At 28.2% G+C, this 57,671-nt stretch carries 54 protein-coding genes, 2 rRNA genes and 1 riboswitch (1 of these 57 running past the window's edge); of the genes, 53 read left to right on the forward strand and 3 right to left on the reverse strand.

Going from position 1 to position 57,671, the window contains the following annotated elements; all coding sequences use genetic code 11:
- From BLP75_RS16300 to BLP75_RS16345, 10 genes are all read left to right on the forward strand, one after another.
- Window positions 1–141, forward strand: a 23S ribosomal RNA gene (locus BLP75_RS16300); the annotation flags it as partial.
- A gap of 63 nt (window positions 142–204) precedes the next feature.
- Window positions 205–321, forward strand: a 5S ribosomal RNA gene (rrf, locus tag BLP75_RS16305).
- 421 nt (window positions 322–742) lie between these two features.
- Window positions 743–940, forward strand: coding sequence for a DUF378 domain-containing protein (locus tag BLP75_RS16310; protein WP_170139040.1), 198 nt, complete (start codon window positions 743–745; stop codon window positions 938–940).
- Window positions 941–1,070: 130 nt separating this feature from the next.
- Entirely contained in the window at window positions 1,071–2,483 is a 1,413-nt protein-coding gene (locus tag BLP75_RS16315) for an aminotransferase class I/II-fold pyridoxal phosphate-dependent enzyme (RefSeq protein WP_092727609.1), read from the forward strand.
- Window positions 2,484–2,556: 73 nt separating this feature from the next.
- Window positions 2,557–3,246 carry a dTMP kinase gene (locus tag BLP75_RS16320; RefSeq protein WP_092727610.1) on the forward strand — a complete coding sequence of 230 codons (690 nt, stop codon included), beginning with the start codon at window positions 2,557–2,559 and terminating at the stop codon, window positions 3,244–3,246.
- A gap of 2 nt (window positions 3,247–3,248) precedes the next feature.
- Window positions 3,249–4,184, forward strand: a complete 936-nt coding sequence (locus BLP75_RS16325) for a DNA polymerase III subunit (RefSeq protein WP_092727611.1) — start codon at window positions 3,249–3,251, stop codon at window positions 4,182–4,184.
- On the forward strand, window positions 4,181–5,068 hold the full coding sequence (locus BLP75_RS16330) for a PSP1 domain-containing protein (RefSeq protein ID WP_092727612.1): 888 nt from the start codon (window positions 4,181–4,183) through the stop codon (window positions 5,066–5,068). The genes BLP75_RS16325 and BLP75_RS16330 overlap by 4 nt, the downstream gene beginning before the upstream one ends.
- A 222-nt stretch (window positions 5,069–5,290) precedes the next feature.
- Window positions 5,291–6,040 carry a tRNA1(Val) (adenine(37)-N6)-methyltransferase gene (locus tag BLP75_RS16335; RefSeq protein WP_170139041.1) on the forward strand — a complete coding sequence of 250 codons (750 nt, stop codon included), beginning with the start codon at window positions 5,291–5,293 and terminating at the stop codon, window positions 6,038–6,040.
- Window positions 6,041–6,042: 2 nt separating this feature from the next.
- The gene (gene rsmI / locus BLP75_RS16340) at window positions 6,043–6,876 is read left to right on the forward strand and encodes a 16S rRNA (cytidine(1402)-2'-O)-methyltransferase (protein WP_092727613.1); all 834 of its coding nucleotides are present in this window, start codon (window positions 6,043–6,045) and stop codon (window positions 6,874–6,876) included.
- A gap of 28 nt (window positions 6,877–6,904) precedes the next feature.
- Window positions 6,905–7,603: an HD domain-containing protein gene (locus tag BLP75_RS16345; protein WP_092727614.1), complete on the forward strand. Its 699-nt coding sequence runs from the start codon at window positions 6,905–6,907 to the stop codon at window positions 7,601–7,603.
- 104 nt (window positions 7,604–7,707) lie between these two features.
- Here the strand turns inward: BLP75_RS16345 and BLP75_RS16350 are convergent, their stop codons facing one another.
- Both BLP75_RS16350 and BLP75_RS16355 read right to left on the reverse strand, forming a co-directional pair.
- Window positions 7,708–8,136 carry an Lrp/AsnC family transcriptional regulator gene (locus BLP75_RS16350; protein ID WP_092727615.1) on the reverse strand — a complete coding sequence of 143 codons (429 nt, stop codon included), beginning with the start codon at window positions 8,134–8,136 and terminating at the stop codon, window positions 7,708–7,710.
- Between the two features lie 29 nt (window positions 8,137–8,165).
- The gene (locus BLP75_RS16355; protein WP_092727616.1) at window positions 8,166–9,599 is read right to left on the reverse strand and encodes a nicotinate phosphoribosyltransferase; all 1,434 of its coding nucleotides are present in this window, start codon (window positions 9,597–9,599) and stop codon (window positions 8,166–8,168) included.
- A gap of 169 nt (window positions 9,600–9,768) precedes the next feature.
- Here BLP75_RS16355 and BLP75_RS16360 point away from each other — a divergent pair, with 169 nt between their 5' ends.
- The 11 genes from BLP75_RS16360 (at window position 9,769) to BLP75_RS16410 (ending at window position 21,105) form a co-directional block, all read left to right on the forward strand.
- Window positions 9,769–10,350 carry a nucleoside recognition domain-containing protein gene (locus BLP75_RS16360; protein WP_092727617.1) on the forward strand — a complete coding sequence of 194 codons (582 nt, stop codon included), beginning with the start codon at window positions 9,769–9,771 and terminating at the stop codon, window positions 10,348–10,350.
- Window positions 10,350–10,871: a spore maturation protein gene (locus BLP75_RS16365; protein WP_092727618.1), complete on the forward strand. Its 522-nt coding sequence runs from the start codon at window positions 10,350–10,352 to the stop codon at window positions 10,869–10,871. Before BLP75_RS16360 ends, BLP75_RS16365 begins: the two co-directional genes overlap by 1 nt.
- Window positions 10,872–11,350: 479 nt before the next feature.
- Window positions 11,351–13,288: a methionine--tRNA ligase gene (gene metG / locus BLP75_RS16370; RefSeq protein WP_092727619.1), complete on the forward strand. Its 1,938-nt coding sequence runs from the start codon at window positions 11,351–11,353 to the stop codon at window positions 13,286–13,288.
- A gap of 19 nt (window positions 13,289–13,307) precedes the next feature.
- The gene (locus BLP75_RS16375) at window positions 13,308–14,078 is read left to right on the forward strand and encodes a TatD family hydrolase (RefSeq protein WP_092727620.1); all 771 of its coding nucleotides are present in this window, start codon (window positions 13,308–13,310) and stop codon (window positions 14,076–14,078) included.
- A gap of 189 nt (window positions 14,079–14,267) precedes the next feature.
- Window positions 14,268–14,942 carry a G5 domain-containing protein gene (locus BLP75_RS16380; RefSeq protein WP_092727621.1) on the forward strand — a complete coding sequence of 225 codons (675 nt, stop codon included), beginning with the start codon at window positions 14,268–14,270 and terminating at the stop codon, window positions 14,940–14,942.
- Window positions 14,943–15,099: 157 nt separating this feature from the next.
- Window positions 15,100–15,630, forward strand: a complete 531-nt coding sequence (gene rnmV, locus BLP75_RS16385) for a ribonuclease M5 (RefSeq protein WP_092727622.1) — start codon at window positions 15,100–15,102, stop codon at window positions 15,628–15,630.
- 77 nt (window positions 15,631–15,707) lie between these two features.
- On the forward strand, window positions 15,708–16,577 hold the full coding sequence (gene rsmA / locus BLP75_RS16390; RefSeq protein ID WP_092727623.1) for a 16S rRNA (adenine(1518)-N(6)/adenine(1519)-N(6))-dimethyltransferase RsmA: 870 nt from the start codon (window positions 15,708–15,710) through the stop codon (window positions 16,575–16,577).
- Window positions 16,578–16,644: 67 nt separating this feature from the next.
- Window positions 16,645–17,880, forward strand: coding sequence for a hypothetical protein (locus tag BLP75_RS16395; RefSeq protein WP_092727624.1), 1,236 nt, complete (start codon window positions 16,645–16,647; stop codon window positions 17,878–17,880).
- Window positions 17,881–17,976: 96 nt separating this feature from the next.
- Window positions 17,977–19,092, forward strand: coding sequence for a M20/M25/M40 family metallo-hydrolase (locus tag BLP75_RS16400; protein ID WP_092727625.1), 1,116 nt, complete (start codon window positions 17,977–17,979; stop codon window positions 19,090–19,092).
- 235 nt (window positions 19,093–19,327) lie between these two features.
- Window positions 19,328–20,224, forward strand: coding sequence for a cation diffusion facilitator family transporter (locus BLP75_RS16405; protein ID WP_092727626.1), 897 nt, complete (start codon window positions 19,328–19,330; stop codon window positions 20,222–20,224).
- A 71-nt stretch (window positions 20,225–20,295) separates the two neighbouring features.
- Window positions 20,296–21,105 carry a hypothetical protein gene (locus BLP75_RS16410; protein ID WP_092727627.1) on the forward strand — a complete coding sequence of 270 codons (810 nt, stop codon included), beginning with the start codon at window positions 20,296–20,298 and terminating at the stop codon, window positions 21,103–21,105.
- A 59-nt stretch (window positions 21,106–21,164) separates the two neighbouring features.
- Here the strand turns inward: BLP75_RS16410 and murC are convergent, their stop codons facing one another.
- A complete protein-coding gene (gene murC / locus BLP75_RS16415; RefSeq protein ID WP_092727628.1) occupies window positions 21,165–22,520 on the reverse strand; it encodes a UDP-N-acetylmuramate--L-alanine ligase in 1,356 nt (451 codons plus the stop codon).
- Window positions 22,521–22,742: 222 nt separating this feature from the next.
- Here murC and purR point away from each other — a divergent pair, with 222 nt between their 5' ends.
- From purR to glpX, 32 genes are all read left to right on the forward strand, one after another.
- Window positions 22,743–23,621, forward strand: a complete 879-nt coding sequence (gene purR / locus BLP75_RS16420) for a pur operon repressor (protein ID WP_092727629.1) — start codon at window positions 22,743–22,745, stop codon at window positions 23,619–23,621.
- A gap of 128 nt (window positions 23,622–23,749) precedes the next feature.
- The gene (gene spoVG, locus BLP75_RS16425; protein WP_092727630.1) at window positions 23,750–24,028 is read left to right on the forward strand and encodes a septation regulator SpoVG; all 279 of its coding nucleotides are present in this window, start codon (window positions 23,750–23,752) and stop codon (window positions 24,026–24,028) included.
- Between the two features lie 221 nt (window positions 24,029–24,249).
- Entirely contained in the window at window positions 24,250–25,623 is a 1,374-nt protein-coding gene (glmU, locus tag BLP75_RS16430; RefSeq protein WP_092727631.1) for a bifunctional UDP-N-acetylglucosamine diphosphorylase/glucosamine-1-phosphate N-acetyltransferase GlmU, read from the forward strand.
- Window positions 25,624–25,710: 87 nt separating this feature from the next.
- Complete coding sequence (locus tag BLP75_RS16435) at window positions 25,711–26,661, forward strand: ribose-phosphate diphosphokinase (protein WP_092727632.1); 951 nt, start codon at window positions 25,711–25,713, stop codon at window positions 26,659–26,661.
- Between the two features lie 336 nt (window positions 26,662–26,997).
- Complete coding sequence (locus tag BLP75_RS18445) at window positions 26,998–27,594, forward strand: type II secretion system protein (RefSeq protein ID WP_242872452.1); 597 nt, start codon at window positions 26,998–27,000, stop codon at window positions 27,592–27,594.
- 112 nt (window positions 27,595–27,706) lie between these two features.
- Window positions 27,707–27,789: riboswitch (cyclic di-GMP riboswitch) on the forward strand.
- A gap of 90 nt (window positions 27,790–27,879) precedes the next feature.
- Complete coding sequence (locus BLP75_RS16445) at window positions 27,880–28,347, forward strand: type IV pilin protein (protein ID WP_092727633.1); 468 nt, start codon at window positions 27,880–27,882, stop codon at window positions 28,345–28,347.
- Window positions 28,348–28,490: 143 nt separating this feature from the next.
- Entirely contained in the window at window positions 28,491–30,167 is a 1,677-nt protein-coding gene (locus BLP75_RS16450) for a GspE/PulE family protein (protein WP_092727634.1), read from the forward strand.
- A gap of 11 nt (window positions 30,168–30,178) precedes the next feature.
- Complete coding sequence (locus BLP75_RS16455) at window positions 30,179–31,384, forward strand: type II secretion system F family protein (RefSeq protein WP_092727635.1); 1,206 nt, start codon at window positions 30,179–30,181, stop codon at window positions 31,382–31,384.
- 15 nt (window positions 31,385–31,399) lie between these two features.
- On the forward strand, window positions 31,400–32,989 hold the full coding sequence (locus BLP75_RS16460; protein WP_092727636.1) for a PilN domain-containing protein: 1,590 nt from the start codon (window positions 31,400–31,402) through the stop codon (window positions 32,987–32,989).
- The gene (pilO, locus tag BLP75_RS16465) at window positions 32,982–33,863 is read left to right on the forward strand and encodes a type 4a pilus biogenesis protein PilO (RefSeq protein ID WP_092727637.1); all 882 of its coding nucleotides are present in this window, start codon (window positions 32,982–32,984) and stop codon (window positions 33,861–33,863) included. The genes BLP75_RS16460 and pilO overlap by 8 nt, the downstream gene beginning before the upstream one ends.
- A gap of 87 nt (window positions 33,864–33,950) precedes the next feature.
- The gene (locus BLP75_RS16470; RefSeq protein ID WP_092727638.1) at window positions 33,951–34,493 is read left to right on the forward strand and encodes a hypothetical protein; all 543 of its coding nucleotides are present in this window, start codon (window positions 33,951–33,953) and stop codon (window positions 34,491–34,493) included.
- A 16-nt stretch (window positions 34,494–34,509) separates the two neighbouring features.
- Complete coding sequence (locus BLP75_RS16475; RefSeq protein WP_139149859.1) at window positions 34,510–35,796, forward strand: type II secretion system protein; 1,287 nt, start codon at window positions 34,510–34,512, stop codon at window positions 35,794–35,796.
- 22 nt (window positions 35,797–35,818) lie between these two features.
- Window positions 35,819–36,883 carry a type IV pilus twitching motility protein PilT gene (locus BLP75_RS16480; protein ID WP_092727640.1) on the forward strand — a complete coding sequence of 355 codons (1,065 nt, stop codon included), beginning with the start codon at window positions 35,819–35,821 and terminating at the stop codon, window positions 36,881–36,883.
- A gap of 18 nt (window positions 36,884–36,901) precedes the next feature.
- The gene (locus tag BLP75_RS16485) at window positions 36,902–38,002 is read left to right on the forward strand and encodes a PulJ/GspJ family protein (protein ID WP_092727641.1); all 1,101 of its coding nucleotides are present in this window, start codon (window positions 36,902–36,904) and stop codon (window positions 38,000–38,002) included.
- A 37-nt stretch (window positions 38,003–38,039) separates the two neighbouring features.
- On the forward strand, window positions 38,040–38,816 hold the full coding sequence (locus tag BLP75_RS16490; RefSeq protein WP_092727693.1) for a prepilin peptidase: 777 nt from the start codon (window positions 38,040–38,042) through the stop codon (window positions 38,814–38,816).
- A gap of 99 nt (window positions 38,817–38,915) precedes the next feature.
- Window positions 38,916–39,545 carry a prepilin peptidase gene (locus tag BLP75_RS16495; protein WP_092727642.1) on the forward strand — a complete coding sequence of 210 codons (630 nt, stop codon included), beginning with the start codon at window positions 38,916–38,918 and terminating at the stop codon, window positions 39,543–39,545.
- 13 nt (window positions 39,546–39,558) lie between these two features.
- Window positions 39,559–40,119 (forward strand): aminoacyl-tRNA hydrolase, encoded by a 561-nt coding sequence (pth, locus tag BLP75_RS16500; RefSeq protein ID WP_092727643.1) that lies wholly within the window; start codon window positions 39,559–39,561, stop codon window positions 40,117–40,119.
- A gap of 17 nt (window positions 40,120–40,136) precedes the next feature.
- Complete coding sequence (mfd, locus tag BLP75_RS16505) at window positions 40,137–43,523, forward strand: transcription-repair coupling factor (protein ID WP_092727644.1); 3,387 nt, start codon at window positions 40,137–40,139, stop codon at window positions 43,521–43,523.
- Window positions 43,524–43,547: 24 nt separating this feature from the next.
- Entirely contained in the window at window positions 43,548–44,555 is a 1,008-nt protein-coding gene (locus BLP75_RS16510; protein WP_092727645.1) for a peptidylprolyl isomerase, read from the forward strand.
- A 190-nt stretch (window positions 44,556–44,745) separates the two neighbouring features.
- Window positions 44,746–45,285: a stage V sporulation T C-terminal domain-containing protein gene (locus tag BLP75_RS16515; RefSeq protein WP_092727646.1), complete on the forward strand. Its 540-nt coding sequence runs from the start codon at window positions 44,746–44,748 to the stop codon at window positions 45,283–45,285.
- Between the two features lie 122 nt (window positions 45,286–45,407).
- Window positions 45,408–47,018, forward strand: coding sequence for a putative polysaccharide biosynthesis protein (locus BLP75_RS16520; protein ID WP_092727647.1), 1,611 nt, complete (start codon window positions 45,408–45,410; stop codon window positions 47,016–47,018).
- A gap of 116 nt (window positions 47,019–47,134) precedes the next feature.
- A complete protein-coding gene (gene yabN, locus BLP75_RS16525) occupies window positions 47,135–48,592 on the forward strand; it encodes a bifunctional methyltransferase/pyrophosphohydrolase YabN (protein ID WP_092727648.1) in 1,458 nt (485 codons plus the stop codon).
- A 65-nt stretch (window positions 48,593–48,657) separates the two neighbouring features.
- Complete coding sequence (locus BLP75_RS16530; protein WP_092727649.1) at window positions 48,658–48,936, forward strand: HU family DNA-binding protein; 279 nt, start codon at window positions 48,658–48,660, stop codon at window positions 48,934–48,936.
- A 77-nt stretch (window positions 48,937–49,013) separates the two neighbouring features.
- On the forward strand, window positions 49,014–49,256 hold the full coding sequence (locus BLP75_RS16535) for an RNA-binding S4 domain-containing protein (protein ID WP_092727650.1): 243 nt from the start codon (window positions 49,014–49,016) through the stop codon (window positions 49,254–49,256).
- 60 nt (window positions 49,257–49,316) lie between these two features.
- A complete protein-coding gene (locus BLP75_RS16540; protein ID WP_092727651.1) occupies window positions 49,317–49,571 on the forward strand; it encodes a YabP/YqfC family sporulation protein in 255 nt (84 codons plus the stop codon).
- Window positions 49,572–50,066 carry a spore cortex biosynthesis protein YabQ gene (yabQ, locus tag BLP75_RS16545; RefSeq protein ID WP_092727652.1) on the forward strand — a complete coding sequence of 165 codons (495 nt, stop codon included), beginning with the start codon at window positions 49,572–49,574 and terminating at the stop codon, window positions 50,064–50,066.
- Window positions 50,067–50,072: 6 nt separating this feature from the next.
- Window positions 50,073–50,354 (forward strand): FtsB family cell division protein, encoded by a 282-nt coding sequence (locus tag BLP75_RS16550; protein ID WP_092727694.1) that lies wholly within the window; start codon window positions 50,073–50,075, stop codon window positions 50,352–50,354.
- A 78-nt stretch (window positions 50,355–50,432) separates the two neighbouring features.
- Window positions 50,433–51,353 (forward strand): Ppx/GppA phosphatase family protein, encoded by a 921-nt coding sequence (locus tag BLP75_RS16555; protein ID WP_092727653.1) that lies wholly within the window; start codon window positions 50,433–50,435, stop codon window positions 51,351–51,353.
- Between the two features lie 87 nt (window positions 51,354–51,440).
- Window positions 51,441–53,810: a stage II sporulation protein E gene (spoIIE, locus tag BLP75_RS16560; RefSeq protein WP_092727654.1), complete on the forward strand. Its 2,370-nt coding sequence runs from the start codon at window positions 51,441–51,443 to the stop codon at window positions 53,808–53,810.
- Between the two features lie 477 nt (window positions 53,811–54,287).
- The gene (gene pepF, locus BLP75_RS16565; RefSeq protein ID WP_092727655.1) at window positions 54,288–56,198 is read left to right on the forward strand and encodes an oligoendopeptidase F; all 1,911 of its coding nucleotides are present in this window, start codon (window positions 54,288–54,290) and stop codon (window positions 56,196–56,198) included.
- A gap of 113 nt (window positions 56,199–56,311) precedes the next feature.
- Window positions 56,312–57,199 carry a UTP--glucose-1-phosphate uridylyltransferase GalU gene (galU, locus tag BLP75_RS16570; protein WP_092727656.1) on the forward strand — a complete coding sequence of 296 codons (888 nt, stop codon included), beginning with the start codon at window positions 56,312–56,314 and terminating at the stop codon, window positions 57,197–57,199.
- A gap of 409 nt (window positions 57,200–57,608) precedes the next feature.
- Window positions 57,609–57,671, forward strand: the 5' portion of a protein-coding gene (glpX, locus tag BLP75_RS16575; RefSeq protein ID WP_092727657.1) for a class II fructose-bisphosphatase. The gene runs 939 nt beyond the window's last position; only the first 63 of its 1,002 coding nucleotides appear in the window; its start codon is at window positions 57,609–57,611; the stop codon falls past the right edge of the window.

Raw genomic sequence — 57,671 nt, forward strand, 5'->3', positions numbered from 1 at the left:
CTAAGCGCGAAGCCAACTTCAAGATAAGATTTCCCACCGTAAGGGTAAGACCCCAGGAAGACTACCTGGTTGATAGGTCGAAGGTGTAAGTGCAGTAATGTATTTAGCTTATCGATACTAATAGGTCGAGGACTTGACCAAATAAATGATTCATTCTAAATGATATACAGTTTTCAGAGTATTAACTCTAAAAAATAAAGATTATGTGGTTATTATAGCAAAGAGGATACACCTGTTCCCATTCCGAACACAGAAGTTAAGCTCTTTAGCGCTGATGGTACTTGGGGGGCGACCCCCTGGGAGAGTAAGACGTAGCCACGTAATCTTTTTTTATATTTAAAATTGTATTAAAAGTTGCTAAGAAAAATATTCTTGGTGACTTTTTTTATGCTTAAGGATATTAGTATACTTCATTTTCTATGGATAACTTGTGAAAGTAAGTTATATCAATAAATTTGTTTTGAGCATAAAAAACATTTTGAGCAACAGATGAAGTCGTTGGCGACAGGAGTGAAGCGACTTTTTTATTTAAATTAAAAACTAAATAATCAAAATATAATATTTGGAGAAACTAAAAAATAAGGATTTATTATTTAGTCTTATAATGCTAAGTGATTATAGATAATTATTGTTATGATGATAATTTCAACTAAATTATCTTTAAAAATTTAGAATAAGATTTTATTCTAAATATCAGCAAAGTAAATAAACAAAGGAAGCTAATTGCCAAGGAGTGAGGATAGTGAGAAAAATTGCAGTTATTTTAGTCATTATAGGAGCACTTAACTGGGGTGCAATAGGTGTTTTTGGAGTTGATTTACTAGGAAATGTTTTTGGTGGAACTTATGAAGTTTGGAGCCGAATGATATACTTTACAATAGGCATAGCAGGATTATATTTATCTCTTACATTTGGACAATTAATAAATGATAATTCTTGAGAACATCTAAAAACCGTTGATATATATCAACGGTTTTTAACTGCAATATTTAAGCGTAATTTTAATTAAATTGATATAAGTGTAATTAAATGATTAAATATAGATAGTGATAAAAATAAGGAGATAATTAATGAAAACTACAATTATAGATCAATTAAAAGAGATAGTAGATATAGATTTGATATCGTTTCATGTGCCAGGGCATAAATTAGGTAAAGTTTACGAAAATTTAGGATATTCAAATGTAGTAAAAAATATATATAAGATGGATACAACTGAAATATCAGGTACTGATAACCTTCACTCTCCAGAAGGAATAATAAAAGAATCTCAAGATAGAGCATCGAGGGTTTTTAAAAGTGATAGGACTTATTATTTAGTAAATGGAAGTACTTGCGGTATACAAGGAGCTATTATGGGAGTATGCTCGCCTAAAGATAAAATTATAGTTAACAGAGATTGCCACCAATCGGTTATAAATGCATGTATTTTGGGTGATATAGAGCCTGCATACATATTACCTAAAATTAATAAAGAAACAAATATTTTAGAAGGTGTAGATGTTCAAGAAGCTTTAAATACGATTGATGAAAACTCAGATGCTAAAGCAATATTACTTACATATCCAACTTATTATGGAGTTACATATGATTTAGAGCAGGTTTGTAAATATGCTCATGATAAAGGCTTAATAGTTATAGTAGATGAGGCTCATGGATCGCATTTAGGTTTGAGTAGTAAGCTACCAAAAACAGCATTAGAACAAGGTGCAGATATAGTTATACAAAGTACACATAAGACTTTGCCTTCATTTACACAATCATCTATGATTCATATTCAAGGTGACAAAATAGATACTAATAGAATAAGTTCTATATTAAGAATTATAGAGTCTTCAAGCCCATCATATTTACTTATGTCATCATTAGATTTAGCCGTTGATATATATGAGACAAAAGGTAAAGAATTAATGGATGAGCTATTAATGAATATAGAAAGTTTTAAAGATAAAATAAAAGATAATAAATTAATAAATATATATAATGAACATGATAAAACAAAAATATTTATATCGTCTAAGAAGCTAGGTATTACAGGATATGATTTAGATACAATTTTAAGAGATGAACATAATATACAGGTAGAGTTAGCAAATTATTATGGAGTATTATTAATATGTACTATTGGAAATGATAAATCAGACTTTGAGAATATGGTAGATGCATTAAATAATATTAGCGAAAGATATTCTTCAAATAAAATGATAAATCATATAGAATATCCAATGATTATACCGGAAAAAGTATTAAATCCTAGAGAAGCATTTTATAAGGATAAAAAAAATGTTAAAATATATGATAGCATAGGAGAAGTATGTGGTGAGTATATAATTCCGTATCCTCCAGGTATAAGCTTACTTTCTCCAGGAGAAAAAATATCAAAAGAAATAATTGATTATATATTATTATGTAATAAAAAAGGAATGAATATAAGTGGAATAAAAGATTACAACTTAGAATTTATACAGATTGTAAGAGACTAGATGAAATATACGGAGGTGAAAATAATTAAATGGAGGAGTTAAATAAATTATTCCATTTAATTAGAATATAAACATGAACGGAAAGTTAATAATCATAGAAAGTGGATCAGATGCAAGCGGAAAAGCTACTCAAACTAAAAAATTATATGATAGACTTAAAAAAGATGGGTATAATGTAAGAAAAGTAGAATATCCAAACTATAAGTCAGAATCATCTGCTCTAGTAAAAATGTACCTTAATGGTGACTTTGGAAAAAATCCATCAGATGTTGATCCATATGTAGCATCTACGTTTTTTGCGGCAGATAGATATGCATCATTTAAAACGGAATGGGAGGAATTCTACAAGCAAGGTGGAATAATACTTGCTGATAGATATACAACGTCTAATATGGTGCATCAAGCGTCTAAAATGGACAAAGAAGATAGAGACAAGTATTTAGATTGGCTATCTGATTATGAATTTAATATGTATAAGATACCAAAACCAGATTGTGTTGTATTTTTAGATGTACCTATAGAGTTTAGTAAAAAACTTATGGAAAATAGAAAGAACAAAATTACTGGAGATTCAAAAAAAGATATTCATGAAAGTGATATAAAGTATTTAGAAAAATCTTACAATAATTCTTTAGATATTGCAGATAAATATAAATGGAACAAGATACAATGTGTAGAAAAAAATTCGTTAAGAAGTATAGATAGTATACATGAAGACATTTATAAAATAGTTACAGAAAGTATAAAGTCTGTGGAGAGGTAAATATGTATTTTAGAAATATAATAGGGCAAGAATTTGCTAAAAAATATTTAACAAATTCTATAAACAATAATAAGTTAAGTCATGCCTATATGTTTGAAGGTATAGATGGAATAGGGAAAAAGAAATTAGCTGATGAGTTATGTAAAATATTATTAAATAGTGAGAATATAGATAATAGCCCAGATTATATAAATATATATCCTGATGGAAATAGTATAAAAATAGCTCAAATAAGAAAGCTACAAACTGATATAATTATAAAACCACATAAGGATTATAAGTTATATATCTTAAATGATGCAGAAAAGATGACTATAGAAGCTCAAAATGCATTATTAAAAACATTAGAAGAACCACCAGAATATGCAATAATGATCTTAATTACAAGTAATAAAGATGCTTTATTAGATACTATAAAATCTAGATGTGAGATATTAAAATTTTTACCAATATCTTTATTTGATTTGAAGGAATACTTAATAAAAACAGGGGTAGAAGAGCAAAGGGCACAATTATTAGCTACATTTTCAAGAGGCAGTATAAAAAAAGCTTTGGAATTATCCGAATCCGCTGAATTTGCTGTTATGAGGGATGACATACAGTCATACATACAAACTATACTTGATAGGAATATAGTTGAGATACTAGAAATACCTGGTCAAATGGATAAATATAAGTCTGAAATAATAAATATATTAGATATGGTAATAAATTATTTCAGGGATATTATGCTTTTAAAGGAAAAGGTAGATAAAAGTATGATAATAAATTCTGATAAGATAACATTTGTTCAAAATATGGGCAAAAAAATTAGTTATTCTCAAGTATCTAAGATTATTGATATAATAGAAGAAACAAAGAAAAAGATACGAAGCAATTGTAACTTTAATATCAGTATACAAGTGATGGCTTTGAATATATATGAGGTGATTAAATGATAAAGATAGTGGGTGTTAGATTTAAGAGTGCAGGTAAAATATACTATTTTGACCCTGTAAATTTAGAGGTTGAAAAGAATCAAGATGTGGTAGTAGAAACAGCTAGGGGATTAGAGTATGGAACAGTAGTTGTTGGGCCAAAGGAAATAGATGAAAATGAATTAGTGTCACCATTAAAACCAATCATAAGAATAGCAACACCTGAAGATACAAAGACATATCTTGAAAATAAAGAAAAGGCAAAAGAAACATTTGAATTATGCCAAAAGAAAATTAAAGAGCATGATTTAACTATGTTTTTAATAGACTGTGAATATACATTTGATAGAAATAAATTAATATTCTATTTTACAGCGGAAGGTAGAATAGATTTTAGGGAATTAGTAAAAGATTTAGCTGCAATATTTAAAACTAGAATAGAACTAAGACAAATTGGAGTAAGAGATGAAGCTAAGTCAATAGGTGGATTAGGACCATGTGGAAGAAGTTTATGTTGTTCATCTTGGCTAGGAGATTTCCAACCTGTATCAATAAAAATGGCTAAAGATCAAAGTTTATCTCTTAATCCAACTAAAATTTCAGGTATATGTGGAAGATTATTCTGTTGCTTAAAGTATGAGCATGATGTATATGCAGAAGCAATAGATGTAATGCCTGTAGTAGGATCTATCGTAAAAGTTGAAGAAGGAAAAGGAAAAGTAATAGAAATAAATCCATTATTAGAACAAGTTAGAGTTGAATTTAATGATAAAACTATAAAAATATACCACAGGGAAGAGGTAAAAATTTTACATGAACCTAAGAAATGTGGAGGATGTATGAATTTAAGAGCAGAGGGTCTAGATGAAGCTACTCTAAGGGAATTAAAAAAATTAGAAGACTAAAAAGTTTTAAATAAAAAATTAAGGGGGTAGGAATTTTCCTACCTTTTTACGTGTAAATTAGACAAAAGTAAATTATAATAATTATTATTAGTCGTAGATAAAAAATGAACTGTAATAATAAAAAGTATTATATGCAAGACTCAAATTAAATAAAAATTTTAAAAAAGTTACTTAAATAAAAAATACAAAGACAGTAAAAATATATGCGTAAAGGAGATTTAAATGGATATACAATTAAAAGAAACAGAAAGAATAGATGATTTACAGTTAAAAGGATTAAAGCTTATACAAGATACTACTGGATTTTGTTTTGGTATAGATGCTGTACTATTGGCTAATTTTGCTAAGGTGAAAAGAGGTGCTAATGTAGTTGATTTAGGTACTGGAACAGGTATAATACCAATATTAATAGCTGGAAAAAGCGAAGCTAAGAAAATAGTAGGAGTAGAAATACAAGAAGAAGTACATGAAATGGCTACTCGTTCTGTAAAATTAAATAATTTAGAAGATAGAGTTCAAATAATAAATGCAGATATAAAAACCATAGATAAGAAATTAGAAGTTCATGGATATCATGTTGTAACTTCAAATCCTCCATATATGCATGAAGGAGGAATAAAAAATCCTAATGATAAAAAGATGATTTCAAGACATGAAGTTAAATGTACATTAGAAGATGTTATAAGAGCAGCATCAAGGCTTACGATGCCAAAAGGCAAATTTTATATGATACATAGACCTATTAGATTAGTAGATATATCTACATTAGGAAGAAAGTATAATTTAGAACCTAAGCAAATACAATTTGTACATCCAAGATCAGGTAAAGCACCAAACTTAGTTTTAGTTGAATTTGTTAAAGATGGAAGACCAGAATTAAAAATATTAGATCCATTATATGTTTATGGTGAAGATGGAAATTATACAGATGAAATAAAAGAAATATATGCAAATGAAAATATAGGAGAGTAATAATGAGTGGAAAATTATATATATGTCCTACACCTATAGGAAATTTAGAAGATATGACTTATAGAACAGTAAGAATACTAAATGAGGTAGATGTAATTGCAGCAGAGGATACAAGACATAGTATCAAACTTTTGAATCACTTTGAAATTTCAAAACCTCTTACAAGTTATCATGAACATAATAAAGATTCTAAGGGTGGATATTTAATAGATAAATTATTAGATGGTGAAAGTATAGCACTAATAAGTGATGCGGGTATGCCAGGAATATCTGATCCAGGAGAAGATATAATAAGACAAGCTATAGAAAATAATATAGAAATAGAAGTACTACCAGGAGCAACAGCATCTATAACAGCACTAGTTGGATCAGGTATAGAGACAGGTAAATTTGCTTTTGAGGGATTTTTAGATAGAGATAAAAAAGTTAGAAGAAAACAGTTAGAAGAAGTTAAAGAAGAAACAAGAACAATAATATTCTATGAATCGCCACATAGGTTAAAAGAAACATTAAAGGATATGTTAAATATATTAGGAAATAGAAAAATAGCTTTAAATCGAGAACTTACAAAAAAATATCAAGAAATAATAAGAGAAGATATAGAGACGGCTATAAATATATTTAATGAAAAAGAAGTTAAAGGTGAATTTGTATTAATAGTCGAGGGATTTAAAGGTGAAAAAACTATTAAAAATAGTTACGAAGAACTTAATGAACGAGAATATGTAATAGCTTTAATGGAAGAAGGAATGACTAAGAAAGATGCTATAAAAGCAGTGTGTAAAGATAGAAAAATAACAAAAGATATAGTATATAAACAAGTATTAGATTTATAAAATAGAAAATCTGGGGTGACTTATAAATATGAAACTACAAAATATATTAAAAAACAGTTTATGCAGTGAAAGTACCTATGATAAATTAATAGAATTAGATAAAAACTTAATACTAATAGATATTATACCTCAAATTGAAGATATGAAAAAAGTGGGAGAATGTAAATATCATGTAGTTAATGCGTACGAACATTCCTTAAATGCGTTAAAAGAGTTAGAAGAAACTATTAATAAAGATAACTTTTTTTCTAGTCACTTGTCTGAAAAAATCGAATCGTATTTAAATGTAGCATTAGAAGAAGGAATTACAAAATTTCAATTATTAAAATTGGGTGTATTTTTACATGACATAGGTAAGCCTGCAAGCAAAACCGTTGATGATACAGGTAGAGCTCATTTTAGAGGGCATGAAATTGTAGGAGAAGAGATTTCTATTAATTTGGGGGAGTCTTTAGGATTTAACGTTAATACAATTAAATTGCTTGCTAAGTATGTTAGATATCATATGATATTATTAGGACTTTATAAAAAAAATGATCTGAGCAAAGATAATTTATTTGAGATATTTAAAACGCTAGACGATGATATTATTGGAGTATTATTGTTAGGATACTGTGATATAGTATCGACTAGAAAACTTTTAAATCCTAGTGAGGATTCAGGAGTTATAAAATCATATATGGAATATGTATTAACTAATTATTTATATAGATATAAAAGACAATAAATATATAGTTAGTTAAATTCTATATTAAAAAATTCAAATAAATAAAATAGGTGTCTACAATAATATTTATTATTGGTGACACCTATTTTATTTATATTTAAAAATTACAATATAGATTTAGCCTGTATAGGTGTTGATAGTATAACCGAAGTCTTAGTTGAGCCTATTTTTTTAATAGAATCTATAACGTTTTCAAGTTCGTACATATCTTTAACTATAACTTTTAATACGGAACAGTCATCACCAGTTATATGATGGCATTCAACTATTCTAGGATCTCTACGAGCCTCATCTATAAAATCAACATATTTGTTGCTAGGTAAAGAGATATGAATAAATGCTTTTATAACTCTACCTAGGGCATCAGGATTAACTATAGCTTTATAGCCTTCTATGATACCTGACTCCTCTAATCTTTTAACTCTTTCAGAAACAGCAGGAGATGTTAATCCAACTATCTTTCCTAAATCTTTCATAGAAATTCTACCATCAGTTTGAAGTATTTCTATAATTTTGTGATCTGTAATATCCATTTTTAAATCCCCCTTAATTAAGATAATATTTATAAGAATTTTTTAGAATCTATCATTGTAGTTTTCAAACTCCAAAGTTCATGAGATAAGTCTACTTTATAAGTCTGAGGATTTGAAAGCCTTCTATATTCATCCCATAAAGTATCTAATTCATTTTTTACATATTCTCTTATTTGCATAACAGGCTTACTCTTATGTTTACATACACCATTTATAAATAAAGGTTTATGAAGCTCTTTAATTGTATACTTTTCAAATGTTTTAGATTTCCAAGTATATAGCGGATGGAATATTGTTAATGGCTTAGAATCATCAATAGATTCATCGTGTAACATTATTAAATCTGCCTCAGATTTTCCATATTCATTGTATATTCTAACAACTTTTTTATAGCCTGGATTATTTATTTTTTCAGGATCTTCTGATAGTTTTATTTTAGGTTCAATTTCATCATTATCATTAAATGATGCAGCTAATTTATATACACCACCTAAAGATGGTGAATCAGAAGATGTTATAAGTTTTGTTCCAACGCCCCATGAATTTATAGTTGCACCTTCAGCTTTAAGAGCAGTTATGGCATACTCATCAAGGTCGTTTGAAGCTGTTATACTAATATCTGTAAATCCTTCTTTATTTAATTCTTTTGAACATTTCTTAGATAAATATTGTAAATCTCCAGAGTCTAGTCTTATACCCATAGGTTTATGACCTTTTTCTCTAAGATCTTTAAAAACTTTAATAGCATTAGGTAGACCGCTATTTAATACATTGTAAGTATCAACTAGTAGTAAACACTTATCTGGATATATATCAGCATAGGCCTTAAATGCATCTAATTCAGTATCAAATTTTTGTATCCAACTATGAGCTTGCGTACCAACTACAGGTATATCGAATAATTTTCCAGCTAGTACGTTAGCAGTTGCATTACATCCTCCTATCATAGCAGCTCTAGCCCCATAAGTTCCTGCATCAGGACCTTGAGCACGTCTTAATCCAAATTCAAATACTGGATCATCTTGGGCTGCAAAACAAACTCTAGAAGCTTTAGTAGCTATAAGTGATTGGAAATTAACAATCGTAAGTAAAGCGGTTTCAATAAGCTGAGCTTGATATAATGGTGCCTTTACAGTAAGTATAGGTTCATTAGGGAACATGATAGTTCCTTCTTCAACCGCGTATATATCTCCGGTAAACTTAAAATCTTTCAAAAACGTTAAAAAATTATCAGAAAATAAGTTCAAACTTTTAAGATATTTTAAATCTTCCTCTGAAAAATGAATGTTATTTATATATTCAACAAACTGTTCAATTCCACAAACTATAGTGTATCCACTGTTGCATGCATTTTTTCTAAAGAACATATCAAATACAACAACATCTTCATGTATATTTTTTTCGAAATATCCATTTAACATAGTAAGTTGATATAAATCAGTAAGAAGCGTTAAATTTCTCATTATATTTCTCCTTAATATAAAATTATAAAATTTACTTTTACTACATAAGTTTACAATAAATCCATATGTATAAAAAACCCCACATATATACTAAAACATAATATAGTACAACTTTCAAGTATAAAGTATCACAGTATAAGCATAAAATTATTTAGGAGGGGGAGATTGAATGGGAAAAATATGGTTTTATATGCTTGCAATAGGAATATTAGGAAGTATATTTTCTAATAATTTAGGAGAATTAAATAAAGTTATTCTAACAGAAGCATCAAGGGGTGTAGAGTTTGCAATAAGTTTAGCCGGTGTAATGGCACTATGGATGGGGATAATGAATATAGCTAAAGATTCAGGATTGATTGAAAAAATTGGACAAAAACTTAATCCACTAATGAGAAAATTATTTCCATCTATTCCTCCAGGTCACAAGGCAATGTCTTATATGGTTATGAATATAGCTCTAAATATGGTAGGGGCAGGTAATGGGGCTACAGCATTTGGATTAAAAGCGATGGATGAGCTTCAAACATTAAATCATAAAAAAGATACAGCATCAAATGATATGATAATGTTTCTTGTGATAAATATATCATCCATACAATTAATACCATTTACTATGTTAAAAGTAAGAATGGATTTAGGATCACAAAATCCATCAGAAATTATATTAACCACATTATTTGCAACAATAGTATCAACAATAGTCGCTATAATTACATGTAAGATGCTTGAAAGTAGAAGGAGGTATAGATAATGGAATTATTTTCTAATATACTGGTACCTTTAATAATTTTATATATAATAGTTTATGGTAGATATAAAAAAATAGATATATATGATAGTTTTATAAAAGGAGCAATAGATGGATTAAAATCGGCTTGGTCTATAGCACCGTATATAATAGGAATATTTTTAGCTATAGGAATTTTTAAAACAGGAAAAGGAATAGAGATGTTGGAGTTTTTATTCAAACCTATAGCTAATTTAATGAGCATACCAAAGGAGCTTATTGGGTTGATTATAGTCAAGCCTTTATCTGGAAGTGGCGCTCTTGGTATGTATACAGAGTTAGCTCAAAGGGTAGGTGTTGATAGTCTAGTAGAAAAAATGGGTTCTACGATAGTTGGTGCTTCAGAAACAATATTTTATACAATGGCAATATATTATGGAAGTTTAAAAATAAAAAATACACGACATACTTTGCCTTGTGCTATGATTTGCCATATAGCAGGCGTAATAGCATCAGTATTTATATGTTACATAATGTTTGTATAGTAATGAAATAGTAATAAAATAAGATAATCTACACTAATTTATAAATTTTTATATAATTAGTATTAAATAGTAACAAAAAATGAGTTATAATAATATGTATAAAATATATTAATTTAGTAAAATATAGAAACATATAGAAGCGAAGAAGAGAAGAGTAAATAAGGATTTTTTCTACAGAGAGCTAGGGTAGGTGAAAGCTAGTGTAAAATGAATTATTGAAGATGGCCTCGGAGCTTTTTATCCGAATAATAGTATTATTACTATTTTTAAGATAAAACGATTAGACCCGTTATAGTCTACTAAGATATCTAACAAGTATACATTTTAAAATGTTTATTGTAGAACATTTTAAAATTATAATACATATTTGTCCAGATAAATTAGGGTGGTACCGTGATTAATCTCGCCCCTATGCTTTATAGGAGGCGAGTTTTTTAGTTTAAATAAAAATAAATCGAGATATTAGGAGGCAAAATAATATGACAAAGCCAAGTTTTTATGTAACAACACCTATATATTACCCAAGTGGTAATCTTCATATAGGTCATACTTATACAACAGTTGCAGCAGATGCAATAGCAAGATTTAAACGTTTCTGTGGATATGATGTAAAGTTCTTAACAGGAACAGATGAACACGGAGAAAAAATACAAAAAACTGCTAGAGAAAAAGGTATGACAGAGATAGAGTACTTAGATGGAATGATAGCAGATATACAAAAATTATGGAACACTATGGATATATCATATGATGATTTCATAAGAACGACACAAGATAGACATAAGATTATAATACAAAAAATATTTACTAAATTATATGAGCAAGGTGATATATACAAAGGTGCATATGAAGGAAAATACTGTACTCCATGTGAAAGTTTCTGGACAGAATCTCAATTACTAGAAGGAAATAAGTGTCCAGACTGTGGAAGAGAAACCTACGATGCTAAAGAAGAAGCTTATTTCTTTAAGTTATCTAAGTATGAAGATAGATTAAGAGAATTATTTGCAGACCCTAACTTCTGTTTCCCAGTATCTAGAAAAAATGAAATGGTTGCTAACTTCTTAGACAAAGGATTAGAAGATTTATGTGTAACTAGAACTACTTTTGACTGGGGTATAAAAGTTCCATTCGACGAAAAACATGTAATATATGTTTGGGTAGATGCTTTATGTAACTATATAACAGCTCTTGGATACATGAGTGAAAATGATAGCGAGTATAAAAAATTCTGGCCTGCAAATGTTCATATAGTAGGTAAAGAAATAATGAGATTCCATACTATAATATGGCCAGCTATACTTATGGCATTAGGCGAAGAAGTGCCTACACAAGTATACGGACATGGATGGATATTATTCGATAATGATAAGATGAGTAAATCAAAAGGTAATATAGTGTATCCAGAACAAATGATAGAAAGATATGGTGTTGATGCACTTAAGTACTTCTTATTAAGAGAATTTGCATTTGGTCAAGATGGAAACTATACTCATAGAAACTTTGTAACAAGACTTAACTCAGATCTTGCTAATGATTTAGGAAACTTAGTAAGTAGAACGGTAGCAATGGTAGAAAAATATAATGGTGGAATAATACCAATGTCTAAAGCAACTACTGAATTTGATGCAGATTTAAAAGCAGTTGCTAAACTTTCAGTGGAAAACTTTGAAAATGAAATGAATAAACTTCAATTTAATGAAGCATTAGAAAGTGCTTGGAAATTAATAAGAAGAACTAATAAATATATAGATGAAACTATGCCTTGGGCTTTAGCTAAAGATGAATCTCAAAAAGATACTTTAGACACAGTACTATATAACTTATGTGAATCTATAAGAATAGTAGCTACACTTATAAATCCAATAATGAATGCTACTGCTAAGAAGATATATACTCAATTAGGAGTAACAGATGAAAATATGATGACTTGGGAAAGTGTTAAAACATTTGGACTTATAGGTGAGAATACAAAAGTTCATAAAGGAGAAGCTTTATTCCCGAGATTAGATATAGAAAAAGAAGTAGAAGAGCTAAACGAGTTATTCTCAGAAAAGACAGAAGAAGCAAAAGAAGAACCTATAGATCATAAAGAAAATATAACTATAGATGAATTAGATAAAGTAGAGTTAAGAGTTGGTAGAGTTATAAGCTGTGAAAAGCATCCAAAAGCTGACAGATTACTAGTATCTCAAATAAAAATTGGACCAGAAACTAGACAAATAGTATCAGGAATAGCTAAGTGGTACAAGCCAGAAGATATGGTTGGTAAAGATGTTGTAGTAGTATGTAACTTAAAACCAGTTAAATTAAGAGGTGTAGAATCTCAAGGTATGATATTAGCAGCTGGAAATGATGGAGATGACTTAGTTGTTCCAGTAGCAACAGGTGCTAAGGATGGATGCGAAGTTCGTTAATCAGTTAGGAGTGTAAAAAATGTTATTTGACTCACACGCACATTTAAATGATGCAAGATTTGATGAAGATAGAGAAGAATTAATAAATTCTTTAAAAGATAAGCAGGTAGATTTAGTTCTAAATCCAGGTGCAGATATAGAAAGTTCTATAACTAGTGTAGAATTAGCTAATAAATATGACTTTATATATGCAGCAGTTGGAGTACATCCACATGATGTAGGAGAACTAGATGATACGGCTATAGATACTCTAAGAAAGCTTGCTACTGAAAATGAAAAAGTAGTGGCAATAGGTGAAATTGGATTAGATTATTATTATGATAACTCGCCTAGAGAAATTCAAAGAGAATGGTTTAAAAAACAAATAGAATTAGCTAATGAACTAAAATTACCTATAATAATACATGATAGAGATGCACATGGAGATACTTTTGAAATAATAAAAAATACTAAATCTCCTGAAATAGGATGTGTACTTCATTGTTATAGTGGAAATGTAGAACTCGCTAAAGAGTATATAAAAATGGGATGTTACATTTCTATTCCGGGAACAGTTACTTTTAAAAATAATAAAAAAACTAGAGAAGTAGCAAAAGAAATACCTTTAGAATATTTATTAATAGAAACGGATTCTCCATATATGGCACCAGAGCCGCATAGAGGAAAAAGAAATGACCCATCATTAGTTCAGTTTGTAGCGGATAGAATAGCTCAAGAAAAAGGAATTTCTTATGAAAAAATATGTGAAGCTACAAAAGAAAATGCAAAAAAATTATTTAATATAAAATAGTTAATAAAAAGTACTAGTTAAAAGCTAGTACTTTTTTTATGTTTGAAAAATTATGATACTATTTAATTTGAAAAATTATTAAGTCTGGTGACCGATAAATAATGTTGTAATAAATTATTGCCACTATGAATATAGATTATAGAAAAGCTTTTATAGGCTTTTATTTACTAAAGAGAGGGAGAGGTTATTATGGGTGTTAAAAATACATTCAAAGGTCCTATACTACTTATGTTAACAGCGGGTACAATAGTATTAGGAACATACTCTGGAATAAACAAAGAGATATCATTAACTTTAGATGGACAAACTATTAAATATGATACTATTTCAAATACTGTAGAATCATTTTTAGTTAATAAAAAGATAAATGTGCCACAAGGAAGTAGAATAGAGCCTAATTTAAATACAAAACTAACTAATAATATGGATATAGAAATAATAACTAAGTTTTCTGTAAATATAAAAGATGGAAAAAAAGTGTTAGAGCATGAAACTAATAAAAAAACTGTAGCAGAAGTATTAAAAGAATGTAGTATAGAGATTACTGATAAAGATGTATTAAGCAAAGATTTAGATCAGAAAATAAATCCACAAGATACTATAGAAATAACAAGAGTTAGTGAAAGCATAGAAAAAGAAGTTAAAGAAATTCCATTTAAGATAAAAGTAGTAGAGGATAAATCATTATTAGAAGGAAAATCAAAGACTAAAACACATGGAAAAAAAGGAAAGGTAGAAATATCATATAAGATATTATGTAAAAATGGAGAGATAGTATCAAAAACTAAAATAGATGAAAAAATATTAGAAAATCCTCAAAATGAAATAGTTAAGAAGGGGTCATTAAAAACAAGTACTGTTTAAAAATATAAAATAAAAAATAACTATTATTAAAATAAAAGCTATAGTGCATAATTGTACTATAGCTTTTATTTTTCTTGATAAAATTACGTAAAAAACGTAAAATATAAAGATGAAGTTAAGATACGAGATTAATAATATATAAAAAGGTGAAGTAATAATGATAAAAGAAATAATAGTTGTAGAAGGAAAAGATGATGTTACTGCTGTAAAAAGAGCAGTTGATGCAGAACTTATAACTACGGGTGGATTTGGATTTCCAAAAGGTGTTATGGAACGTATAAAATCAGCACAAAAAAGAAAAGGCGTAATAATTTTTACAGACCCTGATTTTGCAGGTGAAAAAATAAGAAAAAAAATAGCCGCAGAAGTGCCAGGATGTAAGCATGCATTTTTACCAAGAGAGGAAGCTAAAAAAGATGGAGATATAGGAATCGAAAATGCTACTCCAAAAAGCATATTAGCTGCTCTTGAAAAAGTAAGAACTGAAAGTACGGATAAAAGAGATGAATTTAAGCAAGTAGACTTAATTAGAAATGGACTTATAGGAAATGAAGATGCATCTATAAGAAGGGATGAATTAGGTAAAATACTTGGGATAGGATATGGAAACGCAAAACAATTTTTAAATAGATTAAATAATTACGGTGTAACTAGAGAAGAATTTGTACAAGCTCTAGATAGAATTTAAATTATTGATTATTTAATTTAGTAACAATTTTAATTTTATTACTTTAATTAATAAAAAATAAGAATAGGAGAAAATACATGGATAGACTTTCATCACATAGAGCAACCAAAGGTGTTGTTGAAAAGCACGGATTTAAATTTTCAAAGTCTTTAGGACAAAACTTTTTAATAGATGATAATGTAATTGATAGAATATTAGATGGCGCAAGACTTTCTGAAGGAGATAAAATAATAGAAGTTGGACCTGGAATTGGTACTTTAACTCGTGAGATGGGTAAAGTGGCTGATAAAGTTGTTGCTATAGAAATAGATAGATCTTTAATACCTATATTAAAAGAAACTTTAGATGAATTTGATAATATAGAAGTAGTAAATAAAGATATATTAAAGGTAGATGTACAAGAGTTAATTAAAGAAAAGTTAAGTGGAGGACCAGTAAAATTAGTAGCAAACCTTCCATACTATATAACAACTCCAATAGTTATGAAATTTTTAGAGGAAGATATACCAGTAACTGATATAGTGGTTATGGTACAAAAAGAAGTAGCAGATAGAATGAATGCTGGACCAGGAACAAAAGACTATGGAGCATTATCAGTAGCTGTTCAATATTATTGTGATACTGAAATAGTGGCAAAAGCTCCAAGACATATGTTTATACCACAGCCAAATGTAGACTCAACAGTTATAGGTCTTCATGTAAGATCTGAAAAAAAATATCCTGTTGATAGTGAAGAAATATTCTTTAAAACAGTTAAAGCGGCATTTGGTCAAAGAAGAAAAACTTTACTTAACGCATTAAGTGGTTTAGGATTTTTAACTAAAGACGAGATAAAAGAAGTATTAGCACAGGCTGATATAGATGAGAAGAGAAGAGGAGAAACTCTTACGATAGAAGAGTTTGCCACTCTATCAAATAAAGTAAATGCAAAGGTACCTTCAAAATAGAAGGTACTTTTTTTATGCATATAAACATATACTATCTAGAGAGATTATGTTAAGGGGGGGAAGAGAGATGGCTTCTAAGAGAAAATTCAAAAGGGATTATATAATCCTTGAAGCTAAAGACACTAATTTTAGATATAAAGAACGCATTTTACCTAAAGCATTTGCCAAGGTAGAAATAAATGATGAAAAGTCAATAGTATCATTATATGTAGAAAATCTTAAATGTGTAAAAGATGGTTATAGAGTTGTTGCCATACAAAGTGACTATGAAACTTTAGACTTAGGTAAAGTTGTCTTAAGTGAACAAGGAAAAGGTGAGTTCGTTTTAAATCTAGACAAAGATGATATAGAAATAAAAGGTATAGCACTGTTATATGAAAAATCTGTTCCACTAATAGGGTTTAAAGGTAGTAAAATAGAGAACTATGAAGAAATACTATTTACGGGTGAAGATGAATATGATGAAGATGAGTATGAAGAGTATGAAGAAATAGAATATATAGAGATAGACGATGAAGATGATATACAAGAGTATGAAGAAATAGAGTATATAGAAATAGATGAAGACGATGAATACGAAGAGATAGACGATGAATATGAAGAGATAGATGATGAATATGAAGAAATAGATGACGAATATGATGATGATGAAGTAGAGTATGAGTATGATGAAGAAGGCGATGAAGAAGAATATGAAGAATATGATAATGTAGAAGAAACTATAGAACGTAATATATCTCAACAAAATCAACATGAAATTCAACAACCAAAATCAAAACAGCAATCTAGAAAAAATACAGCATTAAATAAACAAAAAAAACCTAATTACGAGCCACAAAGTAAATATACAAATGTATCACAAGAAAGTAAATCTAACTCAAAAACAGCTGGAGCATTATTAATGCCAAGGCAAATAAAAAAAGGACTAAAATATTTCAATGAAGTTAAGCCTTTTGTTACAAGAGATATAGATGATACTAGATGGTGGAAGATAGAAATAAGTCCAACTACATTATGCGGATATACAATGCCTTATCTTGGTTATGTTAATTCATTAAATTACACTATGTATAGTGATGCGGTAATGCAATCTTATAAATATAGACATTATTTATTTGGAGTTCAGTATGATGAATATAACAAGAGAAAACACTATATATATGCAGTGCCAGGACATAAAAATGAGCAACCAGACAAAGGTCATACAGGATTTACCACTTATCAACCATGTGATACAAGAAATGATAGTTTAGGATATTGGTTATGCTTTATAGACTCTAGAACTAGAAGAATAACAAAATAACTAGAATAAATTGCCTTTAGTCTTGCTAATATAATGACAATGCTCTAAAATATATAAGTATATAGATATTATTATGTTATTTAGGGAGGCAATGTCATGATAAATAAGCAAAGACTTATAGATGAATTTTTAGAATTAGTACAAATAGATAGTCCATCTTCACATGAGGGGGAAGTAGCAAAGGTTTTAGTTAAAAAGCTTGAGGAAATCGGTTGTGAAGTTGTGATAGATGAAGCTGGCGTAAAAGCTGGTGGAGAAACTGGTAATGTTATAGCAACATTAAAAGGAAACAGAGAAGGTAAAAAATTATTATTTAGCTCACACATGGATACAGTTAGCCCAGGTGTAGGAATAAAACCTATAATAGATGAAGCTAAAGGTATAATAAAGAGTGATGGGACTACAGTATTAGGTTCTGATGATAAAGCTGGTATAGCAGCTATATTAGAAGCATTAAGAAATCTTAAAGAAAATGATATTAAGCATCCTGACATACAAGTTGTATTCTCAATATGGGAAGAAGGCGGTTTATTTGGAGCTAAGTACTTAGATTATTCTAAGCTAAATGCTGAATATGCATTTGTATTAGATAGTGGTGGATCTCCAGGAGAAATAATAATTCAAGCACCTGCTCAAGATGTTATAAATGTTAAAATAACAGGAAAACCAGCTCATGCAGGTCTTGAGCCAGAAAATGGAATAAGTTCAATAATGGTAGCTTCTAGAGCAATAGAAAATATGAAGTTATTAAGAATAGATGAAGAAACTACTGCTAATGTAGGTATAGTTAAAGGTGGAATAGCAACTAATATAGTTATGCCAGAATTAGAAGTAGTAGCAGAAGCAAGAAGTTTAAGCGAAGAAAAATTAGATGCTCAAACTAATCATATGGTAGAAACATTCAAAAAGGCTGCTGAAGAATTTGGAGCTAAAATAGAAATAGAAACTAATAGAGCATATGCACCTTTCACTGTAGAAGAAAATGATGAAATAGTTGCACTTGCTAAAAAAGCTTTCTCTAACATGAAAATAGAAGGACACACAGCTTCTACAGGAGGAGGAAGTGATACAAATATATTAAATAAAAATGGAATCAAAGCAGTTAACTTAGGTATAGGTATGAAAAATGCTCATACATTAGAAGAGTATATAGCTATAGAAGACTTAGTTAATTCTGCAATAATGGTTTCAGAATTAATAAAAGAAGCATAATATTATATAAATATTGTATAATAAAAAATCACCTAGCAGTTGCTAGGTGATTTTTCACGTTTATAAGGATTGATAATCGGTATTAAGAGTAAAATGTATCCATTACCAGATGAAATTAGTTTTTTGGTTAAATTATCAAACAATGGATATAAGTTTAAGAGTGAATAAAATATTAGAAAAATCTAAATCTAATATAAAAATTAAATTTTAATTTGCAATAATGGAGGATATTAAATTGGAGACAAGATATGATGAAGCTAATAAAGTAACAATACAATCAATAATATGGAATATTATTTTAACATTTATTAAGATAGTTGCAGGAGTATTAGGTAAATCTAGTGCGATGATTGCAGATGGATTACATTCTGCATCAGATATAATAAGCTCAGTCGGAGTATTAATAGGAAATTATATATCATCTACACCTCATGATAAAGAGCATAACTATGGACATGAAAAAGCTGAAACTTTGGTATCATTTGTACTATCATTACTACTTATATTTGTATCATTAACAATAGGTTTTGAAGCAGTTAAATCTTTATTTAACCTAGATAAACTTCAAGTTCCTACAGTTTTACCATTGATAGTTTCTGTGATATCTGTATTGATAAAAGAGTATCAGTATAGAATAACAATTAAGGTAGCTAAAAAAATAAATTCACCAGCATTAAAAGCAGATGCATGGCATCATAGATCGGATGCATTATCATCAGTAGCAGCATTTATAGGAATAGGTGGATCTATGTTAGGATTTAAGGCATTAGACCCACTAGCATCTGTGGCAGTAGCATTATTTGTAGCCAAGGTTGGAGCAGATATACTTAAAAGTTCAGTAAATGAACTTATGGATTTATCAGTAGACGATGAACAGACACAACAAATTAAGCAAATAGCGAAAGAAACAAAAGGAGTTTTGAATTTAGGTGATATGAAAACAAGAAAACATGGCGCTATGGCATACGTAGATTTAACTATTTGCGTGGATGGAAACTTAACAGTTAGAGATGGCCATGATATTGCTCATATGTTAGAAAAGCATATAATTAACGATATGGAGTTTGTAAAAGGGATAACTGTGCATGTTGAACCATGTAACAATTGCCTAGGAAATATGTGTATTAAATAATTACATCTTACAAAATCCTTAGAAAAGTAATATAATTATTCTATAATTATATAGCTAAAGGGGGGAATTTAATGGCTAAAAAGAGAAAAATCAAAAAAAGTATGCTGTTTGCAATAGGACTGGTATTATTTTTTATAATATATTTTGTGACATTTAACTTTGCGAGTAAGATGGAAGTTACAAAATCAGATCCAGTTGAATCAGAAAATCAAGAAGAAGATACTAGACCATTAATAAACCAAATAAGTACAAAAGAAAAAATATATCTATCTCACAAAGATAGAGAGAGTGTAAGAGTAGAATCTGAATACTGGGAGAAAGTTAAAGTATTATTTAGTGAGTTTTCTAAAATTAGAAAGCCTGGATCATACGATCCTATATACAGTGGGCATTCTGATGATGGTGTAAGATTTTCTACAGATTTAAATTATTTTAGAGTTTATACAGTTAGTAAAGAAGAGTACTATAAGGTTCCTGTAGAAACTAAAAATGAACTTGAAAAATTATTAGGCGAAAGTATATACTTATCATTTGATTTTGTAAAACAATATAAAAGTTGGAAAACTGTAGAAATAAGCTATAATAATGATGTTAAAAAGGTTCATAAATGGAAATTTGATGATCTTTCTTATAAAATGGGATCTAAAAGAATTGTAGGAAAAGTTCAACCAGAAAAAAGTAAAGAAAGAAGTAAGTATAATTTTAAAATATCTATCCATGGAGAGTATTATGATACTACTATAGAAACTATGGGTAAAGATTATGTGAAAATTACTGCAGGTTCAGGTAAAGAGAAAGCACAAGCTTATTATGAAGTTCACACAGCTTTATATGATTATTTACTAAATGATATTTTTGAGCTTGAATCTACTAAAAAATAAAAAAGAGTATAAGTAGTAATTATTTTAACTACTTATACTCTTTTTATTTATTTTAAAATTTATTTTTTCTCTACTAAATCTTCAGCAACTTTATATATTGGACCAGCACCAGCTGTTATAACTAAATCATTAGGTTTTATGTTGTCACGAAGATAATCTACTATATCTTCAAACTTGCTTATATAACATACATCTACATGATTTTGATATAATTTTTCAACTAAGTCTTTTGAATGGATATCTCCAGGATCATTTTCTCTAGCTGCATATATGTCAGTTATTATAACTTTATCAGCAGAATAGAATGCTTCAGAGAACTCATTTAAAAGAGATTTAGTTCTAGTGTAAGTGTGAGGTTGGAATATACACCATAAATTAGCTTTTTTCATCTTTTTAGCAGCAGACAAAGTAGCCTTTAGTTCAGTTGGATGATGAGCATAATCATCAACAACTAAAGCATCGTTGTAATTTCCTTTTACCTCGAATCTTCTACCAACACCACTATAAGATTTTATATTATCTCTTATAAGTTCTAAGTCAATTGAAGACACATAAGCAGTAAGTATAGCTGCAGTTGCATTATATATATTATGAAGTCCAGGAACTGAAAGTTCAAATGCTCCTAAATTTTCACCTTTAAATTCTAACTCAAATATACCATGGCCATTTTCATTAAAATCTATATTTTTTATTACTGCATCATTATCAGTATTTCTTCCATATTTTACAATACTAGCTTTTACATCATGTAAAATATCAGCAGTATTTTCATCATCGCCATTAATTATAAAATATCCATCCTTTGGAAGTAATTTTCCAAATTTATTGAAAGAAGCTTTTATTTCATCTAGTCCAGAGAAGTAATCTAAATGGTCTTCTTCGATATTTAATACTATAGAAATCTTAGGGTTAAAGTTTAAGAAACTATCAACATACTCACAAGCTTCAGTTATGAAGTGATCAGAGTTACCTATTTTAACATTACCACCTATAGTACTTAAGTTTCCTCCAACTAATATAGTTGGGTCTAAGTCTGCATACTGGAATATAGTAGACAACATAGATGTTGTTGATGTTTTTCCGTGAGTTCCAGATACTGCAATTGAGTTTTTATACTCTCTCATTATTTGGCCTAAGAAAGCCGCTCTATTCATCGTAAGTTTATTTTTTTCTTTAGCAGCAACAAGCTCTTCATTATCATCATGTACAGCTGCAGTATATACAACCATATCTACATTATCAGATATATGCTCTTTTTTATGACCTAAGAATATATTAGCACCTTGAGATCTAAGTTTATCTAGTAAATATGATTCATTCGCATCTGAACCAGATACTTTATAACCTTTATTAAGGCATATTTCAGCTAAAGCACTCATGCTTATACCGCCAATTCCAATGAAATGTATATTCATAATAAAACCACCTTTCTTTTTAATTAAGTCCTACAATATGAACTATGTTTGTGGTATAATAGTATAATGTTCAATATTTTATGGTAAATATACATATACTAAACTATATATATAATATATTAAAAAACTAATTAAAACATAACCAATATTATATCATAATACATATAGTTATGCATCAGTTAGTTTAACGGATAAATACTACACTTGTAGGAGGGAAATTCAATGAAATTCAAAAGAACGGAGAGAATTGGAGCTATAGTAAAAATACTATCTGATAATCCAAATAAAATATTTACACTAAGTTACTTTACAAACCAATTTAATGCAGCAAAATCTACAATAAGTGAAGATTTAATAGTTGTTAAAAACGTTTTCGAAAAATTAGAACTGGGAAAAGTAATAACAATATCGGGAGCTGCAGGTGGAGTTAAATATATACCTAAAACATCTAAGGCAGAAAATGAAGAATTTTTAATGGAATTATGTGAAAAAATTAGTGACAAAACAAGAATTTTATCTGGAGGATTTTTATATCTAATAGATTTAATATATGATCCAAGTATAGCCGCAAAAATAGGTAAAATATTTGCATCAAATATAGATTATGCAGAAGCAGATTATGTAGTTACTATGGAGACTAAAGGAATTCCGATGGCATTAATGACAGCAAAAGCTATGAATTTACCATTAGTTATAATAAGAAAAGACATAAAAGTGTCAGAAGGTCCGACGCTTAGCATGACATATGTGAATGGAAATTCAAAAGTAGAAAGCATGAGTTTACCAAGAAAAGCTTTAAAATCTAATAGTAAAGTTATATTAATAGATGACTTTATGAGAGGTGGAGGAACTATAAAGGGTATGATGGATCTTATGACTGAATTTGGGGCAGAAGTTATAGGAACAGGAGTATTCATATCAACTATGGAGCCAGAAGCAAAGATGGTAAAAGATTACATATCTTTAATTCAGTTAGATGTAAATGGAGATATTATAACAGTTGAACCTAACTTAAAAACATTTAAAGATGAATATAAAAATGAGGATTTAGAAGGGATATCGGAGATTGACAATATATTAGATGAAGATGAAGAAGAATAATCCTACAAAAAATAATAAATTTTTAAAAATAAAAAAGGATATTGAAAACATTCATAGAATTATATAAAAAAACAGTCTAATATTAAATATATTAATTTGTCAAAACTTAAAAGGGGGATATAAAAGGTATGAAGATAACTGACGTAAGAGTAAGAAAGATAACTGATGAAGGAAAGATGAAATGTATAGTTTCATTAACATTCGACAACCTATTTGTTGTACATGATATAAAGGTTATAGAAGGTCACAATGGACTATTCATAGCTATGCCAAGCAGAAAAGTTGGGGAAGGGAATTTCAGAGATATAGCTCATCCGATAAATGCGGAAATGAGACAAGTACTAGAAGATGCAGTTTTAAAAGCATATCATGAAGCAGTAGCTCAATTAGAAGTTGCAGCTGAATAATTATTATATAAATTAAGATGACAAATTGCAAGAGTCGAACTATTCGGCTCTTTTTTGTGCTTAAAATTTTTGTAATAATGTATACTTTTATGTAAAAAAGTGCTATATTAATTAGTGATGACAAAGACATTGTATACAAACAATAAAATTTACATAATATAGATATATAGGAAATAATAACAGAAAAAATAACATAGAAACACGAAGATAGGAGTGGGGACATGAACTTTAAAGCTGTAATCCTTGCTGCAGGCAAGGGAACAAGAATGAAGTCTAAATTTCCAAAAGTAATACATCAAGTATGTGGAAAAGAAATGGTTAACCATGTAATAGACGTATGTAAAAAATCAGGAGTTAATGATATAGTAACTATATTAGGTCATGAAAGTGATGTAGTAAAAGAAAGATTGCCTGAAAATACTATGATAGCAATGCAAACTGAACAATTAGGAACAGGTCATGCTGTTATAATGGCTAAAGAATATATAAATGATGAAGATACAATAGTAGTATTATGCGGAGACACACCTTTAGTTAAAGAAGAAACTTTAAAAAGATTATTTGACTATCACATAAATCATGGATATCATGCAACTGTACTTACAACAGAAGTTGCCAACCCAACAGGATACGGAAGAATAATAAGAGATGAAAATAAAGATTTACTTAAAATAGTAGAACAAAAAGATGCTAATGAAGAAGAAAAGAATGCAAAAGAGATAAACTCAGGAATATATTGTTTTAATGGAAAGAGTTTAAGAGAATCTTTAGATTTATTAGATAACAATAATGCTCAAGGAGAATACTATTTAACAGACACTATAAAAATAATGAGAGATAAAGGTCAAAAAGTAGGAGCTTTCAATGGTTCAACAATAGAAGAACTAATGGGAGTAAATTCAAGAGTAGAACTTTCAAGAGCCGAAGAAATAATGAGAAGAAGAATAAATGAATCTCACATGGTAAATGGAGTTACTATAATAGATGTAAATTCAACATATATAGAAGCTAATGTTGAAATAGGAAATGACACTATAGTATATCCAGGAGCAATGCTAAAAGGAACAACAAAAATAGGATCAAGTTGTACAGTTGGTATGAACTCATGTATAACAAATTCACAAATTGGTGATTATACAGAAGTAATAAACTCAACTATAATAGATAGTAAAGTTGGAGAAAATACAACAGTTGGTCCATATGCATATTTAAGACCAAAGAGTAACATAGGAAACAATGTTAAGATAGGAGACTTCGTAGAAGTTAAAAATGCTACAATAGAAGATAATTCAAAAGCATCACATCTTTCATATATTGGAGATGCTCATGTTGGTAAAAATGTTAACATAGGATGTGGAGTAGTATTTGTAAACTACGATGGAAAAAATAAATTTAAATCTGTAGTTAAGGATGGAGCATTTATAGGCTCAAATTCTAATTTAGTTGCGCCGGTAACAGTAGAAGAAAAAGGATATGTAGCTACAGGTTCAACTATAACAGATGATGTTCCTAAGTCAGCATTAGCAATAGCTAGACAAAGACAGGTCATCAAAGAAGGTTGGGTAGAGAATAAAGATCAAAAAGATAAAAAGTAGCAACTAACAAGCTTATTATTTTCAAGCAAATAGCTTTGAATTTTTAATAAATATAACCAATGTTTTAAAATTTTCGGGAGGATAAAAATGAACACTAGCGGAAGCGAAATCAAAATACTTGCAGGAAATTCATCAAAAGAATTAGCTCAAAAGATAGCTGATCACATAGGAGTACCAGTAGCAGATTGTGAAGTTGGAACTTTTAGTGACGGGGAAATAAGCGTAAACATAACTGAAACAGTAAGAGGTTGTGATGTTTTCGTTGTTCAATCAACTAATAGTCCAGTAAATGATAATTTAATGGAATTATTAATAATGATAGATGCATTAAGAAGAGCATCAGCAGGAAGGGTAACTGCAGTTATTCCTTACTACGGATATGCAAGACAAGATAGAAAAGCTAAGGCAAGAGATCCAATCACAGCAAAATTAGTTGCAAACTTAATTACAGCTGCAGGAGCAGATAGAGTTTTAACAATGGATTTACATGCAGCTCAGATACAAGGATACTTCGATATACCACTAGATCATTTACAAGGTGGAAATATATTAGCAGATTACTTCAACACTAAGAACATAGAAGATTTAGTTGTAGTATCTCCTGATTTAGGAAGTGTTACAAGATCTAGAAAATTTGCTAATGGATTAGACGGAGATGTTCCAATAGCTATAATAGACAAGAGAAGACCTAAGGCTAACGTATGTGAAGTAATGAACATAATAGGTGATGTTAAAGGTAAAAATGTTATATTATTAGACGATATGATAGATACAGCTGGTACTATAGTTAATGCAGCTAATGCACTTAAAGAATTTGGTGCTAAAGATGTATATGCTTGTTGTACTCATGGTGTATTATCAGGTCCTGCTATAGAAAGAATAGAAGGTTCTGCTATAGATGAGTTAATAGTACTTGATACTATACAACTTCCAGAAGAAAAGAAAATAGATAAGATTCAAGTAAAAACAGTTGCTCCTTTATTTGGGGATGCTATAAAGAAAATATTCGCTAATGAATCAGTTAGTAAATTATTCTAATTAAAGTTAAAATGCACATTATTTTATATAATGTGCATTTTTTATGCAATAGAAGAAGTAGTTGGCACATGAGAGATAAAACCTACGTGGTTATCTAAGGTAAGTAAAAATTTTATTTATAAGATTGTTTCATATGTAACATTAATACTGTAATTAGTATAAAGTTTATATAAAGATATGAAAATGTAAAATTTTAATAGATTGATCAAAATACTTAAAGTGCTCATGGCTTATATATAAACTATGAGCCTTTTAATATAATATAAAACTCAAAATAATAAAGTGTGTTATTATTTAAATAAATTAAATATATAGTTAATAGGGGTGGTTGATAAAATGATACATAAGATCAAAAATAAAAAGGGATTTACGCTAGTTGAGTTATTAGTAGTAATAGCAATAATAGGAATATTAGCAGTATTAGCAGTGCCAAGTTTATTTAAATCAATAGGAAAAGCTAAAATTTCTGATGTAGAAGCAGATTATTCTGCAATAAAAAGTGCAGTTTTAGCTGAATATGTAGAAAATGGACAATTACCATATGAAATAGCAAATCAAAGTTTTATAGATAAATACATAGATGGGGGATCTACAAAAACTCCATTAGGAGGATATTATCATATAGTTCCAGATTATACTTACAAATCTGGAGAACAAGACAAGCCATATATAAATTTTGGAGGATGGGAATACGATAAAGAAAGCAAAGAATTTAAATATATAGAACCAGGTGAATTGCAAAATAAATTTAAAGCTATTTTGGCCTTAAGACCATATAAAGCTAATTCAAATGAAATAGAAGAACATTCTAAGCTTACAGAGTCTCAATTCCATCAGTTAGGAAGAGATTTAGGATATCAAAATATATTTTTAAGTAATAAAGACTTTAAAAAATATGGAATGGAAATATATTTAGGGTTAATAGACAAATAGTTAAAATATACACAAAAATAATAAAAGTTTTAAAATTAAATCATTTTAAATGTAATTAAAGTATATTAATTGACAAACCATATTTTGGTACAATATAATTATACTAAAGGATATTACACTAAGGGACTAAGAAACATATACTTAATTTGGGCGCTTTGGATATGTGGAGTTAGTAGCGCAACCGACGACTATATTCATAACTTTGATTATAGTCATTTTTTATTTTAAAATTAAATCATAGAAAATTAACTTAGTATTAAAGTTAAAAATGAGGGGAGTTTTGGAATGTTAAAAAAGAAAAATAACAAAGGATTTACATTAGTTGAGTTATTGGTAGTAATAGCTATAATAGGAATATTAGCAGTAGTTGCAGTGCCAGCATTATTTAAAAATATAGAAAAAGGAAAAGTTTCAGATTTAGAAGCAGATATAAGTGCAATAAGAAGTGCATCATTATCATATTATGCAGATAACTCAACTTATCCAGAGGGTGATATATTTGATAAAGATGGAAATGTTACAAATACTGATATAAAAGATGAGATAGAAGGATTAAGTAATCCATTTAAAGCTACTAATTACACTCTTGAAGAATCTTCTCCAGGAGGAGCATTACAATTAAAAATAACTCAAAAATCAGGTTCTGAAATGAGTGAAAATGCATTATCAAAATTAAAAAAAGATTTAGGTGATATGGTAGTAGGAAAAGACGAAAACTCAACAACAATAACAATAAATTTAATAAATAAATAAAGTATTGAAGCGTTTATAAACTGATGTTTATAAGCGCTTTTTAAATAAATAATACAGGCATTCATTATTTATTACTAAAAAATAGTATGAGCAGTTATTTAAATAAAAATTAATATAATAAAATCTAAAACAGAGGTGAGATAATGGCTCAAAAGGTAAGAATAGGAGATAAATTAGTAGAAAGCGGGTATATAAGCGATGAACAGTTAGAAAGAGCCCTTTCACTGCAACGAGGAACGGGAAAAAGAATAGGAGAAATATTAATAGAACAAGGTCTTATAAGTGCTGAAACATTAACATCAGTGTTAACTGACTTATTAAATATAGAAAATGTGACATTAACACCATCTATAATAGAACCTTCAGCAACAAAATTAATACCTGAAAATATATGTAAAAGATATGCTGTGTTCCCATTTAGGATTGAAAATGATAGATTATCAGTAGCAATGGCGGATCCTCAAGATAGAGTAGCAATGCAAGATATACGACGAATATCAGGTAAAGATATAATTCCATATATAAGTAGTATTGGAGAAATTAATCAATCTATAGATAGTTGTTACTCGAGCGCAGATTTAAATAAAGCCATAAATGAATATGTTCAAACAAAAAAAGAAATAGCAAAAGATGATATATTGCTAGAGGATGATGTAAATGCAGCTCCTATAGTAAGGCTAGTTCATAGTATATTAGAAAGCGCTGTAAGAATAAAGGCAAGTGATATACATATAGAGCAAGAGGGCGATTATATGAGAATTAGATTTAGGGTAGATGGCTTACTTAGAGAACATATGAAGACAAGTTCAAAACCATATCGAGCAGTAGTGAGTCGTATAAAAATTATGGGAGGACTTAATATATCAGAGAAAAGGTTACCTCAAGATGGGAGGATAATTCAAAATATAGATAATAAAACTATCGATTTTAGGGTTTCTACAATGCCAACTATTAGAGACGAAAAAGTAGTTATGAGGGTCTTAGATAAGACAAGCTATCTTGTAGGAAAGCATGCTTTAGGTCTAAATAATGATAATATAAACCTATATGATGAACTTTTATCAAAGCCATATGGATTAATATTAGTTGTAGGTCCGACAGGAAGTGGAAAAACGACTACTTTATACTCGATGTTAAATCAGTTAAATAGTATTGAGAAAAATATATTAACAATAGAAGACCCAATAGAATATGACTTAGAAGGAATTAATCAGTCACAAATAAATGTAAAAGCAGGACTTGATTTTAGTAATGCTCTAAGGGCGTTCATGCGTCAAGATCCCGATATTATAATGGTTGGGGAGATAAGAGATTTAAATACAGCAGAAATAGCAATAAGAGCAGCATTAACAGGACACTTAGTATTAAGTACTTTACATGCAAATACAGCTGTGGGTGCAATTTCAAGATTATTAGATATGAATGTTCCTGGATATTTACTTACATCATCTGTAGTAGGTGTTGTTTCTCAGCGGTTAGTAAGAAGATTATGCCCACACTGTAAAGAAGGTAAAAAAGCTGAAATAGGTGAAAAACAAGCATTAGGAATTTCTGTAGAACAAGAGGTGACAGTATACAAATCAGTAGGGTGCAATAGATGCGGAAATCAAGGTTATAAGGGAAGAGTAGGGGTATACGAAATCCTTATGTTAGATAGAGAGATAAGAAATTTAATTAACAGTGGTGCTAAAGAAGATGAAATACTAGAAATGTCTAAAAATAATGGAATGAAAGTATTAAAAGATGATGCAGTTTTTAAAGTTATAAATGGCGATACTTCTATAGAAGAAATGCTAAAAGTAACATTTACAGCTCAGTAAGAGGTGATTAAATGAAAAATTATAAGTATATAGCTATAATGGTTAATGGTAAAAAAACAAAAGGAGTTATTACTGCAAATGATTTTAATGATGCAAGACGCAAATTAAGAGAAAAGAAATTAAGAGTATTAGATATAAAAGAGCATACTGATGGAAATTTATTTAGTAATAAATTTTCTAAGAATAGGCTTAAATCGGATACAATAAGCCATTTTTGTAGACAGTATGGAATTATACTAGCTTCAGGTATAAATAGTATAACTGGTCTTGAAAGTTTAGCGAAAAGATCGGGAAACAAATTATTATCAGAAGAAATAATAAGAATTGTGAATGATTTAAAATCAGGATCTACTTTAGCTGATTCTATGTTAAATGAGAAGTCTAAATTTCCTAAACTTTTGGGTGCAATGGTTGCAACAGGGGAAGCAACAGGTACATTGGAAGAAGTATTTAAAAGTATGGGGACTTTTTATGAAAGAGAACACAGAATAAATCAAAAGATGAAAAATGCATCTATGTACCCTCTTATTATAGGAACAACTAGTTTCATAATGTTATTTATATTTAGTAGTTTTGTAATGCCAAAAATGATGGAATCTATTATACAAGTTGGAGCAACAATGCCTCCAATAAGTAAAGCTATAATGGTAGTTGGACATTTTATGAAAAACTATTGGTATTTAGTCTTATTATTTATAGTTGGGAGTATATTATTTATAAAAAAATATGTCAAAACACCTATAGGAAGACATAATAAAGACGTATTAATAAATAAAACTCCATTATTAGGAAAAGGTATAAAAGCTGTAGTTTCTATGAGATTTTCTAAAGCATTGTATTTATTTGTTTCTACGGGTTTTCCGCTATTGCAAGGACTTGATTATATAAAAGAAAGCCTAAACAATTCAATAGCAGAGAAATCTATTCAAGATGCGAAGGATGGCATAATAAGAGGGGAAAATCTTGCTGATAACCTTGAAAAAGGGGGATATTTTGATCCTGTTTTAGTACAGATGCTTTCTATTGGAGAGCAGACAGGTCAGTTAGAAAATATAAGTAATCAAATGTCGGAGTTTTATGAGCATGAGGCAGAAATTTACTTAAACAGAATGGTATCAATGATAGAACCTATAATGATAATAATAGTTGGTATTATAGCTGCATTTTTAGTTATAGGAGTATTTTTACCGATGTTGAGTATTTATGATGCCATTTAAAGGAGAGAATAGCGAATGACGAAACTATATATATCTTACTATGGAGATTATATTTCTATAGTAGAGGGGGCATACAAAAAAAATAAGTTTAATATAAAAGATATTTTGTTTATGTCATCAGATGAAATAGATAAAAATTATAATGATAAATATGACCTATTAAAATATGCATTAAAATCAAGTAATTATAAATCTAAAAAAGCGATTTTATGCTTAAATACTATTGATGTAATTGTTAAATCTAATAAAATTCCTAAAATAAATCCTAAAGATTTAGATGGAATTATGTCTATGGAAATAGATGAAATGATATCTCTTGAACGTGATGAATATATTTTTTCTTATGAAGTGATGAAAGAAATAGAAGATCAGGGTGAAGAGCAACTAGATTTGATTTTAGCAGGGGTAGAGAAAAATGAAGTTAAAAATATTTTAAGTATATTTGATGAACATAATATAAATTTAGAATGCATTGATATATTGCCAGCAGCATACTCAAGATTATTAAAAGAAATTGAATATACTGATATGATGATAGTTAATACAGGAGGATATAGTACTTCTATTGATATATACAAGGAAGACTCTTTGTATATTCACGATAACGTTCCAGTAAGGTTAACTGAAGATGCTCAAATATATGATTATATGAGGTTAGTAGATGAAGCTAATGGACTAATGAACTATTATTCATCTAGGAACTTTGGGAAAATAGTGGATAACATAGTAGTTGTAGGTACGCATGCCCACAATAAAGAAGTTCAAGAAAGTTTTAAGAAGATGTTTGCTAGCGAAGTTATATCAGGAATAGAGAATTTATACGATATAGATGAAGAGATAAAAGGAAACATTTTGGAAGCTGATTTAAATATAATTGTAGATAATATAGGATGTATGATTAGAGATAAATATAAATCACCATATTTAAAAATGAATTTACTTCCAAATGAAATAAGAAGGAAACAAGAACGAAGAAAAAGAGTTATAAGATCGTTAGAAATAGCACCTCTAATATTAATAATTTTATATATTCCTATAATGGCATTTAATTTAATTAGTGGTTTAAAACAAAATCAGTTAAATGATATAACAAGACAAATAGATCAATTAAAAATAGATTATAGTCAAATTAGTGATATAGAAGAAAAAATAAATAAAAAAGAAGAAGAAATAAAAATTTATGATATGCTCATTAAAAAAGAACCAAAATGGGAAGCGATACTTAATTCTATAGATGAAAATATACCTTATAAAGTTCAATTAGATACATTAGGTATAAGTTATGTGTCAGATAAAGAAAAAAGAGACAATCAAAGTTTAGAAGATATTAAACTAAATGAAAAAGAAGAAAATGAAAAAAGTGATAAAGAAAAAGAGCAACCTTTATATGAAAAAGTACCTAACTTTATAACAATGGTAGGAAAAGCAGATACACCATCTCATGTAGGTCAATTTGTATATAAACTTAAAGAACTGCCTTACTTTGAAAATGTAAAATTATCAGGAGTATCAGAACAAAAAGTGGAAGGACAAAATGGTCATAGGACTTCTTATAATTTTAGCATTACTGCAGATGTAAAGGATGGTGTAATTACAAATGAATAAAAGTAAAAAAGAAAAACAAAGTATATTATATATGGACATTAAGGATATTTTTGATTCTAATTTTTTAAATAAAGAGCTAAATCCAAAGGGGATCGCAGTTATTATAATTAGTATAGTTTTAGTTTGTTTTTATGGATATTTTATAGTATATCCTAAGTTTTCAGAGTATAAAACAATTAAGTCAAATCTAAATGAGGCAAAGCTTGAACTATCAACATATCAAGAAAAACTAGAAAAAATACCTAGTTTAAATGATAAATTAAATTCTTTAAATAGAGAAGCAAATGTAAAAAGTCAAAGATTAAGTCACGATATGGAAGATGGATTGTTTCTTATAGGTTTAGATAAATTTATGAAAAATTTAGGGATTAATTTAGTTAGCTATACGATAGAAGATAGCGTGAATTATGATACATTTTATGCAATACCGATGAATCTAAATATAGAGGGAAATTATCGCAGTGTTAAGGAGTTAATTTATTACTTAGAGCAACAAAAAAATATAACTCAAGTTATGGATTATAATATTACAACAAAGCCCACTGAAATAAAAAAAGAAATTCAAAAGAAAGTATACTGGACTAAAGAAGACAAATTATATCATTTAAATAAGGAATGTGAAAAAATGTTACAAGGTGAAGTTCTTTGGGGAAATTCAGATCAAAGTGGTTCAAGACAACCAGATTTAAATTGTGTGGGAGATATGTCTAATACAGTAGATGTCCAAGTATTTACTAAAGCTACTGGTGATGTATCAGCTAATATAAAATTTATAGTTTATAGTTCAGAAAAAGATATTATAAAATTGGAAACAGACAAACCATCTCAATGGAAACCTGGAAAAAATAATCCATTTGAAGATACCTTAAGTTAATATAGTTTCATAAGAAACGTTTATAAATTGCATCTTACGGTTTAATCTTGTAAGATGCAATTTATTTGTAGAGAGGTTGGTGGAATATTGAAAAAATTAAAAGATAATAGTGGTTCTACAATGGTGTTAGCTATATTTATTATGGCTATAGTTACTATAATAACTATTTCATTTTTGATTCAGTCAGGAAATCAAGTGAAATCTACTTTAAAACTTGAAGAAAGCTTAAAAAAGAAGTATCAAGTAGAAGGCCAAATAGAAGAAGAACTAGCAAAATTTTTATCTAATATAAAAATAAATACTATAAAATACGATATTAATAAAACTGAAAAAATAGGATATAAAATTGAATATAACAAAGATAGTTTGACATATATAAATCCAGTAGTTAAAGAAAGTGACAAAATAGATAAAGGAGATAATTATATAAGTGTAAAAGAAAATTCTAATTTAGATTTTGAATTAACTATAGTTAAGGCAAATGAGAATATAGATAGCAATGGAAAAGAGTTTAAGTATGATGATAGTTATAAAATAAAATCAGAAATTATAGTAAAAATAAGAGGTTTAAATCAATTTAAAAACTATAATATTACATACGACATAAATAGCTGGAATAAATTTAATTAGTATTGAAGGTGGTCAATTGGTTAAAAAAGATAATAGAGGGGTTACATTACTGGAACTATTAGTGTCTTTGGCTATTATAGGCTTTTTAGTTTTTGTATTTTTTAGAGTTATAAATAGTACAAAGAGGATAGATATAAAAAATGATAGAGATATCAAAGCCCTTAATATAGCACAAAGCCAGATAGAAGATTTACGTAGCCAGATAAAGTCATTAGGAGATAAAGATAAGTTAACGTTACATGATAAAGACATTGATATAAAAGATATTGGTAAAATAGATTTTAAGATAGTTAATTATGAAAAAAATATTGAAAATCAGATTTATAAAGTTGAGGTAAAGTTAAAAAAAAACGATGTAGGCAAAGAATTATATTTATTTGAAATCGAAGTAGGAGTAAGCCTTAAAGATAATTATTTTAGTAAACGAAATACATTTATTAAAACCAAGATATTGAGCAATAAAGGCTCTGTTTCTGAAGACGAAGGTGATAATAATTTACAAGGAGAAAATTACTTAAATTATTGTTTAAGTAAAGCATTGAATGTATTTTCTCAATTATCTGATAAGACATTAGCTAATTTAATATCAATTGATAAAGTTATAGAAAACAAAACACTTATAGATATGTCTAAACAAGATAAAATAGATATACTTAACATGATGCCACAAGTTGAAAAAATAATAAAAGAAACTGAAAAAAACATAGCTCAAACAAATGAAAATAGAGACTTAGATTTACTATATGAAGGAAAATATTATATTAAAGCTAGTAAATATACATTAGAAAAATTAAATAAAAAAATGGATGAAGATTTAAATGAATCTCATAGATTAAATTGGTTGAATACTCATAATATGTTCATACAGAGTTATACCCTAAATATGCAAAAACTTTATAATGATTTGTGGATATATGGATTAGCTAATGAATATAACTACTACATTAAATTATTTGATGCAAATAAAGCTTTGTTTAACAAAATATCTAGTGAAATAAATGGAGAGATTCTAATTTTACAAGGCCAACATGATAGCATTGAAAAAAGAAAGTACATAAATAATATAATAAATGCTTATATAGATAAAATAATAAATCATCAGGTATATGACATAGAAAAGCATATAAGAGAAGAAGTAAACCCTAAAATATTAAATACAGATTATAAAAAAAATATAAGTGAAGATAAAAAACATATTTTAGATGACTTAGAAGATCTAACATTAAACTTGTTAGAACTAAAAGCATCTATATATAATTCCAATTATTATGATAAAAATAGTAATTTGAATTTTATTAAATAGTATTATAAAAAAGGAGTAAAAAATGAATATATTTAATTTATTAGAAATAGCAGTAGAATTAGGCGCATCTGATTTACACATAACAGTTGATAGTCCACCGATAGCAAGGATAAAAGGAAGTTTTGTAAAGCTAATAGAAACTAACCTTACAGAACAAGATACAGAAATTATGGCCAGGGAAATAACTGATCAAAAAAAAATTAAAACTTTAGAAAATCAAGGGGAAGTAGATTTATCAGTATCATTGCCAAGTGGAGATAGATTTAGAGTAAATGCATATAAGCAAAGAGGCAAATACGCTATTGCAATAAGAACAATAACATCACAAATTCCTTCATTTAAAGTATTAGGGTTACCTGATGTTATAGCTACATTTGCAGAAAAGCACAAGGGATTAATATTAGTAACAGGACCAACTGGTAGTGGTAAGAGTACTACTTTAGCTAGTTTAATAGATATAATAAATTCAACACAAGAAAGACATATAATAACATTAGAAGATCCTATAGAATACGTACATCATCATAAAAAGGGTATTGTAAATCAAAGAGAAGTAGGTAGCGATACAGAAAGTTTCCATGCAGCATTAAGAGCAGCACTTAGACAAGATCCAGATGTTATCTTAGTTGGAGAAATGCGTGATCCAGAAACTGTGTCAATAGCACTTACAGCAGCAGAAACAGGTCATCTGGTATTTTCAACATTACATACTGTAGGCTCAGCAAAGACAATAGATAGGATTGTTGATATGTTTCCAGCAGAACAGCAACAACAAATTAGGACTCAGCTGTCTACTGTTTGTGAAGGTGTAATTTCTCAACAGTTAATACAAACCATAGATGGAAGAAATAGAGTAGCAGCGTTAGAAGTTATGATAGCAACACCAGCTATAAGAAACTTAATAAGAGAGAATAAAACCTATCAAATACAAAATATAATTCAAACTAGTTCTAAGTTAGGGATGCAATCTATGGATCAAGAGCTTGTTAATTTATATAGACAAGGAAGAATTTCTAGGGAAAGTGTTTTAAGTAGATGCTCTGATTATGAATATACATCTAGACTAGTTGGGGGAATAAATTACTAAGTTTATGGAGGAGTATAGGTGAATATAAGAAAGAATAATGGTTTTACACTACTAGAACTTTTAGTTTCACTATCAATATTAACAATAGTGATTTTTGTAGGCTATAAAATAATAGATAAATCTATTATATCTACAAAAAATCAAGGAAACATAAATAAAGGTCAATTAACGATGAATGATATAAATAATTATTTAAATAGAGACATTGAACAATCAACATCTATTGAATTGGATTTAACAACCGTTAAAGAAGACAGTAGTAAATTGAATTTAGGTAGATTAGATGATGAATATATTCGATTTATAAATAGTACTCAATCAAATAAATCAATGATATATACATATACAATAGTGTCTGATAATAAGGAAAATAAAGTAATAGCTAAATATATTACTAACATAGAGTTTAAAGATAATAAATACAAATATAGCGTAAGTAGACATGATTCAAAAGATGTAAAAATTAATTTTACAAGTAATAGTATATTAAAAAGTACTAATTTACCACCGTTTATAATAAAGGGAAAAAATCCTTATGAAGTTAGCATACAATACAATGGTAGATATGATAAAAATGTGAATCATGTATTTAATGTAACTTCTAGATATATTAAATCTGAAGATATAAGTATACCTCCTAAAGATCCTGAGGATCTACCATTAAAAGGAGATTTGATTTTTAAATATACTAAGACGAATGAAACTCAAAACTCAGGAGAGTATGAATGGTCCAAGGAAATAGAATGCAACATATTAGATGAAAAGGTCGAATCAAAATCTATTAAGAGAAATCATGGAGACTACAAAGAAAATTTTAATATATTTATAAATACTGACAGTGGATATATGAGTTCGCATACGGGTGGAGATTTAGTTATGCCAATTAATAATGAAATTATTAAATATATAACAGGAATAAAAATTTCATTAAGTGAAGGTTTAGAAGTACAAAATTTTTCAATTCCAAACTATTCAAGTCAAAAATTAAGTAGTGGTAAAGTATATGAATTTAGAGATATTTATAAAAATCAATATAATATAAGTGGGAATGTACATATAAGTAAATTATCTAATAGTAATAAGAAGAATACCATAATAGTTGATTTTATATATAAATAAAGATTTAGATAATATAAGTGAAAGTGGAGAAATTAAAATGGAAATATATTTTATGATAGTATCTTTTATTATGGGAGTTGTTTTCGGTAGTTTTTATAATGTATGCATATTTAGAATACCAGAAAAATTATCAATAATAAACCCTCCATCACACTGCTACAACTGCAATTCAAGGCTAAAACCTTTGGATTTAGTTCCAATACTTAGCTGGATTATGCTTAAAGGAAGATGTAGATATTGTGGTGAAAAAATTTCATATAGATATGTATTAATAGAATTTTTAACAGGAATATTATTTTTATTAGTTTTTAATAAATATGGATATAATATTCAAACTATATATTATTTAATATTTATATCAATGTTAATTATAATAACATTTATAGATATAGATCATTATATAATTCCAGACTGTTTAATTATATTTGGAAGTATAGTAGCTATTTTAGCTAATATTTTAGGACAAGGAATAGGAATAAAAAATAGTTTATCAGGAGCATTAATCTGCGGTGGTAGTATGCTAATTTTAACAAGTCTAATTGAATTTATAGTAAAAAAAGAAGTCATGGGTGGAGGAGATATAAAACTTTTTGCTATGACAGGTTTATTTTTAGGCATTAGAGGTGGACTATTAACTATGCTACTTAGTATATATGTAGGAGCATTTTATGGAATTATTGTCATAGTTAACAGCAGATTAAAAAAACAAGAGTACAATTCGATGATACCATATGGACCTTTTATTTCTATTGGAGCTTTAATGGTTGTTCTATGTGGAACTAATATAATAAGTTGGTATACAGGGCTGTTTTAAACAGCCTTTTAATATTACAAAATTTGGAATTTAATAGAGTATTAAATATATTTATAAGTTAATAATTAATAATAGCCTTGCTACTACTATTGATTAACTATGATTTATATATTACTTATTTCGATAATAGCATCATATATTTCCAATAATCAAATTTATTCAATATGTGATGAAATAAAAAAGAGCAAAACAAACACTGTAATAATCTATACAGTAATTATATTAACAATGATTTCAATCTATCTTAAATATGGATTCACTATAGAATCTATAAAATATCTAACATTAATACCATTTATAGTAATAATTTCAATAATAGACTATCATACAACAGATATATATGATATAACAATACTTAGTGGTATAATAATTCAAGGTATAATTTTTATCTCAACATCAAATAAAGATTTAAATTCAGCAAGCCATATATCTGCAATGATAATAGGGCTTGTTTTAGCATATATAATATCAAAAATAACTAAGGGACTAGGTCAAGGAGATATAGGTTTATATAGCCTATGTTCTTTTACATTAGGACATGATTATGCTATATATTTAGTATCTCTATCATATATTTTAGCTTGTATATATTGTATATATATACTTTTTATGAAAAGTGATAAAATAAGAAAAATACCATTTGCACCATTTATATCATTATCAACAATAATTATAATGATGACCAATAATGATATATTAAAAATATATTTTGATATAATAGGCAATTAAAGGAGGACGGAAAATGTACGTAGTAGTAGGGTTAGGTAATCCAGGTAAACAATATGATAAAACTAGACATAATGTAGGTTTTGATGTAATAGATATTCTTGCAAAGGAATATGGTATATCAGTGACGAAGATAAAACATAAGGCCTTAATAGGTGAAGGAAGAATAGGGTCAGAAAAAGTTTTACTAGTTAAACCACAAACATATATGAATTTAAGTGGAGAAACTTTAATAGATATATATAAATACTATAAAGTTGATTTGAGCAATATAATAGTAATATACGACGATATTGACTTAGATGTTGGAAAAATCAGAATAAGAAAAAAAGGCAGTGGTGGAACTCATAATGGAATGAGATCTATAGTTAAGTGTTTAGGGTCGACAGAATTTCCAAGAGTAAGAGTAGGTGTATCTAAGCCAATGCCAGGACAAGACTTAGCTGATTTTGTACTTTCTAGATTTAGAAAAGAGGAATCTATAGATTTAGAAAATGGTTTAGAAAAAGCATATCGTGCAGTTGATTGTATTATAAGAGAAAATATCGATATATCTATGAACAAATACAACGGATAGTGAGAGGGGAATTTTATATGAATGATGTTTTTGTTTACCCTTTGCAGAATTCAAAAGAATATAAAGATGTTATAAATTGCATAAAAAATAATAAGGGCTCATTACTAGTTAATGGCCTTTTACCAGTGCAAAAACCACATATAGCCTATTCTATATTTAAAGACTTATCTAGACAAACTGTCATAGTAGCAAGTAGTGATTTAGAAGCAAAAAAGGTATATGATGATTTAAGTTTTTATATGAAAGATAAAGTAGAGTATTTAGGTTACCAAGATATCTACTTTTATAGCTTAGATGCAAAGGATAGAAATGAAGAAGCTAAGAAATTAAAAGTTTTATTAAAGCTAGCTAAAGGCGAAGAAATGATTTTAATAACGTCTGTAGAAGCTATATTAAAAAAATATATCCCTAAGGATATCTTATTAGAAAATATATTTACATATAAGATAGGGGATACAGTTAACCTTGATGATTTAAGTGAAAAATTAGTTTCACTTGGCTATGAAAGGGTTTCCAAAATAGAAGGTTTCGGTCAGTTTAGTATTAGAGGGGGAATTATAGATATATTTTCACTAGAATACACAAATCCGATTCGTATGGAATTATTTGATGATGAAATAGATTCTATACGAACTTTTGATGTTTTTACGCAAAAATCTATAGAAAAAATAAAAAAATTCTCAATAACTCCCTCAAGAGAGTTTATATATCCTGAAAAAATTGAGCAAGCCGTAGAAAGAATAAAAAAAGATACAACTAAATATACTAATGAAGATGTTTTTAGAAATATTGATAATATAGCAAATAAAACATATTTTGAAGGCGTTGAGAACTATATTGATTATGTTTATACATATGAAAATAAAAGTTTATTCACATACCTTAAAGACAACGCTATCATATTTGTAAATGACATAAGCAGAGTAAAAGAAAGATGTGAAAACTATATAAATGAGTTTAAGGATAATTATAAGTTAAATCTTGAAAGAGGTTTAGCATTAAAGAGCCAAGGTAATTTGTTGTATCATTATAGCGATCTAGAGTTTATTATAAATGATAAAAAGTTAGTCTTAAATACATTAATTCCAAAACAAATAAATGATTTTAATATAAATTCAGTTATAAATTTTGAAGCTAGAGAAATACCTACTTTTAATGCTAAAGTAGATGTTTTAGTAGAAGAGCTAAATAGATTAAAATACAATGGATATAAAATTATTTTAGCTACAAACACATTGGAAAGAGCTAAAAAGATAAATTCTGAATTATTAGATTTAGGTTTAGAAACAACTATATCTAAAAGTAGAGATATGGAAATAAAATCATCTCAAATAATAGTTATACCAGCGCGTATAAGCAGTGGTTTTGAGTATAAATCAATTAAATTTGCTGTTATAACAGATAATGAAATGATAGGGGTTCATAAAAGAGGATCTAGCTCTAAGTCTAAAAAATCTAAAAAAGGTAAAAAAATAGACTCTTTCTTAGATTTAAATGTAGGGGATTATGTTGTTCATGAAAATAGTGGTGTAGGTAGATATACTGGAATTGAGCAAATCACTGTAAATGCTATAAAGAAAGATTACATGAAAATAGTTTACCAAGGTGGAGATAACCTATATGTACCTATTGATCAAATGGATAAAGTTCAAAAATATATAGGTGTTGAAGAAGATAAAGTAAAGCTAAACAAACTTGGAACAAATGAATGGACAAAAGCTAAAGCTAAAGTTAAAAAAGAAATAGAAGATATGACAAAAGATTTAATAGAACTTTATGCTAAGCGTGAAAAAGTTAAAGGTTATAAGTTTAGTAAAGATACTACTTGGCAATCAGAGTTTGAGTCACTATTCCCACACCAAGAAACAGATGATCAGCTAAAAGCTATAGAAGATACGAAGAAAGATATGGAGTCTAATAAGGTAATGGACAGACTTGTCTGTGGAGATGTTGGATATGGTAAAACGGAAGTAGCTATAAGAGGTGTTTTTAAGGCTTGTATGGACCAAAAACAAGTTGCAGTATTGGTTCCAACAACAATACTAGCTCAACAACATTACAATACGTTTAAAGAAAGATTTGAGAACTATCCTATAAGAGTTGAGGTGTTAAGTAGATTTAAAACGCCTAAACAACAAAAGCAAATTATAGAAGATGCTAAAAAAGGATTAGTAGATGTATTAATTGGTACTCATAGAATAGTATCTAAAGATATAAATTTACCTAATTTAGGATTGGTAGTTATAGATGAAGAGCAGAGATTTGGAGTTAGACATAAAGAAGCATTAAAGAAAATTAAGTCTACAGTAGATGTTTTGACTTTATCAGCAACACCTATTCCGAGAACACTACATATGTCTTTAAGTGGAATAAGAGACATGAGTGTTATAGAAGAACCACCTCAAGAAAGACATCCTGTAATAACTTATGTTACAGAAGCTAAGGAAAGTGTAATACAAGATGAGATAGAAAGAGAACTTGGTAGAGGTGGACAGGTATTCTTTATTTATAATAGGGTTGAACATATTGAAGAAATGGCAAGTATGATACAAAGACTAGTACCAGATGCAAGAGTTGCAGTAGCACATGGTAGAATGACATCTAAAGCTCTTGAAAATATAATTTTAGGATTTTTAAATAAAGAATTTGATGTTTTAGTTTGTACAACAATAGTAGAAACAGGTATGGATATATCTAATGCCAACACTATGATTATATACGATGCAGATAAGATGGGGCTTGCGCAACTTTATCAGTTAAGGGGTAGAGTTGGAAGGAGTTCTAGACAAGGTTATGCATACTTAATGTATGAAAAAGACAAAGTTCTTAGTGAAATAGCTGAGAAAAGATTAAAAGCTATAAGAGAATTTACTGAATTTGGATCAGGATTTAAAATAGCTATGAGAGATTTAGAAATAAGAGGGGCAGGTAATATACTTGGTTCTCAACAACATGGACATATGGCTATAATAGGTTACGATTTATATGTAAAAATGTTAAATGAGGCTATTAAGAAAGTTAAAGGTGAATTTGTTCATGAAGAATTAGATGTAGAAATAGATTTAGGTGTAAATGCATATATTCCAGATAGTTATATAAGCGATGAATTAATTAAAATAGAAATGTATAAAAAAATTGCATCTATAGAATCTAAGGAAGATATGGATGAAATACAAGAAGAGTTAGTTGATAGATTCTCAGATATACCAAAATCAGTTCAATGTTTACTTAGAATAGCTTATATTAAGACTTTATGTAAAAAACTTAAAATCGAAAAAATAAGACAAGTAAAAGATGAAATATTACTGGTTCCTACGACAAGGTATAAAACAAAGGAAAAAATAGGGTATAATATAGTAGTAGAATTAGAAGAACTTCTAGAAAAAATGTGTAGTGTAAAATAATTTAAAATAAGAGAGGGTGTTTAGATGTTAAAGAAACTAATGTCAGTAGCAGTATCTTTAGTAATGTGTGTAACAATGACTGCTTGTTCAAGTGGGGCAAAAACTAATGGTATAGTAGCTACAGTAAATGGAAAAGAAATAACAGCAGGAGACTATGAAAAAACGCTAGCTTTATATAAACAATCAGTAGAGGGTATGTATGGAGCATCAGTATGGGAAACTGAAATAGAAAAAGGGGTAAAATATAAAGATACATTTAAAAATGATATGCTTAAACAAATGGTAAATGTAGAAGTAGTATGTGAAGATGCTAAAAAGCAAAAAATAGCACCTTCAAAAGAAGAGGTTGATAAAGCTTTCAAAGAACTAAAGAAAAGCATAGATAAAGATGAAGAATATAAAAAGAATTTACAAAAATTAGGTATAAGTGATGAATACTTAAAACAACAACAAGAACAAGATTTAACTATAAAAAAATACAAAGAGAATTTTGATAAGACAACTAAAATTTCAGATGAAGAGATAGAAAAATACTATAATGATCATAAAAAAGAGTACTACAAGGATGAAGTAAAAGCATCACATATATTAATATCAACTACAGATAAAGATGGTAAGCCTTTATCAGAAGAAAAGAAAAAAGCAGCTAAGAAAAAAGCAGAAGATTTACTTAAAAAAGCAAAAGCAGGAGATGAATTTGCAGCTTTAGCAAAAGAAAATTCTGATGATCCAGGATCAGGAAGTCAAGGTGGAGATTTAGGTTATTTTGGAAAAGGAAAAATGGTGCCAGAGTTTGAAAAAACAGCATTTTCTTTAAAAGTAGGTGAAATATCAGATATAGTTGAATCTCAATTTGGATACCATATAATAAAAGTAACTGATAAAGTAAATGAACAAACGCCACTTAAAGATGTAAAAGATTCTATAAAAACTACTTTATTAACAGAAAAATTTAACAAGAAAATAGAAACTCTTGCAAAAGAAGCTAAAGTAGAAAAAAATGAGAATGTAATTAAAAAAATTAAATTTTAAATAAAAAATTAATAATATAAAATAGTAAAAAGTAACTTACATATGGGTAAATTGTAAGATTATTGAAGTCTATCATATATTAATTTACAATATTTGAAAAGCTATGTAATAATACATAGCTTTTTTTGTATATTTTTCTTAACATTGGTAAAAATAAGCCTAAAGTTACTAATGGAGGGATAAATTATATATGAGAGCGACAGGAATAGTTAGAAGAATAGATGATTTAGGAAGAGTTGTTATTCCAAAGGAAATAAGAAAAACTTTAAGAATTAGAGAAGGAGATCCTTTAGAAATATTCACTGCTAAAGACGGTGAAGTAATTCTTAAAAAATATTCACCTATTGGAGAATTAAATGAATTCTCACAAGAATATACAGAAACTTTAGGAGAAACTTTAGGATATGGAATAGTTGTAACTGATTTAGATTCCATAATAGCTGTTTCTAAATTACCTAAGAAAGACTATAAAGAAAAAAGCATAAGTGATGAACTTGAGCAATTAATAGAAAATAGGGAAGTTAAATATGCTAAAGATAATAAAATTTTACCTTTACATAAAGATGACCCTATGGAATATGCAAAACAAATAATAATGCCTATAGTTAGCTCTTCAGGAGACTGTATAGGATCTATAGTATTAGTATCTAAGGAATCAGATGGAATATCTGAGACAGAAGAAAAGATTCTAAAAATTGCAGCTAATTTCTTAGGAAAACAAGTTCAATAATTAATTTATTTTTAAAAGACCCTAAATTTTTTAGGGTCTTTTAAAGTTATAGTAATATATTGAATACACTATTGAATATATGATATATTAAAGCTTGTTATATAAAAAATGGAGGTTATGTTATGGGGAACAAGAATAAAGACTCTTTCTTAAGAGGCGCTTTTATACTTGGACTAGCGGGGATAATTGTTAAAATAATAGGAGGCTTTTTTAGAATTCCTCTAGGCAATATGATAGGGGAAGATGGTATGGGGTATTATCAAGCGGCATATCCTGTCTATACATTATTTTTAACATTAGCAACAGCAGGTTTTCCGACTGCATTAGCAAAACTAGTTTCAGAGAAATCAGCAATAGGTGATTATAAAGGTGCTCAGAAAATATTTAAAGTTTCATACACGGTACTTTTTATGACGGGGCTTATTGCATTTTGTATATTTTTCTTTGGAGCAAATTATATAGTAAATAATATAATGGGAAACCCAGGTGCATATTATGCAATGATTGCGATTTCACCAGCTCTTTTATTTGTACCAATAATGTCTTCTTATAGAGGATATTTCCAAGGTAGAAAAGAAATGACTAAGATAGCTATTTCTCAAATTGCAGAACAGTTCTTTAGAGTTGCGTTAGGTTTATGGTTAGCATATTATCTAATGGAGGCTAGAGGGCCTAAACTAGGGGCAGCAGGGGCTATAACAGGAGCAACTGTAGGTGCAATAGCATCAATTACATATTTGATATTAGCGTATCTAAGAGAAGGTAAAAAACGAAAATTAGAGATAAAGTCAAGTCAGCATTTTAGAGATGAATCAGTAGGTAGAATTTTAAAGAAAATACTTGTGGTAGCTATACCTATAACAATAGGTGCATCTGTTATGCCATTAGTAAATATGGTAGATAATGTAATTGTTATAAAAAGGCTTGTAGCAGCTGGTTATAGCTTAAAAGAAGCAAATGCTATGTTTGGACAATTAACTGGATTTGCAATGGCTATAATAAATTTACCATCAGTCATAACAATAGCTATGAGTATGAGTTTAGTACCATCAATATCGGAATCTTATGCTATAGGAAATAAAGTAAAAGCTAGAAAGGATACACAAAGTGCTACAAAGGTAACTCTATTAATGGTTTTACCAGCGGCATTTGGGATAGCAGCTTTGGCAATACCTATAATGCAACTTTTATATCCAAAACAGCCTGAAATGGTTGGTAATTTATTACTAGTTCTTACTCCCTGTGTAATATTTTTAGGTCTAATGCAAACGATGAATGGGATATTACAAGGCATGGGAAAACCAATGGTTCCCGTAGTAGCGTTAGGTGCAGGAATGTTGTTTAAAATAATAATAAGTTATACATTAACATCAGTACCTACAATAAATGTTTTCGGATCTGCATTAGGTACTATTTCAGCATACTTTATCGCGGTATTAATTGAATTACATTACATAAAAAAATCTATGAATATTAAATTTTCAATAAAAGATTTTATATTAAGACCTTTAATAACTGTTTTAACTATGTTTGTAGTTGTTAAATTAAGTTATGGATTCTTAACAAACATAATAGGCAGTAAATTATCTACAGTAGTTTCGATTGGCATAGGAGCAGCTATATATGGTATAGTAATTATATTAATAGGCGGAATAAGTAAAGAAGAACTTTTAACAATTCCAAAAGGTGATAAAATTTATAAAATACTTAAAAAATTTAACCTGATGAGGTAATATAAGAATATATATACAAATAAGGGAAATACTTATAAATGATTAAATTTCCTTTATTTGTATTAAAATATGTATAAAATTTACCAAATTTGAAAAAAACTAAGAGGAGTGACATTATGGGTAAGATAAAAATTGTAGGACTTGGGCCTGGAGACTATTCTCTTATTAGTCAAGGTGCATTAGAAGCGCTACAATCAAGTTCAAGAATATTTTTAAGAACAGAAAAACATCCTACTGTGGACAAGCTTAAAGAAACTATAAAATACACTTCCTTAGATTATTTTTATGATAAAGAAGAAAATTTTGAAGATGTATATGGAAAAATTTCTGAATTCGTTATAGACTTATCTAAAGAGGGTGATTTAGTATATGCAGTTCCAGGGCACCCAAGGGTTGCAGAAAGAACTGTGAGTATAATAGAATCAATGGCTAAAGAAAAGGGCATAGAAGTTGAAACAATAGCCTCTATGAGCTTTGTAGATGCCATGTTTAACTATTTAGCTATTGATCCTGCAGATGGATTTAAATTAGTAGATGCTTTTGAAATAGAAAATGCATACATAGATACCAATACTAGCATGATAATAACACAAATTTATGATTCTTTTATTGCATCTAATATAAAGTTAAAGTTAATGGAATATTATGATTATGATCAAGAAGTATGTATAGTAAATGGTGCAGGTGTTAAAAATTTAGAGAGTAAGAAATATGTTTTACTGCATGAACTTGACAGGATAGAAAATAAATTTGACTATTTAAGCAGTTTATATATACCAAAAAGTTCTAAAAGAATGTATAATACTGTACATGAGCTAGAAAAAATAATGAGTACATTAAGAAGTCCATCTGGATGTGATTGGGATAAAAAGCAAACCCATGAATCACTTAAAAAATATTTAATAGAGGAATCATATGAGCTTTGTCAGGCTATAGATAATGATGATATAGATGAAATGATAGAAGAGCTTGGAGATATCCTTTTACAGGTCATATTCCACTGTCAAATAGGTCAAGAAGAAGGTTTCTTTGATTTAAAAGAAGTTGTAAATGGAATATGTACAAAACTTATACATCGACATCCTCATGTTTTTAACAATGAAGATATAGACATGGAAACATTTGAAAGAACATGGGAAGAGCTAAAGCAAGAAGAAAAAGGTGAAACCAATATTACAGAAGGACTCAAGAGAATACCAGCTCATTTACCAGCCTTAATAAAGGCTGAAAAAATTCAACATAAGGCTTCACTTATTGGATTTGACTGGGATAAAATAGAGGATGTAATAAAAAAAATTGAAGAAGAATACAAAGAATTACTTGACGAATGTGAAGCAGGAAATATAAAATACATAAAGGAAGAACTAGGAGATTTATTGTTTTCTATAGTAAATTTAGCTAGATTCTTAAAAATTGATCCAGAAGAAGCTTTAAACTGTACTAGTCAAAAATTCATAAATAGATTTGAATTTATGGAGCAAAGTGCTATGAAGTCAAATAAAAAACTTGAGGATATGACACTTGAAGAACAGGACGAGTTATGGAATAAAGCAAAATCCAATAAAATCAATTAAGTAAAAAACTAGAATTTAAAAGAAATAAAATTCTATTTTATAAACATTTTTAGGAGGTAAGTATCGTGAACAAAGCTGAATTAGTATCAAGAATGGCAGAAAAAAGTGAATTAACAAAGAAGGAAGCAGAAGCTGCTTTAAACGCTTTCATGAAATCAGTAGAGGAAGCATTAGTTGAAGGAGAAAAAGTTCAATTAGTTGGATTTGGAACTTTCGAAACTAGAGAAAGAGCTGCTAGACAAGGTAGAAACCCAAGAAATCCAGAAGAAGTTATAGAAATACCAGCTTCTAAAGCTCCAGTATTCAAAGCTGGAAAAGGTCTTAAAGATATAATAAACGGATAATTATACAAATGACAAAAGTGTGGGATTATATACCACACTTTTTCTATATAAAGATTAGTTTTTAGGAGGAATATCAAATGAGATTAGATAAATTTTTAAAAGTATCAAGAATAATAAAAAGAAGAACCGTAGCTAAAGAGGCTTGCGATAAAGGGATAGTAACTATAAATGGGAAGATGGCTAAGTCTTCTTCAGAAGTTAATATTGGAGATATATTAGAAATAACATTTGGGGAAAAAGTACTAAAATGTAAAGTAGTTGAAATAAAAGAGCATGTACTAAAAAATGATGCTAAAGAAATGTATGAGATAATAGAATAAAATTGCAAGTTCCTCAGTATATTTATAGTAGTATAAATGAAAATTTACTGGGGGGATACTATGGAACATAACGTAACTTTGAAAGATAGATCTAGTCTAGTTGTTTCTGGAGTAGAGCATATCTATTCTTTTAGTGATAAGAAAGTAGAAGTAAGAACTTGCGTAGGAGAAATGGTAATAGAAGGTGAAGGCTTAGATATGAGTAAATTGAGCCTAGATGAAAATATCATAAGTATAGATGGTACTATTAATTCTATCGTTTACTCTAAAGAAAGAAAGCCACAAGAAAGTTTCTTTAAGAAGGTATTTAAGTAAATGATGCCATTTACAGAAGACTTTGCGTACTTTTTTGCAACTATATATGGTGGAATAATTATAGGGGTATTGTTTGATTTTTATAGAGCATCTAAGAATAATTTTAAAATAATGCAATATTGTTCAATAGTTTTAGATGCTGTATTTTGGATTACTACTACTCTTGTAATTTTTATAACAGTTAATGCTGTTGAATCTTTTGAGTTAAGATATTATCATTTTGTGGCTTTATTTATTGGTTTTATCTTATATTACAACACCATAAGTAAATTTGTTTTAGCAATAATAAATAAAATTATTTATTTAATAACAAATTTAATCAAAAAAACACTACAGTACATAGTCAGTATTTCAGAAAATTTGTATTACATTATAGCCTACTCAATACACTTTTTATTTGATATCATATTTTATATACCGAATATGATATTAGCAACTGGTAGATTTATGAAGAGAAAATCTAACGGTAAATTAAAAATAAAAAAAAGGGTGTAGATGGGGATGAACATAAGAAAAAAATTTTCTAGTCAAGCTACTGTTTTAGGAATATTTTTGGTATTTGTGGTATGCAGTTTAGCTACAGGTGTTTTATTTCAAGTAACAAAGGTTAAGGAATATAAAAAAGAGATAGCAAGCATAAATAAGCAAATAGAGGATACTAAGGCAGAGATAGCAAAATTGGAAAAAGAAAAAATTTCTCATGACTTAGAAGCATCAGCACGAAGTCGCTTAAACATGGTTAAGCCAGGAGAAATAATATATGTAGATATAAAAAGAAGGTAACTTAAAAAGTTACCTTCTTTTGCATACAGATAATTATAATATATAATTAATATATAATATAAAAATAGGAGTGAGTTTATGAAGATAGGAACAATTGACATAGGAACCAATTCGATGAGATTACTTATTGGAGAATATAAAAATGGTAAAATAGAAAATAGAAAAAAATTTGTTAATACAACTAGAATAGGTCAAGGGGTAGATAAAGAAGGATATATAAGTAAGGAGGCTATAAATCGCAATATAGATGCTCTAAAAGAGTTTGCGAAGTTATGTAGCGATGAAAAATGTGAATATGTTTATGGTATGGGAACATCAGCTCTTAGAGATAGTAAAAATGGAGATGAATTTGTACAGTTAGCTAAAAGAGAGACTGGTATTAGTATAGATATAATAAGTGGAGAAGAGGAATCAAATCTTGGATTTAAAGGTGTACTAGAAGGCTTGGAAGGAAATAATGATATTTTAGTTATTGATATAGGTGGAGGTTCTACAGAGTTTATTATAGGCGATAGAGAAGGAATAAAATTTGCTAAGAGTGAAAATGTTGGAGCTTTAAGAATGACAGAAAAGTTTTTAAAAATTGATCCTATAGATGATTTAGAATTTAATGATATGTATATGTTTATAGAACATGAGATAGATAAAACTCTTGAATATATTAAAGAAAAGGGTATAAAAAACTTAGTGGGTATTGGAGGAACAATAACTTCTTTATCTGCAATGAATCAAGAATTAGCGATTTACTCAATGGAAAAAATACATAACAGCAAAGTATGCAAAAAAGAAATAGAAAAAATTCTACAAAATTTAAAAAAGATGACATTAAGTGATAAAAAAACATTAAAAGGGCTACAGCCGAAACGAGCGGATATTATAACGGCTGGTGTAGCAATTTTGAATATAATAATGGAAAAACTAGAATTAGATGAAATAATAGTAAGTGAATACGATAATTTGGAAGGCTTAATGTGTCAAAAATCAAAAAAAATGTCTTAATATTTTGCTAATCTGGAAACCGAATATGACAAAAAAAATACCTCCTCTTTGTTACAATTTCTTTATAAACAAAAGAGGGGGATTTTTATGGAGAAAAGTGCAGTTAGTATAAAAAGTAGAAGTTTAAATTTAAACTATATAAAAATAAGTAGATATATTGATTTCAATACAATGATGTTTATGGTGATGGGATTTTTATTGAGTAGATCTATGCTAATAGGATCTATAGCTCCATTAGGAATAGCATTCTTTTTATATGTATCTAAAGTGGAGCGATACAAAATACCAGTTTTTATATCTACTTTATTAGGTATATTACTATCAACAAATAGTATGTCTTATATTTTAAAGTATTCACTATGCTTAATTATATTTATGGTCATCAATAAAACCATAAAACAAATAAATTCGGTATGGAAGATTGCACTTATAGGTGCATTTGTATTATTACCTATTTCTATTGGACAAGCTTTACTATCTAATAAATACTTATATGATATAGTAGTTGCAATTATGGAAAGCTCAATTATGTTTATAGGAGTATATATATTTTCATATGGTATAGGAATGATAGTTAACACGAATAATAAAATTGCTGTCAATGTTGAAGAAGCAATATCTATAAGTTTACTAGTTACGTTTAGTATTATGGGTATAGGCGAATTATCAATAATGGGTGTTTCAATAAGAATTGTATTATCAACCATGCTAATCTTAATAGCATCAATTTTAGGTGGTGCGTCTATGGGAGCGACATCTGGGGTTATAGTAGGAATTGCATTTATTATAAATAATATAACATCAGGCATATATATGGGAATTTTTTCGTTTGCAGGTTTAATAAGTGGAGCATTTAATAAAATTAATAAATATTTCTGTATATTAGGATATATATTAAGCTGGATGATGTTATATGCATATAATTCTGGAGTTGGATCAAGTTTAAATCAATTAAGGGATATACTAATAGCCTCGTTAATAGTTATAGTTTTACCCGAAAAATTTTTTAGTAGAATAGAAAGAATAATAAAAACTAATATTACAACAAATGAAGTTGTTTATGATTATATAAATAGAAGTAAGAATATGGCAAATAGTAGGCTTATGAATATGAATAAAGCTTATAATAGCTTAGCAGACACATTTGACCAAATAAGAGAAAGAGAAAAAGTAGTAGATCAAAGAGATATAGCAAGTATCATAGATATGATACATAATGACCAATGTAAAGACTGTAGTATGAGGCGAAGATGTTGGGATTTAAAGTTTAATCATACATATACATTAATGAATGAGATATTAGAAAAGTTAGAAGAAAATGGAGAGATAACTTGCAATCATATATCAGAAGAATTTATAAAAGAATGTATAAAACCAGAGTCAGTTGTAAAGGCATCTAATTATTATTATAAACTATTTGCTCTAGATTATAATTGGAACCTTAGATTTTCAGAGAGTAGAAGATTGATTGCAAATCAAATAAGAAGCATGTCAAAAGCAATTGAAGACCTATCACAAGATTTAGAAACTAATGTAATTTTAGACCTAGAAAAGGAGAATGAAATCCAAGATTATTTAGAAAGAAACAACATAACAGTAGATAAAGTTAATTATATCACTAAAGACAATGATGACTTTGAAATTAAGATAGAAAAGAAAACTTGTAGTAGTGGATGTATGTGTGAAGATAAAATTTTAAAGGTATTATCTGATTTTATGGGAGAGGATATATCTGCTCAAAAGACAGGATGCAAATCATTAGGGGGAAAATGTAAAGTAACTCTTAGTAAAAGTCAAAACTTTAAAGTAATAACAGATGTAGCGTCTATGTCAAAAGATGGACATATACTTTGTGGAGATAATTATACACATATGGATATTAATGATAGTAAGTATATGGTTGCAATTAGTGATGGTATGGGGAAAGGTACAAAGGCCTATGAAGAATCATCAATTACCATAGATATACTAGAGAAGATGATGGATGCAAAAATAGATGATGAAATAATTATAAACACTATCAATAACATGTTACTATTAAAATCATCAGATGAAATGTTTTCAACTCTAGACTTGGGTATCATTGATCTTAAAAAAGGAATGTTAGAAACAATAAAAATGGGAGCATGCTCAACATATATAAAAAGAGATGTTGATGACGTAGATTTAATATCTTCTTCATCTTTACCAGTAGGAATATTATCTGATATAAAATTAGACAGAAAAACTGTTAAGATAAACAAAGGTGATTATATAATTATGGTATCTGATGGGATACTAGATGCAGGTAAAAATAACAATATGGGAGATAACTGGTTAATATATTTCCTAAAATCAATTGAAACTACAAACCCTAAGGAAATAGCCAACTTAATACTAGACAGAGCATTAGAAATACAAAATGGATCTGTTGAAGATGATATGACGGTATTAGTTAGCAAAGTGTGCTCAGCTTAAATTAGTTTAGAAGATTATACAAATACCATAAAATAGAACAAAATCAATATATCAACAATATCAACATAAAATGTTAATAATATGTGGATAACTTTTATAATAAATATACAAACGCTTAAAACATTGAAATTCCAAAGTTCGACAAATTTAAACAATATAATTTAAAAACGGTTAATCTTTATAAATACATTATTAAAGTAGGAATATCTATAAAAATAGTTGATAAAGTTATAAAAATTGTTGATAAGTTATTAATTTATGTTAATAAGGTGTTAAAGTTTTAAAAAAAAATAAAAATAAAAACCCGTATGAATACTGAAAAAACTAAATATTTGTCGGAAATTTACCTGTGAATATGTTGATAACTATGTGGATAAATTGATTTTTTTAAATAAAATACTATGGTAATAGTTGAATAATATGGTGTAAAAAAGCCATCCTAATTATAAGTAGACTTTATTGAAAGGATGGCTTCTTATGGGGAAAAAATTAGGTAAAATAGTTATATGTTTGAGTATATCTATAATTTTTAGCTTAGCTGATAATGATAAGGTATACAGTCAAAGTATTTTAGAAACAAATAAAGCAATTATAGAAAGTAAAAACAATGAAGAAAAAAATCAGCCTTCTGAAGAAACTAAAGAAAAACCTAAAAAAAGGTATGTACAAACATCATGGAATATAAATACTTTATATAAAAGTGATGAAGAATGGAATAAGGAATTAAAAGACTTTAATAAGGATAGTAAAGAGTTAAAAAATTATATTGGTAAAGTTACTAAGTCAAAAACTCATTTAGTATTTGCATTAGATATCAAAGAAAATCTAGATATAAGAATGAATAAACTTTGTGCATATGTTAAGTTAAAACAAGATATAAATAAAAACTCGTATAAGTATTTAAATATGAACGATACATTAGATAAAGTTTATAGAGATTATGTATCTATTTGTTCAGATTTAGAACTTGAAGTTTTAAAGTTATCAAATAAAGAATACAAAGAAATTATATCAAACAATAAAATTAATAGAAAATATGGTATGTATCTAGACAATATTAGAAGGTCTAAAAAATATTATTTAGATGATAAATCAGAAGATTTATTAGAACATGTATCTCCAATAGCATCTTTGCCGGGTCAAGTATATGAATTGTTTAGAAATATGGATAAAAAAACAAATTTAAATCCATCTGAGTATGCTAGTGCCTTAGAATCACCAAATAGACAGGAAAGAAAATCTGCATATCAAGGAGAATTTATAGCTTACAATGATAACATAAATACGTTGGGAGGGCTGTTAGTAGGTCAGGTTAAAAAGAATGCTTTTTACTCAAATCAAAGAGGATATAAATCATCTTTAGAAATGTACCTTCAATCAGATGATATAAATGAGAAGGTTTATGATAAATTGATAGAAACTGTTAGTAAAAATACATCTAGCCTTCATAAATATGTTAGCTTAAGAAAACAAGTTTTGAATTTAGATAAGTTATATTATTATGATATGTTTGTACCACTTGTATCACCTGTAGATAATGATATTACTTATGAAAAAGCTCAAGGAATAATATATTCTGCATTATCTCCACTTGGAAAAGAATATGGAGATATACTTTATAAGGCTTTTAATGAAAGATGGGTAGATGTTTATTCTAATGAAAATAAAGTAAGTGGAGCATATTGTTTATCAGTTTATGATAATCATCCATATATACTAACAAATTATAATAATACTTTAAACTCAGTATCCACATTGGCGCATGAATTGGGTCATGCTGCATATGAGTATATGAGTTCAAAGAATCAAAATTATTTTAATTCGAATCCTTCAATATTTACACATGAAGTAGCTTCAACAACAAATGAAGCTTTACTGTATGAGGTACTTATAAAAAATGCTTCTAACCCTAAAGAAAAAGCATACTATATAACTCAATACTTAGATTTAATTAAAAACACATTGTACCTACAAACTATGTATGCGGAGTTTGAAAAAACTATACATGAAATGGTTGAAAAAGGAGAAAGTGTAAACTCATTAGTATTAGATGATGTATGGGGTCAGCTTTTGAAAAAATATTATGGGAAAGACTATGAACTTGACCAATTAGCTAAGGTTGGATGGTCAAGAATACCGCATTTTTATAATAGTTTTTATGTTTACAAATATGCGACTGGATGTAGCGCAGGTGTAAGCTTTGCACAGTATATATTATCAAATGGATCAGATGCATATATAAATTTCCTTAAACAAGGAAGTTCAGATTATCCAACTAAGTTACTTAAAGAAGCAGGTGTAGATTTAACTACTACTAAACCTATAGAAGATACTATAAAAAAATTTGATTCTTTGGTAAAAGAATTAGAGAAAACTTTATCAAAATAAATAACATTTAAATACTTAATTTAAAGTTATATTAAAAGTCCTATTTTTAATAGGACTTTTTTACATATTAAAATTATAAATTTAAACTTTAGTATAGATATGGAGGAATTATTATGCAAAGTAAAGTGAAAAAAGCTGTGATACCAGCGGCTGGTCTTGGTACGAGATTTTTACCAGCCACTAAAGCTCAGCCAAAAGAAATGTTACCTATAGTAGATAAGCCAACATTACAGTATATAATAGAAGAAGCTGTGGAATCTGGAATAGAAGAGATATTAATAATAACTGGTAGGAACAAAAAATCAATAGAAGATCATTTTGACAAATCAGTAGAGTTAGAACTAGAATTACAGCAAAAAGGAAAAAAGGAATTATTGGAAATAGTTCAAAAAATATCAAATATGATAAATATACATTATATAAGACAAAAAGAACCTAAAGGTCTTGGAGATGCTATATACTGTGCAAGACATTTTATAGGGGATGAACCTTTTGCAGTAATGCTTGGAGATGATATAGTTGATAATAATATTCCTTGTTTAAAGCAACTTATAGATGCTTACGATGAATATAGGACAACTATATTGGGAGTTCAAAAAGTAGATATAAAAGATACCAATAAATATGGTATAATATCAGCTAAGTATATAGAAGATAGAGTTTATAAAGTTAAAGATTTAGTAGAAAAACCAGAATCGAGCAATGCACCATCTAATATAGCTATATTAGGGAGATATATTATAACGCCTGAAATATTTGATATATTAGAGAACTTACCTCCAGGTAAAGGCGGAGAAGTTCAACTAACTGATGCTTTAAAGTTATTGTCTAAAAAGGAAGCTATGTATGCATATAATTTTGAAGGAAGAAGATATGATGTAGGTGATAAGTTAGGTTTCTTAGAAGCTACAGTAGATTATGCCCTTAAGAGAGATGATATTAAAGATGATTTTCTAAATTATCTAAAGCAAGTTTGTGACAGGTGTGAAAGTATAGATTAAAATAAATAATATAGGGGTGAACTGAATGTCTAAAAAAGAAAAACAAAAGAAAAAAAATAAAATTATAGCTGTATCTATAGTAGTAGTTCTTGTAGCGACAAGTATGACGACATTATTTGGATTATTTGCATCAATGATGCAATAAAAGCTTTAAATAAAACAAAGAGAGCATGGATTTTTATTAAAATATTCATGCTTTTTTTATTGCAAAAATAAATGTGATACACTAAATAACTCGTATTATATATATATTTACTAATTAAAAAATATAATGTATAATTTTAAGCAGTAAATATAATTAAAAGTTGATTATTAATGAACATATATATTATTTATAATACACTTTTAATTATATTAGATCGATTTTTTATAAACTAAGAATATAATTCGTTGAGGAGAGGGAATATTTATGGATAGAAATTTGGCATTAGAACTTGTTAGAGTAACAGAGGCAGCAGCATTAGTTTCATCT

The sequence above is a fragment of the Romboutsia lituseburensis DSM 797 genome, assembly GCF_900103615.1.
Taxonomy (GTDB): domain Bacteria; phylum Bacillota; class Clostridia; order Peptostreptococcales; family Peptostreptococcaceae; genus Romboutsia_F; species Romboutsia_F lituseburensis.

Coding starts and splice junctions, on each gene's coding strand:
- mfd (WP_092727644.1), top strand. CDS start 40,137: ATGAATGATGTTTTTGTTTACCCTTTGCAGAATTCAAAAGAATATAAA.
- rnmV (WP_092727622.1), top strand. CDS start 15,100: ATGATAAAAGAAATAATAGTTGTAGAAGGAAAAGATGATGTTACTGCT.
- BLP75_RS16360 (WP_092727617.1), top strand. CDS start 9,769: ATGGGAAAAATATGGTTTTATATGCTTGCAATAGGAATATTAGGAAGT.
- rsmA (WP_092727623.1), top strand. CDS start 15,708: ATGGATAGACTTTCATCACATAGAGCAACCAAAGGTGTTGTTGAAAAG.
- BLP75_RS16315 (WP_092727609.1), top strand. CDS start 1,071: ATGAAAACTACAATTATAGATCAATTAAAAGAGATAGTAGATATAGAT.
- BLP75_RS16510 (WP_092727645.1), top strand. CDS start 43,548: ATGTTAAAGAAACTAATGTCAGTAGCAGTATCTTTAGTAATGTGTGTA.
- yabQ (WP_092727652.1), top strand. CDS start 49,572: ATGATGCCATTTACAGAAGACTTTGCGTACTTTTTTGCAACTATATAT.
- glmU (WP_092727631.1), top strand. CDS start 24,250: ATGAACTTTAAAGCTGTAATCCTTGCTGCAGGCAAGGGAACAAGAATG.
- BLP75_RS16435 (WP_092727632.1), top strand. CDS start 25,711: ATGAACACTAGCGGAAGCGAAATCAAAATACTTGCAGGAAATTCATCA.
- BLP75_RS16325 (WP_092727611.1), top strand. CDS start 3,249: ATGTATTTTAGAAATATAATAGGGCAAGAATTTGCTAAAAAATATTTA.
- purR (WP_092727629.1), top strand. CDS start 22,743: ATGAAATTCAAAAGAACGGAGAGAATTGGAGCTATAGTAAAAATACTA.
- BLP75_RS16490 (WP_092727693.1), top strand. CDS start 38,040: ATGGAAATATATTTTATGATAGTATCTTTTATTATGGGAGTTGTTTTC.
- BLP75_RS16555 (WP_092727653.1), top strand. CDS start 50,433: ATGAAGATAGGAACAATTGACATAGGAACCAATTCGATGAGATTACTT.
- rsmI (WP_092727613.1), top strand. CDS start 6,043: ATGAGTGGAAAATTATATATATGTCCTACACCTATAGGAAATTTAGAA.
- BLP75_RS16350 (WP_092727615.1), bottom strand. CDS start 8,136: ATGGATATTACAGATCACAAAATTATAGAAATACTTCAAACTGATGGT.
- BLP75_RS16480 (WP_092727640.1), top strand. CDS start 35,819: ATGAATATATTTAATTTATTAGAAATAGCAGTAGAATTAGGCGCATCT.
- spoIIE (WP_092727654.1), top strand. CDS start 51,441: ATGGAGAAAAGTGCAGTTAGTATAAAAAGTAGAAGTTTAAATTTAAAC.
- BLP75_RS16320 (WP_092727610.1), top strand. CDS start 2,557: ATGAACGGAAAGTTAATAATCATAGAAAGTGGATCAGATGCAAGCGGA.
- BLP75_RS16535 (WP_092727650.1), top strand. CDS start 49,014: ATGAGATTAGATAAATTTTTAAAAGTATCAAGAATAATAAAAAGAAGA.
- BLP75_RS16400 (WP_092727625.1), top strand. CDS start 17,977: ATGATAAATAAGCAAAGACTTATAGATGAATTTTTAGAATTAGTACAA.
- BLP75_RS16550 (WP_092727694.1), top strand. CDS start 50,073: ATGAACATAAGAAAAAAATTTTCTAGTCAAGCTACTGTTTTAGGAATA.
- BLP75_RS16460 (WP_092727636.1), top strand. CDS start 31,400: ATGACGAAACTATATATATCTTACTATGGAGATTATATTTCTATAGTA.
- BLP75_RS16335 (WP_170139041.1), top strand. CDS start 5,291: ATGGATATACAATTAAAAGAAACAGAAAGAATAGATGATTTACAGTTA.
- BLP75_RS18445 (WP_242872452.1), top strand. CDS start 26,998: ATGATACATAAGATCAAAAATAAAAAGGGATTTACGCTAGTTGAGTTA.
- BLP75_RS16450 (WP_092727634.1), top strand. CDS start 28,491: ATGGCTCAAAAGGTAAGAATAGGAGATAAATTAGTAGAAAGCGGGTAT.
- BLP75_RS16395 (WP_092727624.1), top strand. CDS start 16,645: ATGGCTTCTAAGAGAAAATTCAAAAGGGATTATATAATCCTTGAAGCT.
- metG (WP_092727619.1), top strand. CDS start 11,351: ATGACAAAGCCAAGTTTTTATGTAACAACACCTATATATTACCCAAGT.
- BLP75_RS16520 (WP_092727647.1), top strand. CDS start 45,408: ATGGGGAACAAGAATAAAGACTCTTTCTTAAGAGGCGCTTTTATACTT.
- BLP75_RS16365 (WP_092727618.1), top strand. CDS start 10,350: ATGGAATTATTTTCTAATATACTGGTACCTTTAATAATTTTATATATA.
- spoVG (WP_092727630.1), top strand. CDS start 23,750: ATGAAGATAACTGACGTAAGAGTAAGAAAGATAACTGATGAAGGAAAG.
- BLP75_RS16410 (WP_092727627.1), top strand. CDS start 20,296: ATGGCTAAAAAGAGAAAAATCAAAAAAAGTATGCTGTTTGCAATAGGA.
- BLP75_RS16455 (WP_092727635.1), top strand. CDS start 30,179: ATGAAAAATTATAAGTATATAGCTATAATGGTTAATGGTAAAAAAACA.
- BLP75_RS16540 (WP_092727651.1), top strand. CDS start 49,317: ATGGAACATAACGTAACTTTGAAAGATAGATCTAGTCTAGTTGTTTCT.
- BLP75_RS16515 (WP_092727646.1), top strand. CDS start 44,746: ATGAGAGCGACAGGAATAGTTAGAAGAATAGATGATTTAGGAAGAGTT.
- pilO (WP_092727637.1), top strand. CDS start 32,982: ATGAATAAAAGTAAAAAAGAAAAACAAAGTATATTATATATGGACATT.
- yabN (WP_092727648.1), top strand. CDS start 47,135: ATGGGTAAGATAAAAATTGTAGGACTTGGGCCTGGAGACTATTCTCTT.
- BLP75_RS16330 (WP_092727612.1), top strand. CDS start 4,181: ATGATAAAGATAGTGGGTGTTAGATTTAAGAGTGCAGGTAAAATATAC.
- pth (WP_092727643.1), top strand. CDS start 39,559: ATGTACGTAGTAGTAGGGTTAGGTAATCCAGGTAAACAATATGATAAA.
- murC (WP_092727628.1), bottom strand. CDS start 22,520: ATGAATATACATTTCATTGGAATTGGCGGTATAAGCATGAGTGCTTTA.
- BLP75_RS16375 (WP_092727620.1), top strand. CDS start 13,308: ATGTTATTTGACTCACACGCACATTTAAATGATGCAAGATTTGATGAA.
- pepF (WP_092727655.1), top strand. CDS start 54,288: ATGGGGAAAAAATTAGGTAAAATAGTTATATGTTTGAGTATATCTATA.
- BLP75_RS16495 (WP_092727642.1), top strand. CDS start 38,916: ATGATTTATATATTACTTATTTCGATAATAGCATCATATATTTCCAAT.
- galU (WP_092727656.1), top strand. CDS start 56,312: ATGCAAAGTAAAGTGAAAAAAGCTGTGATACCAGCGGCTGGTCTTGGT.
- BLP75_RS16345 (WP_092727614.1), top strand. CDS start 6,905: ATGAAACTACAAAATATATTAAAAAACAGTTTATGCAGTGAAAGTACC.
- BLP75_RS16445 (WP_092727633.1), top strand. CDS start 27,880: ATGTTAAAAAAGAAAAATAACAAAGGATTTACATTAGTTGAGTTATTG.
- BLP75_RS16355 (WP_092727616.1), bottom strand. CDS start 9,599: ATGAGAAATTTAACGCTTCTTACTGATTTATATCAACTTACTATGTTA.
- BLP75_RS16380 (WP_092727621.1), top strand. CDS start 14,268: ATGGGTGTTAAAAATACATTCAAAGGTCCTATACTACTTATGTTAACA.